This window comes from Amphibacillus sp. MSJ-3, assembly GCF_018919165.1.
Classification (GTDB): Bacteria; Bacillota; Bacilli; order Bacillales; family Amphibacillaceae; genus Amphibacillus.
Genome location: NZ_JAHLQM010000024.1, coordinates 1 through 43,540 on the forward strand (window position 1 = coordinate 1; position 43,540 = coordinate 43,540).

Consider the following 43,540-nt stretch of genomic DNA (forward strand, 5'->3'; position numbering starts at 1 on the left):
GCCGCTCGCTTCCTTCAGATTCCGCGTCACCACGGACACCCTTGCGTTAGGCTAACCACTACTTCTGCCTTCATGGCTCGGGACTCTCACCCTAGAGATTACATCCATGCCAGGCACACCACCAAAAAGGGAATCCAGTATTTTACTGGATTCCCTTTTGATTTTAGCTGAGTTATATCCCAGTCTCTTCCCTATTGATTCATGACCATTTCTTTTAGTTTATCATCAAATTGCCCTTGTTTTAACATATTGATCTCAAATTTATATGGTGGTTTTTTGCTTTTCTTATCTTCACCAACATAGGGGGTTTCTAATATTTTTGGTAATGCCACAAGCTGTGGATGATGAACAATGTAATGTAGTGTGTCAAAACCAATATGACCAAAGCCAATATTCTCATGGCGATCCTTATGGGCACCACATATATTTTTACTGTCATTAATATGAATGACTTTTAACCGATCGAGCCCAATCAAATGATCGAATTGATTTAAAACCCCATCAAAATCGTTAATAATATCATAACCCGCATCATGAATATGACAGGTATCCAAACAAATTGATAATTTATCATTTAGATCAACACCATCAATAATCATAGCTAACTCTTCAAAAGTACGCCCAATCTCTGTCCCTTTTCCGGCCATTGTTTCTAAAGCGATTTGGACATCATATTCTTTTAATAACACTTCATTTAAGCCTTCAATAATCTTTGCAATTCCCTTCTCAGATCCAGCACCAACATGCGCACCAGGATGTAGGACAATTTGCTGTGCTCCTAAAGCATGTGTGCGCTCAATTTCGCTTTGTAAAAAAGAAACAGCTAGTTCGAAAGTCTCTGGTTTAGTTGTATTCCCCAAATTAATAATGTAAGGGGCATGTACAACTAATTCTTCGATACCATTTTCCCTCATATGCTGACGTCCAGCTTCTATATTTAAGTCTTCGATTGCTTTTCTTCTTGTATTTTGTGGAGCACCAGTATAAATCATCATTGCAGATGAACCATAACTTTTTGCTTCTTCACTTGAACCTAATAACATTTTCCTTCCACTCATTGAAACATGTGATCCTATTTTCAATATCTCCACCCCAAAAAAATTTCTATTTTACTTATTCGAGCGACCCAAGTTCTACATTTAAGATATCGACAAAAGAAACAAATGATAACATGGGCGGTTTCTCACTGGCTTAACCTTTATTTCTTCCGCTGTTTTTTTAATTGTCTCTTAAATCTTTCTTGTTGCTTCTTCATTTTCACCTTATAACCTGGTTTAACCTTTTTTGGTTTTCTAACTTTTCGCCATGCTTCTTGATCAAGGTCATTCCCTTGTTTTTTTCTTAATTTCCGTTCATTCCAAGGGTTAATCTCTTTCCATTCATCCTTGATGATATCATAAGTTACGAAATCCATCCCCTGTTCAGTTAATTTCTCCAAGAGTGGAAGATCCTGTTCAGTATATAAATGAATTGCTGTTCCTTCCATACCCGCACGAGCTGTTCTTCCAATTCGATGAACGAAAAACTCAATTTCTTTTGGAAGTTGAGCATTGATCACATGACTGACTCCTTCGATATCAATCCCACGTGCCGCCAAGTCTGTTGCAACAATATATTGATATTTCAATGCTTGGATATCTTTTAAGACACGCTTTCGTTCCCTCGCCCCCAAACCACCATGGATTATTCCAACATTTAAGCCTTCCTTAACCAATTCAGAATATAATTCATTACAAGCTTCTTTCCCATTGGCAAAAATAATAGCTAAATATGGATTAATCGTCTTTGAAATTTGAGTAATCATCTTTGCAGGTTGCCTGTGTCTCAACGGAATTAAGCGATTTTCAATCTTATTTTCCGTTTGTTGATCAGTAATTTGAATATGAGTTGGTTTCTGTAGGTATTTTTTCAAAAAAGGTTGTAACCGTTCTGGGATTGTTGCTGAAAACACCATAATTTGTATTTCAGGGTTTGATTTCACTAACATTTGATCAATTTCATGAATCAAGCCTAAATCCAACATCAAATCGGCTTCATCAATCACGAATGAACGAACTGTATATAGGTTGATCGATCCATCTTTAACCAAATCTAATAGGCGTCCAGGTGTAGCGACAATTATTTGGGGTTGTTCAGTTAATTTACCAATTGTTCTTTTTCTATCTGTACCACCAATAAACAATTTTGCTCTCACTTGTTGCTGTTCGTTTAAAAACGAACTGATTCTTTTAACTTCATCAAAAATTTGTGTTGCTAACTCACGTGTTGGAGCGACCACAACAAACTGAACTTCTTTTTTGTCGAAAGCTAATTGATTGAATAGAGGTAATAAGAAAGCATGGGTTTTTCCTGACCCTGTTTGTGATTGACCGATCACATTTTCGTTTCTTAGTACCGCTGGAATTACTTTATGCTGAATCGGCGTCGGGTTATTAAATCCTAATTGATCTACAACATCTTGGATCCATGGTTTTAAATTATATTCTTTAAATTGATGTTTTTCCATATTAAACTCCTCATTGAAAGCAACTTATTTCATTATTATAGTTTAATTCATTTAAAATTGCACATTTCAATTTTTTATAAAAATTGAAATGGCTCAGTACTTATTTTTGACTCAATCACTTCAATCCGTTTCCCTTCATCCTTAAAACGTTGATGGAGGTATTCGTGAATCGCTGTAATCATAATTGCCTCAATATGATGTCCTGGATCAATAATTGATAAACCTATAGCCTCTGCATCTTGTGCAAAATGGAAAGATACATCGCCTGTAATATAAACATCCGCTCCCAGGTTCTTAGCTTGTTGATAGTATTTTTCTCCACTACCACCAATAACAGCAACTTTTTTTACCTTTTGATTCAGTGAGCCAACTACACGCAAACCCGTAAGTTGAAAGGCTTCCTTAACATGAAGCGTCAATTCTTTCAAAGTCATTTCTTCTGGTAAAATGCCAATGCGACCCAAACCATATATTTTCCCCTCATTGGCCAGCTCAATTAAATCGAAAGCAGGTTCTTCATAAGGATGAGACTTTACTAATTCTTGAATAGCTTTTGAGCGTAGCTTGTCTGGGAGCATATATTCTAATTTCACTTCTTTAACTTCTTCCCTGACTCCTTGTCTACCCAAGAATGGATGAGCTGATTGATTAGGTGTAAATGTTCCCAAACCTTTAATTCGGAAGGAGCACTCCTTATAATTCCCCATTTGACCAACCCCTATCTTCGTTAACGATTGATCAACTATTTCTTGATGACTTTCGGGAACATAGACATGTAGTTTATACATCTTTTCTTCAGACTCAGGAATAAGCACTCTTGTTTTCTCCAAATTAAGTTTGTCTGCTATTAAATCGTTCACTCCTCCTTGAACAATATCTAAATTTGTATGAGCAGAATAAACAGAGATATCATGCTTAATCAGTAAATTGATTATTTTACCTTTTGGTTGATTGAGATTGATTTGCTTTAATGGTCTAAATAGCAGTGGGTGGTGGGAAATAATTAAATTAACATTAGCTTCTATAGCCTCCTTGACAACTGCTTCGGTCACATCTAGTGTTATCAATATTTTATGAACTGGTGTTTTAAAATTTCCAATCTGTAAGCCTACATTATCCCAATCACTTGCTAATTTTTTCGGTACCCACTCCTCAAACAACTCAATTACTTTGCCAACAGTTATTGATTTAGTCATCTTCTAACACCTCCTGTATCCATTTACCTTTAATTTCAAATTGTTTAATCTTATTTAAATCAGGTTTCTTAGCTTGTTTCATCTGCCTGATAATATTGTGATTATTGGTCAATTCTCTCTGCCACTTTTGTTTAAATACCCTATTTTTATCTTTTAGAAGATAAGGACCAAATAAAAGCTCTTTAGCAGAGTATTCCCGCACTCTATTAGTTGTTAGCATATCAGCAACTAATATCTCATAGATATGACCATCTTCTTCTAATATCCTTTCAGCAATTAATTGATATTCTGTATCAAGTAACCATTCTCTGATACATTCACTATCAACATTAGGTTGTAAGATTAATCGTTCAACATCTTTTAATAAATGCTTTCTCTTTTCTAGAATTGAACGAATTAATCCGCCACCCATTCCCGCAATAACAACTTGCTTAACAGGTTTATTTTGAATAACTTCTAGGCCGTCACCCTTAATGACTTCTATTCGATCTGATAGAAGTTGTTGTTTAACATGTTTAAGAGCAGATTGATAGGGGCCTTCATTTAGCTCCCCTGCTATTGCCTTTGCCTCTTGATCATTCTGACAAACAGCAATTGGTAGATAAGCATGATCGCTACCAATATCAGCAAAATAAGAACCGTTTGGTAAGAATGCCATAATATTTCTCAGTCTATCTGATAAAACAATCTCATTTGTCATGCCTATTACACCTTTCTTTTAAATAATTGATACAACAATACAAACAGTTAGAATAAGTAAGCTCATCACAACTAATAGCTTATTAGTACGTTTGATTCCGAAACCGATCCAAAGGAGTAATTGTCCAAAAATAATGATTAACCTTACAACTGTTTGATCGATCAATTGATGAATAATCACTAGAGAAAGAATAAAAATATTTAATAAAAGAACCATTAGAATATAATCAAAATCTATTTTATAAAGTTTTATCCCAAGAAGAAATAATCCGATACAAATAATTACAGACAATATAATTAAAAATGTAAACTGGATTAAAGTTGGCTTAATATATAATGAAAACAGGGCAACACCTGGTGCTAATGTTAAACTTAGAAACATGAATAGTAAATTGAATGAATTGACTTTATTAATTACACTAGCTTCATCTTCAATGCCTATCATGTCTGCCTCGCCCTCAGTATATAAAGCAAGTAAATAATCGCAATATTTTTCAGGAAGTAGACGGTTCTCTTGCCAATATTTTATTTCATTTATAATTGTCGTTTTCCTTTGTTGATCCATGGTCAGACACTCCGAATTTAAATTCTCATTTCTAGTATAAAGTAGAGGCTCATTCAGTAAAGCTTTTTTCTATACCCTTTTAAATAAAACTAGAACTATAGCTAATTGGCACAAAACAAAAAAGTTAGTACAACATTTTTAACAGCATCTTACTCACTTGCGTTAACTTTATAACTAGTAACCGGGTAAGATGACTTTTTATTCAGTTGAGAACTTACAGTTAGCGTATCTTCGATAAATTTTCACCAGTCACTATCTGCTTTTCATCATTAAGATATTTCGAGTTTTCCAAGCGATAAGGATCAGGGCAAATTAAAGTGGAATAAAAAACATTGCTTAATGAAAAAAAATAGCCAATCAAGAATCAATTGAAGCTCAACTGAATCATGATTGACCGAGCCAATCTAGCTGATACATCCCATCTCTCTTTTCATTCATTTTACTCTAGAAAATCCTTCAATCGTTTACTTCGACTTGGATGGCGTAATTTACGCAAAGCTTTAGCTTCAATTTGACGAATACGTTCACGAGTTACTCCGAATACTTTCCCTACCTCTTCCAATGTGCGAGTTCGTCCATCATCAAGCCCGAAACGTAAGCGCAAAACATTTTCTTCACGATCTGTTAAAGTATCAAGTACATCCTCTAGTTGCTCTTTCAATAATTCATAAGCAGCATGATCAGATGGTGAGGTTGCCTCTTGATCTTCAATAAAGTCACCTAAATGTGAGTCATCCTCTTCACCAATTGGTGTTTCCAAAGAAACAGGTTCTTGAGCAATTTTTAATATTTCTCTTACCTTTTCAGGGGTTAGATCCATTTCCTTCCCTATTTCCTCTGGGGTTGGCTCTCTACCCAAGTCTTGTAATAACTGTCTTTGAATTCGAATCAATTTATTGATTGTCTCAACCATATGAACTGGAATCCGAATTGTTCTCGCTTGATCTGCAATCGCACGTGTAATCGCTTGACGAATCCACCATGTTGCATAGGTACTAAATTTAAAACCTTTTCTATAATCAAACTTTTCGACAGCTTTAATTAAGCCCATATTTCCTTCTTGAATAAGATCGAGAAAAAGCATACCTCTTCCAACATAACGTTTAGCAATACTAACAACTAAACGCAAATTAGCCTCAGCTAATTTCATTTTTGCCTCTTCATCACCTTCTTCAATCCGCTTAGCTAAATTTACTTCTTCTTCAGCTGTTAATAAGTCGACTCGTCCAATCTCTTTTAAATACATTCGGACAGGGTCATTAATCTTAATCCCTAGTGGAACACTAATATCTTTTAAGTCAAATTCTTTTTCTTTTTTGATTTCACCTTCACTAGGGTCTTCATCAATATCACTCACTATATCAATACCTTGTTCACCTAGATATTCGTAGAACTCATCAATCTGCTCTGACTCCAATTCAAAATGTGCAAGACGTTCAACAACATCTTCATAAGCAATAACACCACGTTTTTTACCTAATTCAACAATTTGCTCTTTTGCTTCGTCTAATGTTATCCCAACTTCATTCCCATTTGAATGTTCTGGTTGTTTTTCTACCATTAGAGTCCCCCTCCTTCCAACTTATCCAATCCATAATCAGTTTTTGGTCCTTAGTTCTTTCTGAATTCGCATAATTTCCATCCCAATTTGAGCTGCTTTTAAAAAGTCTTTCTTTAACTCAGCTTGTTTTTGTTCAGCAATTAAATTCCTTATAATGACTTTATCATTATGTTCAGCTTTAATAATATGAACATAGTCTGAAAGTTCTTCTTCAGAAAAATCTGTTGTCACAGGTTCCATTGCAATCTCAATCACTTCACTTATTATTTCATCATCTTTTAAACGTTCAACAAAATGACTGACATTCGGTTCAAAACCATCTTCATAAAATGCGTATAGATAAGTAACTATAATTTGATGTTCCTCAATATTAAAATCGGCACCTAATGTATGCTTTATTTGTTCAGCAATTGAACGATCAAATAACATGTAGGCTATTAACTTTCTCTCAGCATTATGATAAGCTGGTAAAAGCTTTTTCGTTTTTCCTTTTAATATGCGGTCATTAGTATGGCTTGTCGTGTCCACTTTATGCCTAGTTGTCTCTTGTTTCTTCCTAATTTGATTAACTTCTTCCTGAATGGCTTCTGAAGACAAGTCAAACATTTTAGTTAGCTCTCTTATATAACGATCCCGATCTAAAGCTGATTTTAGTTGGGCGATCTCAGTAACAATCTTCCTAACATAAGCCATTTGATCCGCTTCTACATTTAAATTATAAGCTCTTTTGTGATACATCATGATAAAACCCATATAAGTAGAGCTTACCTCGATTACTTCTTGCTTAAACCTTTCGCCACCATATTTTCTAATAAAAGAATCTGGATCGTGACCATCTGGTAACGTTGCAATACGAACTTGACACCCCACTTTAGCCATTAACTTCGCTGCTTTAAAGGAAGCATTAATCCCCGCTTCATCTCCGTCATAACAAATAACAACAGTATTCACATAGCGTTTAATTAGGGCTGCTTGTTGTTCTGTTATCGAGGTACCAAGTGATGCAATCCCATTCTTAATATTTCCTTGATATGCAGTGATCACATCCATATAACCTTCAAATAGTATCGCCTGGCCTGTTTTTTTCAATTCACTTCTCGCTAAATCAAAATTAAATAGCATTTTCCCTTTTTGAAACAAGGCAGATTCAGGACTGTTTAGATATTTAGGCTCCAGCTCAGTTATTGAACGTCCACCAAATCCAACTGTTTTAGAAAGATGATTCCGAATTGGGAAAATAAGTCTTCCCCTCATACGGTCATAAACTTGTCCCTGATCATTTCGTGCTAATACACCGGACGATACAAGTTCTTGTAAATTAAAAGCCTTCTTTTCTAGAAATTGAGGCGTGACTTCCTGTGCTTCTGGTGAAAAACCAATTTGAAAACATTCAATTGTTTCATCTGTTAGACCGCGATTTTTCAAATAAGCTCTAGCATCTTCAGCTTCTTTTGCATGACTAAAAATATGATGATAAAACTTTGTCAATAATTCATGTGCTTGTAAACTGACCTGATCATTCGACTGATCTTTATGGCCCTCTTGTTGTATATATTGATCTGGCATTGAAAAGCCACTTCTTTGAGCTAAATAAGTGACTGCTTGTTGAAAAGAGAAACCTTCTTGTTCCATCAAAAAAGTAAATACATTACCACCCTTTCCACAACCAAAACAGTGAAAAATTTGTTTTTCTTGAGTAACAGAAAATGAAGGTGTTTTTTCACCATGGAATGGGCATAGACCAAAATAATTTCGCCCTTGCTTTTTTAATGAAACATATTCACCTATAACATCAACAATATCATTAGCCTTACGAATCTCATCTATTATTTGCTCAGGAATTTGAGCATTCATAATAATCACCAACGTTTAATTTCTAGATAAAATCAAAAATTCCTGCAAGTTTCGACAAAAAAATTTGAAAAAAGATAAAAAAACTTTATTTTTAATCGTTTTGAGCTCAATTCATCAAATTAGCAAAATATTAAATATCTATGCTTAAGATACTTAGGCGATAATTTTACTTAGATAAATCTTCTACATTGGAAATCTATATTCCTGCAAGAAACTGAAAACATCAACTATCTAACAAGCTATTAATTAAGAATTATCGAAAAGTTAATATTTTTACACAAATAATAATTATAGCCTATTATCAAGAAAAAAGCTATATATTCTGTTCAGGATAAAATCCTTACGAGTTATATCGTAAGGATTTTAGTTCTTTTTATTCAATTTAAATGACCTTATTTAAATTAAGGATGACCTCTTTTTTTCACTAAAGGGAACTTTCCCTAGTTGGCGTTTTCCCCATACCTCACTATGGGGATATGGATGAATCGTATCTTTTATACTGACCACTGATTTCCGACTTATATTCAGATACATTCCCTTAATATTGTAAGGGGCTAAAAGTTAGTAATCAGCAATAACCATGCAGCTCTATTCAAACTCTTTGTCCCGCCTTTAATACTTAGCTTATCTATCGATTTTTAATAGATGTCGGTTACACCCTATTAAAGATGGATAATCGGTTTAGCGTGTCATTTGGATTTGTAAAATAATATTTGCTGTTTCTTCAACGGCTTTATTTGTAACATCAATAACTGGACATCCAAGACGATCGACAATCGCATCAAAATATTCAAGTTCCTGATCGATTCTATCCATTGCTGCATAATTAGCACTGGCCTTTAATCCAAGTGCTTTTAAGCGTTCCTTTCGAATTCCATTTAGTTTTCCAGAACTTATTTTTAACCCATAACATTTATTTGGATCCGTATTAAATAGCTCCCTTGGTGGTTCTACTTCAGGAACAATCGGAACATTAGCTACTTTTAGACTTTTATGTGCCAAGTATTGAGATAAGGGAGTTTTTGACGTTCGTGATACTCCAATTAACACAATATCAGCTTGTTCAATACCACGCGGATCACGTCCATCGTCATACTTAACAGCAAATTCAATCGCTTCTACTCGTTTAAAATAAGATTCATCCAGCTGATGATTTAAGCCAGGTTTCATTTTTGGTTTTTTCTCAAATAAGCGTTCCATTGCATCAAGCATTGGCCCAATGATATCAATGACTTCTAATTTATACTCATATGATTTCTCCATCACATACTGACGTAAATCCGGATCAACAAGTGTATAACCTATGATCGCACGGTCCTGAGTAGCTTGTGTTAATATTTTCTTTATCTGTGCCTTATTTTGAATATAAGGTGTTCGATATATTTTATAACTTTGACCATTCCCAAATTGTAATAAAGCTGCTTTAATCACTTGTTCTGCTGTTTCACCAAGTGAGTCTGAGAGTAAATAAATAATTGGCTTGTTCATCTCATCACCTCAACTCTAAAAGTGCTGCTTCCATTCTACTATTTTAAAATCAGCAAACAGATAAATTAATTCAGCGATATGATTTAATAAGGTGATTCGGTTATTTTTTATATTTTCATCATCAACCATGACCATCGTCTGATCAAAGAATCGTTCGATTGTTGGTGACATGGATTCTAATTGATCAAGTGCTTCCTGATATTCTCCCTGTGTCATTTTTAATCGATAGTCAGATTCAATCGATTGGTAAGCTTCGAATAAACGATATTCTGAATCATTTTCAAATAAAGATGGATCAATTGTTTGATTAATATTAGCATTTGCTATATTAATGACACGTCCAAGGGCTTCATGCACTTCTTTAAAATCGCTACTTTGTCGCTTACTTTCCAAGAGTTTTGCCTTTTTCATTAAATGAGAAACAACACCAATCTTCTCATGTGTAACAGATTTGATGATATCCGGTGCAATCTCTTCTTCTCTAGCAAGATAGACAATTCTACCCTCAATAAACTCAACAACATTTGCTTCTACATTCTTATCTAATTCAAAATTTGATTCCTGAAATTGATTTAAACTCATATCAAGAATCTGCTCAAATGTAATTGCCCAATCGCGTTCTGTTAAAATTTGAATAACACCCATCGCCTGGCGTCTAAGTGCATATGGATCTTGAGAACCTGATGGAATTAAACCAACACCGATACAGCCAACAATTGTATCCATCTTTTCAGCAACACTTACGATAGCTCCAATAGTTGAAGCAGGAAGTTTATCATTGGCGTGACGTGGCATATAATGTTCATTTAGCGCTTGAGCGACAATTTCATCCTCACCAAATAGCAGGGCGTATTTCTCACCCATAACTCCTTGGAGGTTAGGAAATTCATCAACCATCTGGGTCACTAAATCAAATTTACTAATTGATGCTGCACGGTTAACCTGCTCTATTTCCTTTTCTGTAAGTTTTAGCAGCTTCGCTATTGCCACTGAACTATTTGTCACTCGCTCTACTTTATCAGCAAGTGTACCTAACTGTTGTTGGAAAATCATTTTTGATAATTTAGCATTGTTTTCTTCAATTGTCTTTTTCTGATCCTCCTGATAGAAAAATAGCGCATCTTCTAAACGGGCATTTAATACTTTCTCATTTCCCTTGACAACATTTTCAATATATTCTGCGTTACCATTGCGAACACCAATAAAGTAAGGTAATAATACTTTTTCTTTATTTCGAACTGGAAAATATCGTTGATGAACTTTCATCGATGTGATCAAAGCCTCTTCTGGAATGATTAAAAAGTCATCACTATATTCACCATAAAAGACCGTTGGATATTCGACCAGCTGTGTAACCTCTTCTAACAGCTCCTCATCAATATCTACATGCCAATTATGTTTACCTGCTAAATCTTTAATCTGAGCTAAAATTTGCTCTTTTCTTTTATTGCTGTCTACTATTACATATTGTTCTAATAAAAGTGACTCATATTTTAAAGGATCAGAGAGTGTAATTTCCTGTCCTAAAAACCGATGTCCAAAGGTATGATTACTACTTGTCACTCCCTCAATTTCAAAAGAAATGACTTCGTTATTATTTAAAGCTAATAACCATTTAATTGGGCGAACATAGCGTAAGTGTCGACGGGCCCAGCGCATATTTTTAGGGAATGTCATCGATAGAATAACATCTTTAAATTCAGGTAATAACTGATTAGACGATTTACTTTCGATAAATTTTTTAACATGAATATAATCCATGCCATTAATTTGTTTAAAATAAATATCTTCTACAGTTAAACCTTGTCCTTTTGTAAAACCTATCGCCGCTTTTGTCCAATTACCATCTTGATCAACAGCAATTTTCTTTGCTGGTCCTTTAACCTCTTGCTCCAAATCCGCTTGTTTACTTGCTAGGTCGATAATTTGAACCGCAAAGCGTCTTGGTGTAATAAACGTTTTTATTTCATTAAATGTTAGTCGATGATCCTTTAACCATTGTTCTGTTCTGTTTCTAAACTGTTGTTCTGTTTCTGCAAGAAAACGAGCTGGCATTTCTTCAAGTCCAACTTCAAATAAGACATTAGTTGTTGCCATTAACGTCACCTTCTCTCTTAAGCATTGGGAAACCAAGTTTCTCCCGTTCTTTTACATATAGCTTTGCAATTTCACGAGCTAAATAACGTACTTTACCAATATATCCTGTTCTTTCGGTTACAGAAATAACACCTTTAGCATCAAGTAAATTAAAAGTATGTGAGCATTTTAATACATAATCATAGGCTGGAAAAACTAATTCTTTCTCCATAAGTTGCTTTGCCTCCTGCTCATATTTATTAAATAAATCAAATAACATCTCTGTGTTTGATACTTCAAAGGTATACTTTGAGTGCTCATATTCAGGCTGATAGAAGATATCTCTCACTGTCACACCATCTGTCCAGGTTAAATCAAAGACATTTTCTTTATCCTGAATATAGGAAGCAAGGCGCTCAATACCATAAGTAATTTCCACAGCAACAGGATTGGCCTCAAGACCACCAATTTGCTGAAAATAAGTAAATTGAGTGATTTCCATTCCATCTAACCAAACTTCCCAACCTAAACCTGCGGCACCTAACGTTGGGTTTTCCCAATTATCTTCTACAAAGCGTATATCATGCTGAAGTGGATCAATATTTAGTTTTTTTAGTGATTCTAAATACAATGTTTGAATATTATCAGGCGATGGCTTCATAACAACTTGGAATTGATGATGTTGATATAAACGGTTTGGATTTTCACCATAACGACCATCATTAGGGCGACGGGAAGGTTCAACATAGGCAACATTCCAATCTTCTGGCCCTAAACTCCGTAGTAATGTCATTGGTGACATGGTACCTGCGCCTTTTTCCGTATCATAGGCCTGCATTAAAATACAGCCATGTTCCGACCAAAATGTTTGCAAAGTTAATATCATTTCTTGAATATGCATGATCTTTCCTCCATTTTTCGTATGATCTATGTATTTTTGTTCAGTGAGAAAATCCCGTCCCTATGTCCTAATTGTAAGACATAGGGACGGGATTTCCGCGGTTCCACCCTATTTACTAAAGACTCATCTTTAGTCACTTTGTTCACTATATGTTCCAGAGCGCCTTTCAACTCACTGTTATATCTGGCTCCCACTATCCCAGACTCGCTAATATAACCCGTTTCGTTTACTCTTCTCTTTCCTCACATATAGTCGTAATTATATGAAATACACCTTGATTTGTCAAGGATATTGACAGGTTTACTGATCTTATCATATCAATTTCAACCAACGAATTTCTAATGGCTACCTCTTCTTTTAAATTAGCCAGCTCCTCTGGCTGTTTACATATACCTTGTATGATTGATCTATCAAGGATAACAATAAAAGTTACAAACTTATCTGTTGTAAGATCGGCATGCATCATAATATTTAAATTGCTTTAACTAAGTAAATCAATTTGCTTTAAAAACTTCCGAGACTTTAAAATGAGTCCACCATACTCATCGTAATACTGTTCCAATATGGATTTTAGTAAATTCTTATTATCATCTTTGACAGAAATATTCGCGACTCTTTCCACACCAACCTTAGAAAAAAGGCGCATCAATTTTAATTGGGCCTCATTAATAGGAACATGATTAGGATCAATATGTAAACAATTTTTACAAAGGACCCCGCCCTCTTTTATAGAAAAACTATTTATACTGTCCGTTCGTTTACATCGAAGGCAATAATCAAGTATTGGAGCAAAACCTGCAATTTTATATAATTTCATTTCATACATCATCGTTAATACAAGTGGATCTTTATTTTCTGTTAATCCTTTTAATGTTTCAGTAAATTGCTGATAAATAAAATAATTTGGTGTTTTTTCATCCAATAGCTTATCAGTTAGTTCAGCGATATAGCTAGCATAAGCAGTTAATACAATATCTTCTCTAATTCGACGATGGGATTGAATCACTTCACCCTGCTCTAAAACACCCAGTCCCCTTCCGGTTCGAATTAAATATTGGCCATGAATAAACATCTGAGAGATTGCTGCCATTCGGCTTCTCGGTTTCTTTGCTCCCCGTGCAATGACACCTATTTTCCCTACTTTATCCGTAAATAAGGTCACAATAACATGTGTTTCCCCATAGTTCTGCGTGCGAATAATAACGCCCTCTACCTTTTCTAGCACCTCTCATCATCCCTCTTATTCCATGCTATCCAATTGATTTAGTTGTGATTCCTCTGATAAGTTATCTTCAGCGGTAGTTTTATCATCATAGTCCTTCATCAGTAGATAAGTTTCAATATTTCCAGTTTTACTAAAAACGATCCAAGGTAAATCATTCATGATAACTCCACCTTTCTCCTTTTAGTTAGAACCTCTACATTTATAGAATGACCAACACAAAAAAATCAATGTTGATTATTTATTTCCATGAATAATATAAATATTAGTTTTAATATTCATCTTGATTATAACCAAATTCATGAAGATATTGTTCTCGATTTCGCCAATCCTTCTGAACTTTCACCCACAAGTCTAAATAAACTTTTGTACCTAACAATCGTTCAATATCACGTCTTGCTTGTGTACCAATTTTCTTCAACATTGAACCTTGTTTACCGATGATAATTCCCTTTTGTGATTTTCGCTCAACAATAATCGTTGCATGAATTTCTACTTTTTCATTGGGTTTTTGTTCTATTTTATCTATGACAACTGCTATTGAATGTGGCACTTCTTCTTTTGTTTGTTGAAGTACCTTTTCCCGAATGAATTCACTAATTATAAAACGTTCTGGGTGGTCAGTTATTTGATCGTCGGGATAATATTGAGGCCCATCTGGTAATTGTTCTTTCAAAACAGCTAACAAATGGTCAACATTATTTCCTTCCAAGGCAGAGATAGGAATAATCTCTTGGAAGTTATATTTATCCTTATATTCCACAATTAAATCGAAAAGTTGATCAGGATTAATCTGATCAATTTTATTTATTACTAAATAAACCGGTTTATCAACGCTTTCTAATCGATCAATTATAAATTGATCTCCTCTTCCGTATCCTTCAGCAGCATTAATCATAAATAATATCGCATCAACTTCATTTAAAGTATTTTCTGCAATTTTAACCATGAAATCTCCAAGCTTATGTTTCGGCTTATGAATCCCTGGCGTATCAATAAAAATAATTTGCGAATTAGCATCAGTCATAACACCTTGAATTGTATTTCGTGTAGTTTGGGCTTTATCACTCATAATTGCAATTTTTTGACCAATTATCCGATTAAGAAAAGTTGATTTACCAACGTTTGGCCTCCCAATAATGGTAATAAAACCTGATTTAAATGAATCTTGTTGCATTGAATATCCCCCAAATCTAATTAAAAATCAATATTAACACTTTAGGTAAAAAGATAATTAGCCCTACGGTAGCTGCTATTATACTTGCTACTAAGACAGCACTAGCTGTTAAATCCTTTATTGCACCAGCCATCGGATGCCAATCAGGTGCTAAGTAATCTAACATAGCCTCCACCGCTGTATTTAACAATTCTGCTGTCACCACAAAGCCAATCATTATTAGAAGCATGACCCATTCCATTATTGAAACTGAAAAGATAAAACCAAAAATGATCACTAATGAAGCAATAATAAAATGTATTCTAATATTAATTTCATTAATATATGCATATTTTAAGCCATTTACTGCATAGCGTAAGCCAACTCGCTTTTTTTTACTCTCTTGATAATCCGAACGCATTTAATATTTCCTCTTGTTTATTAAACATGATTTGTTCATCTTTTTTATTTAAGTGATCGTAACCTAATAAATGTAGAAAGCCATGTAGGGCTAAAAAACTATATTCCCGTTTTAAGCTATGCTTATATTCTGTGGCTTGTTCTTTTACTTTTTCAACAGAGATAACAATATCACCAAGTGTTAATGGAGGAATTTGCTCACCTAATATGGCCACTTCTCCCTCACCTTGTTCCTGAAGCGCAAAGGAAATCACATCTGTCGGCCGATCGATTTGTCGATAATTACGATTAAGCTCCTGAATCGTTTGATTATCAACAAATGTGATAGATATTTCAGCATTATCTTCAATTCCCTCTTGTTTCGCAGCGAAATTAATTAAATCACTCACCGTGTTAATATATTCTTCATTAACTGAATTTGTCTCATCAAAAAAATCAATTAGCATGCTTATCTTGCCTCCTCAGACTCTTTAGGATAATGAATCCTTGAATGATAAATCCCATTTAAGGTCTCGCTTATTGTCTGTTTAATTTTTGTTAACTCTTTAAAAGTAAGAGAGCAATCATTAAATTGACCATCTTGTAATCTACCTTGGATAATTTGTTCAATTAGCTGATCTATTTTGGTTTTTGTTGGTTGATCCATTGATCGAACCGCTGCTTCAACAGAATCACAAATAGATACAATTGCTGACTCCTTCGTTTGTGGTAAGGGACCTGGATAGCGAAAGCTTGATTCGTTAATCTCTTTGTTAATTTCCTTCTCTTTATAATAGAAATATTTTAATAAAGAAGTACCATGGTGCTCTTTTGCAATATCAATAATCTCTTTTGGAAGGTTATGGTCTTTTAACATTTTTGCCCCATCATAAGGGTGGGCAATAATGATCTCTGCACTTTCGCTTGGTTGTAAAAAATCATGTGGATTTTTCATACCCATTTGATTTTCAATAAAATAGTGCGGTCGTAGTGTTTTACCTAAATCATGATAGTAAGCAGAAACACGTGCTAACAATCCATTCCCACCAATAGCTTCACAGGCTGCCTCGCTTAAGTTTGCTACCATAACACTATGATGATAGGTTCCAGGAGCATCTGTTAGTATTTTCCGCAATAATGGATGATTGGGATTGGCCAAAGCTAACAATTTCGTATCGGATAATAATTGTAATATCGATTCAAAAAAAGGCAGTGTACCAATCGCAACAATTCCAGATAGAAGTGCAGAAATAAAGCCATAGGCACCAAACAATATAATCTCGGAGAGTTGATAACTATCATATGATAAAAATACAAAGCCCAAGATAACTAATATGTTAACAATCCCAGTAACTGAAGCCGTTTTTAATATAGCTACACGATCCTTAATCGTGATTAGGGCTGCAATACTACTTATTTGAGCTGATAGAAAGTATATCCCTGCTTCTAAATTTAAGGAGCCAGGAATTTGTTCATTAAAAATAATCGTTCCTATAACTGAAAAAACAATCGCAAAAACCATTGCTAAACGTTCCCTGAACAGGATTTTAATCAAAATACTGCTAGCCGCTATTGGCATCAGTAAATAGAGTCGATTTATGTCTGTAGAGAACAAACTAATAAATTTCATAATACTAATTGTTAAGATAAAAATAATCGTTAATGCAGATAGATGTTTGAATTCTAAATATTCTTCATCTAAATAAGTAAATAAACTATAGCTCAACAATGATAATAACAATATGATCAGTATGATTAAGCCTAGAATCGGAAAAATATTACGATCACTATTCAATAAGCCAACAAGCGTTAGTTTGTCATAGATCTCATTCGTAATCGTTTGTCCTTCCCGAACAATAACCTCACCAGCACGAATCATTGCTGGTTCAACATTATTAATTGCTTGACTTTCTGCTTCCATTGTCTCTTCAATTGAAAAGAAAGAATTCTCAACAAGGGCAAATTCTCCAACTGACAACAAAGCCTCTTTTAATTCATCACTTAAACTTGAATATTGAAGCCTTTGACTTAGCTGAATCTGAGCATCTTCAATTTGGTCATGTTGAATACCTTCATTAAATATTTCATATAATGTCGTAGTTAGTAACTCATGGGCAACTTGCCGATCAGAGTTATTAGCAGAAATTAGTATTTGTAAATCTTCATCGCTAATATGCTCCGTAATCTCTTGACTAATCAATTGTTTTAATTCAATTAACTTATCTGCTTTGTTTTTTTCATTTGTTGATTTCTCATTCTTATTTAGCTTTTCATCTTCATCTTGATCAAGACTGGTTGAGGAAGGCTGATTAACTGATTCAATCACATCAAACAATTCATCAATATAATCAATTCTCTCGCTGGTGACATCAGTTGATATCAGATATCGATCCTCTACAGCTTGAAGTACCTCTCTTTGGCGTCTCTCTGTTTCTTTAGTATCTTCAATACTGATCGGTGATTGTATCGTTTCGTTTGCTACACTGTACCGTTCAAATTCATAAGTTTCAGTATATACATTAGATAATGTCGTAAGAAATACAGCTAAACCAATAAGCATCAAAGTAATTATAACCTGAATGGGCTTATTTACTTTTTTATATTGCTCAAATTTTATTTTCATATGAATTATACTCCTTAGTAAACTCATTCTTTATACATTATCATACAATGATTTTTATCTAATGTATATATTTAGAAGTCAATCTCATTAAAGAGCCCTTAATTAGAGGTTATTTATGATTTAACAAAAACAGCCGTCATAGTATACTATGACAGCACTATTTCGGTATCATTCGAATCTTTAAAGCCCTCTTTTATCATAAGCTTCAATTACTTTTTGCACGACAGGATGCCGAACAACATCATGTTGTTCAAGGTGAACAAAACTAATCCCTCTTATTCCGTTTAAAATATTCTGAACAGATACAAGACCCGAAATCGTTCCATTAGGTAAATCAATTTGGGTGATATCACCAGTGATCACCATCTTTGAACCAAAACCAAGACGGGTTAAAAACATCTTCATTTGTTCAGGTGTAGTGTTTTGTGCTTCATCTAAAATAACAAATGCATCATCTAGCGTTCGCCCACGCATATAGGCAAGTGGTGCGATTTCAATCGTTTCTCGATCAATTAATCGTTCTGTATGTTCATTGCCAAGTACATCATGTAAAGCGTCATATAATGGTCTTAAATATGGATCGACTTTTTCTTTTAAATCACCCGGTAAAAAACCCAACCGTTCTCCTGCTTCAACTGCTGGTCTAGTCAAAATAATTCTTTTTATTTCACCTGACTTCAGTGCGTTCACAGCCATTACAACAGCTAAATATGTTTTCCCAGTACCGGCAGGGCCAATTCCAAAAACTAAATCATTCTTTCTAATTTGATTGACATATTCACGTTGGCCTAAAGTCTTTACGCGAATCGATCGACCATGTGCATTACGCATGATCTCTTGATCAAATAAAGAATAAAATTGTTCGATTTTCCCTTGTTTCGCTAATTCAATGGCATAAATAACATCTCTTTCTGAAATATGAATGCCTCGTCTTATTACAGTTAAGAGAGCATTTAATACGTCACTTATTATTGCGATCTTATCTTGATCACCCTGTACTCTTATCTCTTCACCACGTGTGATGATAGACACATCGAGTTGTGTTTCTAATTGTTTTAAATGACGATCGTTATTTCCAAATAAACTCATTGCTTCTGCAGAATCCGTAATTTTTAAATCAATTATTTGCAATCCATCTGGCATACCTTAGTCTCCTTGGTTCATATCTATTGTATTCACGATATTTTCTTTAACCGTAAAGTATACGTGTAAGTTTACTTTACCATTCTCAGTAGATTGTTGCAAAATTTTTTCGTCAATAATAGCAGTTTCCCGTCCTAGATTTCGAAGCAAATTTTGGCGGGCTTGCTCTAATCCAATCCTGGTTGCCTCTTCCTCAGATCTTTTGATCTCTACGGGTATAATTTCTTTATGACTATCTCTTTTTAATGATATTGGTACCGTCCATTTCCCAAACGATAGCTCATAATAATCAGATTCAATATGTTCGAATTCAAAATCTGTTAAATGAAAGCCCCAAATCGGAATTTGAAATGAACCTATTTGAAGATGATATTTATTATTTACTTGTCCTGTTTCAGTTTGGTAAATGCCTTTTAACGGAATTGATACACGAGATTCATACCATGTTGTCGCATATATTTCCGCTTCTGCCTCACCCGTTTCAGCTAAGGTTTCATCTTTATCGTCTTTTTCAATCTGATTAAGTTCTCCAGTGACTAGAAGTTGCCCTTTTTTTACAAAATCATTAACAGCGACAAGTGATCGGCCTTTAGCAACAAACATCTCACTAATTACTCCATCTTTTTTTGCATAAATATGTGTTCTACGATTTTTATTTGGCTCTGGTGGTTGCTTCTTAGTTATCACCTCTAGTTTGTAGGAAACTCCATCAGGTACAATACCAACCCAAAGAAGATCGGGATAATCATTTAATAGTTTCCTTTGGATTTCAGATGGGTTGTCCATTAAAAATTTAACTTTTCCTTTTTTAACTCCATAATCAGAAAGGGTTATACTTATACTTTCCTTCATCTCACTTGAAACACCATCTATTTCAATAAACCAGACACATTGAGTTAAATAAAGAAAAAATATAAATGCAAGAAAAAAACTGATAAGTAATGGTTTTAATCCTTTTAGTCTTTTGCAAAAAAAAGGTAATCCTCTTCTCTTATCAAAGGATAATTTGTAGTGTGTTTTTCTTCTTAATTGACGAATTCTATTAATATCCTTTACATAAATATCACCAATGCATTCTAAATTTGATTGTTTTTTAATTGACCACACAGGAATCTGGTGGCGTGCACAAAAGTCAAAAAAACGTTCTGGATAATGTCCATGGACTCTTAAAGTAACGATTCCTTTTAACCAAATGGGTTGAATTTGTTTCATTTCTTCACTCCATCTTTTGTTGAACTTTCGATGATCGCTAATGTATCAATTTTACCTTCTATCAGGATTTCTGTTGATAACAACATTTTAATTACGAGATTAGATCCTTTAATCATTATCTGTCCATTTGTAATATTAAGACCTATCTCTTGATCAGTAAATCGAGATATGCCTCGATGATTTTCTATATATACATGAATATCACCGATCATGGTTATCCGCGGCAAATTTAGATGTTTAGTCATAGTCATGTTGGGTTTTGATTTCTTAAGATGATCAAATAATGCATGCAATTTACGCACGGAATCGCCTCCCTTACTTCTCAAGATATGATATTTATCCCGTAAACAGAACTAAACAAGAAAAAAACTAATCATTATTCATTTCAAAAATAAAAAAAGTATTGATTAAGAAAGTTATTTTTTTAGATTGACGATTATATGACACTTAGCTTAGTCATATGAAGGAAAAGATCGGCTAAAAAGTGGGGGATCAATAGTCAATAAAAGCCCGGTTTGTTTAGCCAACATTCAATAGAAGATGTGGAAACCCCTTATTAAGTAAAGGTTCGATAGGATAGGAAAAACTTTATAGAGGAGTGGTCTTGGATGACTCACACAGTGAATAGAAGGATGGTTGCCTGTCACATCAAACGTTCCCTTCAGATAAACTAAATAACCCTTGTTTTCTGTTATTCTAATCTTATTATGATTAATCCGAATCGATTATTGATGCGAAGTCTAACAGATCATTCATTTTAAAAAGCGATCAAACATTTCTGCTTGATCGCTTTAGTCATTATCTATTTAACATTCGGTATGGTTTTTTTGATCTCGGTTGACCTAAAACCTCCGACATAACAATCGTTCTAGCTAAGTTATTACGGGTTAAATGTTTTTTTACGTCCAAATGATCTTTTTTAGTTACATGATTAGCAGTCTGAGATACCTTTAGTCTGTCAAGATCATCCTCAGATTGTTTCAGTTTTCTGTGTGAAAAATCATCTGATTGCTGAGAAAACCTATTTAGCTCCTTTTGTAAGTTAGCTAATTGTTTTTTCTCTGACTCCTTTATTTTGTCACCTGCTCGTTCAAACTTAGTATTTGATGATTGTTTTGATTGAGAGTTAATTGTTTTTCGAGTAGTTGTTACCTTCTTTGTCTGTTCATTTCCCTTGTCCCTATGCGACTTGATAACAGAACTCGCGATAACAAGAATAAATGTAATGAGAGGAGCTAATATATCTTCCATAATTCCCCTCCTTTCGGCATTAATGCTTATTTATCATCTGGACTTTCATCAGATATTCTCCCGATTGAGTCCCTCATTTCAGTGTCAGCATTAATATTCTTATAGTTCATATAATCCATCACACCAAGGTTTCCTGAACGTAAGGCTTCCGCAAGAGCAAGTGGTACTTGAGCTTCTGCCTCAACAACTTTAGCGCGCATTTCTTCAACACGTGCAACCATTTCTTGTTCTTGAGCAACAGCCATCGCACGGCGTTCCTCTGCTTTCGCTTGAGCGATATTCTTATCCGCTTCAGCTTGATCTGTTTGAAGAATTGCACCGATATTTTTACCTATATCAACATCCGCAATATCAATCGAAAGAATTTCAAATGCGGTTCCAGAGTCCAAGCCTCGATTTAATACATTATGAGAAATTGAATCTGGGTTTTCTAAAACTTCTTTATGCGAGGTTGAACTACCAATTGTACTGACAACCCCTTCACCAACACGTGCGATAATTGTTTCTTCTCCTGCACCACCAACGAGGCGGTCAATATTTGCACGAACGGTGATTCTAGCTATCGCTTTTACCTCAATCCCATCAATAGCAATTCCTGAAATAAATGGTGTTTCAATTACTTTTGGGTTAACACTCATTTGTACGGCTTCTAGAACATCCCGACCCGCTAAATCTATCGCAGCGCCGCGCTCAAAACTAAGGGCGATATTGGCACGTTGAGCGGCAATGAGGGCATTGACGACTCGATCAACATTACCACCTGCTAAATAGTGGCTCTCAAGTTGATTAATATTAACATCAACCCCAGCCTTATGTGCCTTAATTAATGGATTAATCACACGGTTAGGTATAACTCTTCTTAACCGCATCCCAATAAGTGTGAAAATACTTACCTTTACTCCAGCAGCTAACGCACTAATCCAAAGTGCAACAGGAATAAAAGTTAGCAAGACAACAATAGCGATAATAATAATACCAATAATAATAACTGGCAAAATGTCCCACGTTTGACCCATAATTATCATTCCTCCTCTTGATTATGTTCTCTTACAACAATACGTGATCCTGCCACATGAATAATCTGAACGGGTGTATTTTCTTTAATAAAACTACCTTCAGTTACAACATCTATTCTTTCATTATCAATAAAGGCAATACCAGAAGGTCTAAGGGGTGTAATCGCCGTTCCTATTTTCCCAACTAAATCAACTCGATTAACTGTAGATACATAACCTCGATCTGTTGTTGTGGCATCATTTAAGACAATATATTTGAAAGGGCCTTTTTCTAAGCCGATTCGTCGATACAAAAAGATACCTGTTCCAATCGTCACAATAAGTGCAATTAATAGACTAATACTCATCTGTTTGATATTATTCGATGCCATTAATAAAGAAGCTAAAACACAGATTGATCCAATAGCTCCTAGAATACCACCTGGTACAAAGAACTCAATAACGATAAAACCAATTCCTAATATAAGTAAAACAAGAACTTCATATCCCGCAAAGCCAGCTACCATATGGCCATAAAAGAAGAGCACAAGAGAAGTTACCCCTATTAAACCTGGAATCCCAAAGCCTGGAGAAAACAACTCAATAATTAAGCCCAAACCTGCCAAGGATAAAAGAATTGATACAACAGCAGAATTTGTTAAAAACCGTGTAATCTCCTCAGCTGGAGTCGGGGTGACTTCAATCATTTCCGCTTCAGATAAACCTAGTTCTGCTAGAAGCTCTGTTCGGTTACTGACAGTTCCATTAGAGTAACCTACTTCGATAGCAGCAGTTGGACCTAAAGTTAAATATTCACCTGCTGGGGCATTGTATTCTGGTAAGTCAATTTCTTTATCTGCCATTGCCTCTGCATATATTCGATCTCTTCCTTTGGATTCAGCTGCACTACCCATCGCTTCTCTCCAATAGGATTGAGCCTTTTCATCCGCGGCATTGCCGTCACTGGTAATAATACCACTTGCTCCAATTGTAGCTTGTGGATTCATATAAATATTATCGGCGAATAGTGCGATATAAGATCCAGCAGATAAAGCCTGGCTTCTTATGTATGCCGTTTTAGGGATTGTCACCTCTTGAATAATTTCACCAATATTATTCGCTGCATCAACCCGACCACCTGGCGTGTTAATTTCAAAAATAATATGATCAACATTCCCGTCAACAGCTTCTGTTATTGTTCTTCGTAAAAATGCTTCTAATCCACGTTCTACTTCCTTTTCAATTGGAATAATATACACAGTTTTTTCTTCATCATTTTCCTGACCCTTTGCCTTAATCTCAATAAAATTAAAGAGACTCAATAAAACAATTAATAAAATAAAAAAAGTTTGGTTAGAAAGTCTTTTCATCACACCACCTCTATTTTTTATATTTTAAGAAAGTATCAAATTATCTAACACTTTCCAGTACATTATATCATGAGCTTAATAAAAAATCCCCTTTCATTAAAAATGATCAGGGGATTTTCTATTTATTACGAACTATGTCTTATGATAAATGTTTTTGAACAAATGCATTCACTTCTGATCCATCAGCCTTACCTTTAACTTTTGGCATCAGCACACTCATCACTTTTCCTAAATCTTTCTTTGTTGTTGCGTTCACTTGTTGGATCGTTTCAACAACAATTTGCTCAAGCTCATCGCTTGATAGTTGTTCTGGCATGTATGCTTGTATTACACTTAAATCTTTATCATGTTTTTCTACAAGATCATCGCGTCCAGCTTCTTTAAATTCGTGGAGGGAATCTTTAATTTGTTTTAGTTCTCGAGCTAAAACAGTTAATTCTTCGTCTTCAGATAATTCGTCTTTACCAAGTTTAATGGCCTCATTTTGTAATGAAGCTTTCAGCATGCGAATAACACTTAATCTTTGCTTTTCTCTGTTGCGCATAGCTGATTTCATATCTTGATTCAGAGATTCTAGTAATGACATTTCGTTTCTACACCCTCTTTATAAGAAATAAATATTTCTTATATTTAAATTACTTACGCTTTCTAGCCGCTTCAGATTTCTTTTTACGACGAACACTAGGTTTTTCATAAAATTCACGCTTGCGATATTCTGACAATGTTCCTGATTTTGATACATTGCGTTTAAAGCGACGAAGAGCATCTTCAAGAGACTCGTTTTTACGAACGCGAGTTGTATTTGACATGCTAATTTCCCTCCCTCCGAAGCATCAACAATTTAATCAGACAAATGATAGCTTCCTTTGTCTCTATGATATTATAATATAATGCTATTTATAGGTCAACTTATTTAGTTTTACAACCAGCCATATCTGTTAATGCTTGTAAATGACAAAAATCCAAACACCGGGTGATTATTTAAGAGTTTAATAGCTAAATCCATTCCTTAACTATGAAAAGCAGTCAAGTAATACGATAAGCGTTCTATATATAAATGGAGTAAGACTTTTCGAATAATTTCTATAAATATATTGTCTATCCTATAATTATGAAGTGGTCAAAGCCCATATTCATGTCAATTTGTTTCTTCAAAGAAATATGATAAGACAGATAACAAATATAATGGTGCTGTTTCAGTTCTTAATATTCTTGGACCTAGTCGAACCGGTTCAAATCCACTCTTGTATAATTGATCAATCTCTTCCTTAGCTATACCACCTTCTGGTCCGATAACAATACCAATCGACTGACCAGCTTGTACTTCTTTCAGATAGTGTTCTATGCTTCTTGTTTTGACTTCTCGTGCCGTTTCTTCATATGCAACAAACTTATGATCAAATGATTGACTAACTGAAACAATTTGCTTTAAGGACTGTGGAAATTCTATTGTTGGTTGAATCGTTCGATGTGATTGTTCAGCAGCCTCTTTAGCAATTTTCTGTAGTCGTTGGATTTTTTTTGAACTTTTTTTATGATCCCACTTAACTATAGATCGTTTTGATTCTAAAGGGATAATCGTTGAAACACCTAATTCAGTTGCCTTTTGAACAATCCATTCTAATTTATCACCTTTTGGTAAACCTTGTATTAAGGTTACATTCACAGGTAGCTCCACTTGATCCTTTAGCTTGTTTAGGATTAATAATTGAACATTCCCATCGCCAATCTTCTCAATTGAGCATTGATATGCATGACCATTTGGGTGGTTACAAATGACTTCATCACCTGGCTGCATTCTCATGACATTAACAATATGATGGTAATCATCGTCATCAATGTTTACTTGCTGTTCAGACCAATTTTTTTCTTCAACAAAATAGCGTTGCATATATACGTCACCCCAATCACATTTAGCAGACTCTAACTAGCCGTTCAACATAGAAACACGACGTTTAGTTGCTATGGTTACTCCTCTTATTATAATAGTTACCTTAGCACATCCCATGCGTCATTATGCTGGTCAAGGCCAAACATTTAGATGAAAGTTTATCATAAGGAATCGATCAACCAACAGGATGGAATGGATTCATTTTTTTATAACTTTCTTTAGTCTGGTTTTTTTGCAATGATTGACACCCAATCCTCTAGTTGGTTTATTTCTAATATCTCAAAACCTGCCTTAAGTAAGGCTTGCTTAACTTCAGATTCCTTTGCTTGAATAATACCTGATGTGATAAAAATCCCTCCTGGTTTCAATAAAGCAAAGCTCTCTTGTTCAAACCGTAAAATGATCTCAGCCAAAAGATTAGCTACAATTAAATCTGGATTAATCGTGACATGATTTAATAAATTATTCTGCTTTACTGTAATCAGTGAATCAACCTTATTAAGTTTAGCGTTAATCGTGGCTGCTTTAACAGCGATATCATCTAAATCATAAGCAAAGACCTGTCCTGCTCCTAGTAATCCAGCTACGATACTTAAAACACCAGAACCCGTACCTACATCGATCACAGTTTGGCCACTTTTTAAATAGCTTTCGATTGCTTGTATACTCAACACTGTTGTTGGATGTGTACCTGTTCCAAAGGCCATTCCGGGATCTAGTTCAACGACAATTTCTCCAGTTGATTCAGCTTGGTAGTCTTCCCATGTTGGAGCGATTGTGATTTGATTAGAAACTTTAACAGGTTTATAATATTTTTTCCATGCCGTTGCCCATTCTTCCTCATTTACCTCACTTAAGGTTATTCGATTGTGTCCGATATCAATATCATAAACAAGCAGTTGATTAATTGCTTGTTTAATTTGTTCGACAGCTTCACCTAAAAAACTATTGATAGGCAAATAGGCTTTTAAGTAAACACCTTCTTCAGGATAATCAGCTGGGTCTAATTCATACACCTCACCAAAATCACTAGACCTCTCTTTATCAAAATCTGCTGCATCTTCGATAACAACACCACTGGCTCCAGCTTCATGTAAAATATTCGAAATCGATTCAATCGCTTCATTTGTAGTATGAATACATAGTTCAGACCATTTCAAGTGGACCAACTCTTTTCTTAAAGTAAATTTACTAGCTCTCAATCATTTTTAAAGGCACGTTTCATTCGACTAAAGAAAGATGCTTCATTTTCATCAGCTGCTTCGTTACCTGATAAATTATTAAATTCTCTTAGCAATTCCTTTTGTTGTTCTGTTAAGTTAGTTGGAGTAATAACCCGCATACGTACGTTTTGATCACCGTGACCATATCCACGTACGTTTGGCGCTCCTTTTCCTCTAAGTCTAAAAGTTTTACCTGTTTGTGTACCAGCTGGTATCTTAAGCTTAACCTTACCATGGACAGTTGGTATTTCAATCTCATCACCTAAAGCTGCTTGGGCGTATGTCAATGGCATTTCACAGAAGATATCATCACCATCACGTTGAAAGAACTCGTGTGATTTAACTTGAACAACAACATATAAATCCCCAGCTGGTCCACCGTTGATCCCAGGTTCACCTTTTCCAGCTACACGAATTTGTTGGCCATCATCAATTCCTGCAGGGATTTTTATATGAATTTTCTTTTGTTTTTTTACAGTTCCTTTTCCATGACATGTTGGACATTTTTCTTTAATTTCTTTCCCGGTTCCATTACAATGGTGACAAACGCGTTTATTAACAACTCGACCGAATGGTGTATTCTGTTCCATATTTAACTGGCCTGTTCCATTACAGTGTCGACATGTTTCAGGTTTTGTCCCCGGCTTGGCTCCGCTACCTTTACATGTATCACACTTTTCCTCACTAGGAATATGAATATCAGTTTCCTTACCGAAGATTGCCTCTTCAAATTCCAATACCATTGTATATTGTAAATCATTTCCTTGTCTTGGTGCGTTCGGATCTCGTCTTCCGCCACCACCAAAGAACATATCAAAGATATCACTAAATCCACCAAAGTCTTCACCACTAAAACCTTGGCCTTGGGGACCTGTATGTCCAAATTGATCATATTGCGCACGTTTTTGGTTATTGCTTAATACTTCATAAGCTTCTTTCACTTCTTTAAATTTATCCGCTGCATCTGGCTCCTTGTTAACGTCTGGATGATATTGACGTGCTAGTTTTCGATATGCTTTTTTTATCTCTTCTGGAGAGGCATCTTTATTAATACCTAGTACGTCATAATAATCACGCTTACTCATAAAAGCCATCACTCCCATCTCATTTTCTGCATAAAATTAATCATAACATTAATACCAATATCTATACAACTTTCTCCTTGTATTAAACAGGACAAAAGCCAAAGCCAAGTATAACCTGACTTTGACTTTTATCACTGTCAACTATTGTCTTTATTTCTCTTCTTCGTCATCTACTTCTTCATAATCAGCATCGACGACATCACTTTCCGCTTGAGCCCCTTCTCCAGCTTGTTGGGCTTGTTGAGCTTGTTGAGCTTGCTCATAAAGTTTCACAGATAGTGCTTGTACTTCTTGCTCTAAAGCTTCTTTTTTCGCTTTAATAGCTTCTATATCATCGCCTTCTAACGCTTTTTTCAGTTCATCTTTAGCAGCTTCTGCTTTTTGTTTTTCATCATCAGAAACTTTGTCTGCTAGATCCTTAATCACTTTATCTGTTTGGAAGACAAGTTGGTCTGCTTCATTACGAAGATCAATTTCTTCACGACGTTTCTTATCTGCTTCAGCATGTTCCTCAGCGTCTTTCACCATTTGCTCCACTTCTTCATCAGATAAACCGGATGAAGACTTAATCGTAATTGATTGTTCTTTATTCGTACCAAGATCTTTGGCGCGTACATTAACAATACCGTTCGCATCAATATCGAAGCTTACTTCGATTTGTGGAACACCACGTGGTGCAGGTGGAATATCTGTTAGTTGAAAACGACCTAATGTTTTGTTATCAGCGGCCATTTCTCGTTCACCTTGTAATACATGGATATCTACTGCTGTTTGATTGTCTGCAGCTGTAGAGAAAATTTGTGAATGACTAGTTGGGATTGTTGTATTTCTTTCAATTAATTTCGTAGTTACACTTCCCATTGTTTCAATTCCTAACGATAGTGGAGTTACGTCTAATAGAACAACGTCCTTCACATCACCTTGTAAAACCCCACCTTGAATTGCAGCACCTAAAGCAACTACCTCATCAGGATTGACTCCTTTTGAAGGTTCTTGACCAATTTCCTTTTTCAATGCTTCTTGAACAGCAGGAATACGAGTTGATCCACCAACAAGTAGTACTTTATCAATATCTGAAGCACTTAAACCAGCATCAGACATTGCTTGACGTGTAGGTCCCATTGTTCTTTCAACTAGATTAACTGATAATTCATCAAACTTCGCTCTAGTTAAATTCATTTCTAAGTGCAATGGACCAGCTTCCCCAGCTGTAATAAACGGTAAAGAAATTTGCGTTTGTCCAACACCTGATAGGTCTTTTTTCGCTTTTTCAGCTGCATCTTTTAATCGTTGCAGAGCCATTTTATCTTGCCCTAAATCAATTCCATTTTCCTTTTTGAATTCACTAACCATATGGTCAATGATCACTTGGTCAAAGTCGTCACCACCAAGACGATTATCACCCGCTGTTGCAACAACTTCAAATGTACCATCACCAATATCTAAAATAGATACGTCAAATGTTCCACCGCCAAGGTCATAAACAAGAACGGTTTGATCTTGATCAACTTTATCAATACCATAAGCTAGTGCTGCGGCAGTTGGTTCGTTGATAATTCGTTCGACTTCTAATCCAGCAATTTTTCCAGCATCTTTCGTTGCTTGACGCTCTGCATCATTAAAATAAGCTGGAACAGTAACTACTGCCTTCTCAACCGGTTCGCCTAAATAGTCCTCAGCATAACTTTTAATGTATTGTAATATAATCGCTGAAATTTCTTGAGGGGTATATTCTTTACCTTCCATTTCAACTTTATAATCTGTTCCCATATGACGTTTAACAGATTGAACCGTATTTGGATTTGTAATCGCTTGACGTTTAGCTACTTCACCAACTTGACGTTCTCCATTTTTGAACGATACAACGGAAGCTGTTGTACGATTTCCTTCAGGGTTTGGGATAACAATTGCTTCGCCACCCTCCATTACTGACACACATGAGTTTGTTGTTCCTAAATCAATACCAATAATTTTACTCATTTAGATTTCCTCCTTGATTTCTGTACCTAGTTATTGATTGACTTTTACCATCGCCGGACGAATTACACGATCCTTAAGACGGTATCCTTTTTGCATTTCTTCAACAACCACGTTTGTTTCATATTGATCATCTTCAACTTGCATAACAGCTTGATGAATGTTTGGATCAAATTCTTCTCCAACTGTTGGAATAACCTCTACACCTTCAGCCTCTAAAACTGTTTGTAGTTGGCGATAAATCATGTCCATTCCTTCTATAAATGATTTTACAGATTCATCATCTGAAGCTGTTTGAAGTGCACGTTCAAAATTATCAATAACAGGTAATAGTTCTGTTATCAATGCCTGTGACTTATATTTTAAATCAGCAGATTTCTCCCGTTGCGTTCGTTTACGATAATTATCATACTCAGCTTGCAAACGAATAAATTTATTAAATAGTTCTTCTTTTTCTGTGACTAACTGCTGATATTCTTTTTCAGTTGAGTCTTCCTCGACCGTTTCTTCTACTAACTCTTGGTCAACTTCCTCAGTTTCATTTATTTGTTCTTCATCTTCAGTTGATTCATTTTCAACTATTACTTCTTCTTGCTGTTCTTTATCTTTTACTTCCATGTTACTCACCCCCTGAGTTTTTATGTAGATTTGCCTATCAATCATCTTATTAGTTGAACCAATCGGGCCGTTACTGACAGTTAATCTCCCACTTACAATCCTTACTTTCCTTCGAATACTTGACGTGGGAGTCTTACTGACAGTTACACTGCGATAAAACTGGAAGAATTAATCTTACCAGACGTTACCACATGATGCAAGGCGCTTAATCTGCCTCCTAGTTTTATCCAAGATTATGATAGAGATTAGGAGATTTCAAATCATCAAAATAGCAGTTTTAAGTTTAGTGCAAAGTAACTGATTGTATGACCTTACTAGGTGTAGGATCACTTTATTCAAACGATCTTGCTTAAGATCGTTTGAATGTGTTGACCACTTAATAAAGCAATCAACGAAAGAAATGCCAATAACCTCAAGTCACTGTATCCTATATACAATCACGATGCATATGGTTGTAAAATAAATGACTATCAGTATCTGCTAACACCGTTTATTGACTACCAGTCGTGAAAAATGTGTGACATTTGCTTCGATAGGAGTTGCATCAACGATACAACCCGAGAATAATCCATTCTCTTTGGACCAAGTAAGGCGATCTTACCAAATTGTTCACCTGACAATGAATAGGTCGCAGTAATCAAACTCAAATCCTGCATTTCATCTATTTTATTTTCTTGTCCAATCGAAATTTGAATTCCCTTTTTTGAAGCTCTTAACAGCTTAATCATTAAATCTTCTTTTTCAAAGATTGAATATAATGAATGTATTTTTGATACATCATTAAATTCTGGTTGTAGAAGCATATTTGTAATCCCACTCATATATACGTTATCCTGCTGTTGATTAAATAATGCACCATTTAGATAGCTCAAAGCCACACCAATATCCTCAATGTATTGTTCAAGAATAAAGCCGATCTCAGCCTTAATTTTACTGTGTAGTTGGATAATCGGTACATTGTAAAATCTTTCATTTAAAATATTAATTAACTTTTCTAGATCAGATCCACTAATTTCAACAGGAATAGTAAATGATCGATGCTCAACATGTCCACTATTTGTCACTAAAATAGCAACAGCTGTCGACTTTGAGAGCTGAATAATTTGAAGTTGTTTCAAAGTTGCTTCATAAATTTCGGGTCCTAAAATAATCGATGTATAATTAGTCAATTCAGATAAGACACCTACAGACTTCTGAACAACTTGTTCAAATTCAACGAGCTCTTGATCAAATACACTGGAAATAATCTGCTGATCCTCTTCGGATAAATGAAATGGCGACAACATATGGTCAACATAAAAACGATAGCCTTTTTCAGATGGAATCCGTCCAGAAGAGGAATGCATTTTTTCAATGTAACCTAATTCCTCAAGATCGGCCATATCATTCCGAATCGTTGCAGGACTGTATTCTATTCCATCTTTTTTTGATATTGCACGCGACCCAATAGGTTGAGCGGTGTGGATGAACTCATCAATTATCACCTGTAATATCAAAAATTGTCTATTTGATAATTCCATCGATGATCACCTCTGTTAGCACTCTTATCGTTCGAGTGCTAATACTAATAATAAATTATCAAATCATCCTTTCATTGTCAACGAAAATACATCGGAAACTAAAAAAAAATAAAAAAACCACTAGATGAGTCCTTATAACAATCTCATCACTCATCAAAATCTCCATCCTCTAACAGGAATCGTTGGAAAACTTCATTACCAAATAACTGACCATGCTCTGTCATTTTAATTTGTTCAGTTGTTTCTTCCAGCCAGTCACGTTCGATTAATTCTTCAATTTGCTTTCCATATAACTCATTTATTGTTCTGTGATATTTCCTTTCAAATTCTAGCTTATTAACACCAGCTCTTTTTCTTAATCCTAAAAACATTTCCTCTTCTATTTGTTCCTTTTTTCCAATCTCATCGATATGTAAGATGGGCTGTCCAGATCGGGTAGCTTCCTTTACATAGGCAGGGAAAGGACGTAAGTTGATTATACGTTTACCAGGTAAATAACCACTTGCACCTGCGCCAAATCCATAATAATATTGATTATTCCAATACGTTAAATTATGCTGGCTCTCGTAACCTACCTCGGCAAAATTACTGATTTCATATTGCAATTTCCCGCTTTTACTCATCTTATCAATTAATAATTCGAACATTTTTGCCTCAACTTCTTCTGGTGGCTTATGCAGTTTCCCCTTCTGATGACGCTGGTAAAAAACTGTTTTCGGTTCAATTTGTAATGAATAAGACGAATAATGAGGCAAGTCATAAGATAGAGCTTGTTCAATCGAATGATTAAAGCTATCAAGTGTTTGGTTGGGTAAACCATACATCAAATCAATACTAATATTATTCATCCCATTTTTCAAAAGATGATTAATATTTTGATCAACATCTGCAACACGGTGTAAACGGCCTAAATCTTCTAACAACTGATCATCAAATACTTGTACACCCATGGAAATTCGATTCACACCATACGACTTTAGTAATTTAATTTTATCCTCATTTAGATCTCCGGGATTAGCTTCAAAAGAATACTCAAGCACTGAAGATACATCAATATGATCATCAATCTGTTTAAGTAGGTACTCAAGTTGTTTTAAATTAAGAGCTGTTGGCGTACCACCACCGACGAAAATCGTTCGCATAGGATGTTTTTTGTCTTTCAAATAAAAGGACATCTCTTTTGCTAATGCTTGCAAATATTCATCTGCCATTCTTTCTTCATAGAAGAACTTGGTAAAGTCGCAATAATGACAAAGCTTTTCACAGAATGGAATATGAATGTAAGTTGATAAAATCATTATATCTGTCCTCCATTCGTTTTCAATCATAGGTAAAGGAGCTGTCAATAGCATCAGCTCCTTCTAACTATTCTAAATATTGTCGTATTCCTTTTACTTTTCCATCTTCCACCATTCCCTAATGCTAGGGAAAATATTATAACCTCTTCATTTACAGACTTTATCTATCGTCAATCACCGACTTGGACAAAAGAAGCCTTTCGTAGCTTAACCGACTATGGCCTCCACTGGGTGGGGCTCCACTTAATTAAATTAATCTTCATCCATTTGTAAAACAGACATGAAGGCCTCTTGGGGAATTTCAACTGAACCAACCATCTTCATTCGTTTTTTACCTTCTTTTTGTTTCTCTAATAATTTACGCTTACGAGAAATATCTCCACCATAGCATTTGGATAATACATTTTTCCGCATCGCTTTAATCGTTGAGCGTGCAATAATCTTATTCCCTATTGCTGCCTGTACCGGTACTTCAAATTGTTGTCTTGGAATTAACTTTTTCAATTTCTCAACGATAAGTTTTCCACGATCAAATGAAAAATCCTTATGAACAATAAATGATAACGCATCGATCTTCTCCCCATTAAGGAGAATGTCCATCTTAACTAATTTGGATGGTTTATAACCTTCAATTTCATAATCCAATGAAGCATAGCCTTTCGTATTTGACTTTAAAGCATCAAAAAAGTCATAAACAATTTCTGCTAGTGGTATATTGTAAATAACATTTACCCGAATCTCATCGAGGTAATCCATCCCAATAAAATCACCACGTTTTTTCTGACATAATTCCATTACCGCCCCAACATAATCATTAGGCACCATAATTGTCGCTTTAACATAGGGCTCATATACTTCTTCAATCATTTGTGTTTCTGGCATGAAGGACGGGTTATCAATAAAAATGGTTGTCCCGTCAGTCTTTTTTACTTGATAAATCACACTTGGCGCAGTGGTAATTAAATCAATATTAAATTCCCTTTCAATCCGCTCTTGAATGATCTCCATATGGAGTAAACCAAGAAATCCACATCTAAAACCAAATCCTAATGCCTGTGATGTTTCCGCCTCATATTGTAATGATGAATCATTTAATTCCAATCGCTCTAATGCTTCTCGTAAGTCATTATACTTATTTGGATCAATAGGATATAATCCACAGAATACCATAGGATTTAATTTTCGATAACCAGGTAAGGGTTCAGTCGCAGGATTATTTGCGAGTGTAATTGTGTCACCAACGTGTGAATCACCAACATTTTTAATTGATGCGGTAAGGTATCCAACATCACCGACTTCCAGCTTATCTAAGGGTACCAATTTAGGATTAAAAACCCCGACTTCATTGACTTCAAATTCCTTTCCAGTCGCCATCATCTTAATTTTATCGCCTACTTTTACCGATCCTTCTTTAATTCTTACGTAGGCAACCACACCCCGATAAGAATCATATAACGAATCAAAGATCAAGGCTTTTAATGGCTGATTAACATCGCCATCCGGTGCTGGAATTTGATCAACAACGGCCTCTAAGATGGATTCAATGCCAATTCCTGATTTGGCACTTACAAGCAAGGCGCTTTCTCCATCAATACCAATAACATCTGTAATTTCTTGCTTAACACGTTCAGGATCAGCACTTGGTAAGTCAATCTTATTAATGACCGGAATGATTTCTAAATCATTGTCCAAGGCTAAGTAAACATTCGCTAATGTTTGAGCTTCAATTCCTTGAGCAGCATCAACAACCAGTATCGCACCTTCACAAGCTGCTAAACTCCTTGAAACTTCATAGGCAAAATCGACGTGTCCAGGTGTATCGATAAGATGAAAAATATATTCCTGACCATCGTGATGTTTGTATTTTAATTGAACAGCATTTAATTTTATCGTAATACCTCGTTCGCGTTCTAAGTCCATCGCATCAAGAAATTGCTCTTTCATTTCGCGTTGTGTTAATGCTTGAGTCTTTTCTAAAATTCTATCAGCTAGCGTTGATTTCCCATGATCAATATGAGCAATAATGGAAAAGTTACGCACATTTTCTTGTTTTCGTTCTTGGGTCACAATCATTCACTCCTATATTTGTCGGACAATGTACAAAGTTGATTATAGCAGTGATAAGTGATTCATTCAATTATTTCTTATATTATTTAGCCAAAGTGATCATGATCTTCCTGGCTTCCTTCTGATAGTTAAATCTTCGTCCAAATCTAATCTAGAGAGACTTTTCAAACGAGATTAGCTAAATCCGTTACAATCGTTATAATACTTTCATAAATCAATAAACCTGACCTTTCAATCCATTGGGCCAAATGATAGCTTGTTGATTCTTGTTCCGCTGTTTGTTCTTGAGTCATCCTTTCCTCGCTAACCAAATTCGAATAGAGATCCGCTGAACTTGTCAGAACTTGCTTCTCATCTAATAATACATGATCATTTTCAATACTATTCTTTTCTACTATAAAGGTAACTGCAAAAATAAAGATAAAAACAAAGATAATACACTTTCCTAAAAAATCCACCATTGAAATGACTCCTTTTCACTTATTATTTACTAATTGTTGGTTCAGCATCCCAATAAAAATCGGCAAACACCTCAGTAAAAGCATCGACAGTTCGATAAAGTTCATCTAAAGTATTGTCAACCCCACCAAACTCAATTAATAGAGCATTTTCTGAAACATCTTGATTATAGACACCATTTTTCCCTGATCCACCCATCTCAACAACTCCCCTGCTTATTCCTGGATAGAGTTTATCTAGTTTTTCATGTAGCGCTGTCGCAAGCTCAATATTTTTTTCATTTTGCTCAAAATCCGCACCAATCACAAAAAAGAGACGGGCATAATCTAGATCATCAATAGTGATTGTCGTATCCTCCTTACGGCGACTATCACGATGAATATCAAAAATATAGTTAATATGCTGATTTTGTGAGAGTACTTCTTCTACAACTGGTTTAGAGGCATCATACGATTGCCAATATTCCAAGCCTTGATCATCAAGAACTTGTGTGAAATCGGTTTGATCCACCATTGTCCCTATCCCTTTTTTCGCTAGTGCTTTCTTCATTTGTTCACTTATTAAAGAAACATTTACCTCTGAATGAAAAGCAGCATTTGGATCCGTAACATCATCTAAATGTGGTAAGAAGGATTCACGATTATGGGTGTTATAAATAAAAACAGTTTTATCACTTAGATCTTCTACCTCATCTTCGTTCTTATCATCAAGGGAAGGAGAATCTATAACCATCCGATCCTCCAGTATGATCTCTAGTGGTGGAGATGATTCAACTGGTAGATTAGAATAATTTGTATCTGTCTGACCAATCACAATGCGATGTTGATAGGGTGAAAAGCCAGGGAGTTCATTACCGAATAATGTTCGAACATCAGCACGATTAAGCTGTGTTATAAACTGTAATAAAAAATCCGAAAAAGATATGCTTGGTAAGGCCTCATGATACTGAATTTGTAATGGTCTTAATTCAGTTGACAACAAAGTCAAATAAAATTCACTACTAATATTTTCCGTAATGTTGAATAGAAATGTATGTGTGTTTTTTTTACCCATTGGTACAGAAACAATAGCACCGATTATTGAAAATAAAACAAAACAAAGAATCATCCAAATTAAAAGAGTTTTTACATAAATACTAAATTTAATTTTATGATAATTATTATTTAATTTAGCCATAAAAAATCCTACCTTCTCTTTTATAATACTAGACTATATGATAGAGAAGAGTAGGATAGAACAATTGTCGTTAATTATCGGGTATAGTGATTTGGAAAACGACTATCTACATTTGTATGTAAAGCATTATTTATTCCAGATGCTATGAGATGCCCTAGATCATGAATATAACTATCCACCTCTTTAGGCGTCACCATTAAATTATAGCCAAGCGGATGCAAAACTTCTTTGATTAATTGACGTTTTTCACCTTCTTCTAACGTTCCGATCATACCAAACAACTCTGTTTTCTTTTCTTGCTTTGGCATATCCTCATCAGTTAACTTTTTTTCACCAAAAGCCAATGACGCTGGGGCTAAACGTTTGGATGGTCTATGTGACTCTTTTAATTCTCTACCAAAGTGCTTAAAAACATAGTCGATCGTATCACTTGTAATTGTAACAGCATCAACAACCGTTGGTACTCCAATTGAGATAACAGGTATGCCATATGTTTCATAGCTTAATTCCTTCCGCTTATTACTCACACCGGATCCTGGATGAATTCCTGTATCAGATAATTGGATTGTTGTATTTACCCGATCAATTCCACGTGAGGCTAGAGCATCAATTGCTATAATAAAATTAGGCTTAACCTCATTTATAAGTCCTTGAATAATGTCACTTGTTTCAATTCCAGTCACACCCATCACACCAGGAGCAAAAGCAGCAACTGATCTATAACCATCCGCCACCATTTCTGGTTGATAAGCAAATAAATGCTTAGTAACTAATATTTTTTTAACTGTTTCTGGACCAAGTGCATCTGGTGTTACATAAGCATTACCTAATCCAACAACCAAACAACTATCTGATTCTTTAAGGTGATGTTCTTTTAATAAATCAGTTATTAATATAGCAAGTACTTGTGCTGTTTTTTGTTGATCATCACTGTCTGAATTTTTTATCGCATTCGTTTCTAGTGTTAGATAACGTCCTGCTTTTTTATTAATTTTATCCTGACCGGTCTCATCAACTCGAACATCTGTTACACTGTAGCCCTTAATTTTTCTCTCTATAAAAGTGACACCTTCAATCTCTTGCTCCTCTTTGTCTGCATCAACATACATTTCCCTAGCTTCTATTGCTAAATCAGTTCGCATTTGAAATTTATCATTATTTACCATATCATTAACCTCTTTTATCATTTAATTGTGCTTTTGATTACCTTTTCCAACATTAAGTTTTTCATACATTCAATTCATTATCGGCATTTTTTTATTGAAAACTTGGTCAAGCTTTGGTAAAATAACCTTTGTTCTGTAATAATTGTAGTGATGGACCTAAACAGGTGGAGGTGAAAAAATATGGCTAATATTAAATCAGCTATTAAACGTATTCGCGTTAACGAAAATAGTCGTGTGCAAAATCAAGCTGTTAAATCAGACATGCGGACAAACATTAAACGTGTTGAAAATCTAGTGAATGAAAACAAAGTTGAAGAAGCACAAGTCGCTTTAAAAACAGCAATCAAAAAAATTGATAAAGCCGTTCAAAAAGGCATTATTCACAAAAATAGTGGCAATCGCCAAAAGGCCCGTTTATCAAAAAAAGTAAACAACCTTAGTGCGTAAGCTGAAATATTTTTTTCAAAAAAAAAAAACGATCCTCTTGATATAGGATCGTTTTTTGATATAAATTGAAACTTCAATCAGTGAAAATCCACAGTTAGCTATCAATAAATCATGGATTTATATGATTATAATTTAGATTTTAATTAACTGATATAAAAGAAACTCAAACGCAAGGTCCTTTTCCATTTTACCTTGTTTAATTGCTTGGTCAGCTTGGGCACATGCCTCAATGTATTGCGATAACAATTCTGTTGTGAATCTTTTTTCTCTTTCCATTGACATTTTTACGACATATGGGTGAACCCTCAAATGTTTCGCTATTTGTTGTTGACGATAACCTTTTCTCAATAAAATTTTCACTTGGTAAATCGTCCGCAATTGCGATGCCAATAAACCGATTAATGCAATGGGTTCTTGATTAATCCGAGTAAGATCTCGATATACGCTGATTGCTCCCTTTAAGTTTTTCCCGATTACCATATCGACGAGTGTTAATCCAGTTGCATTACCCTGATGCGAAACTAAGTCCTGAGCAATTTCCATTGTGACATTCCCACTCTTACCAACATACAAAGCCAACTTTTCAATTTCCTTTTCTAATAAAGCTAAATGTGTGCCTGTTTCATTAATTAAAAGCTGTTCTGCCCCTTTATCTAAATGGATGTGATATTTACTCGCCAGGTGTTTAACCCACTTGTCAACTTCCCATGCCTTCACTTCTTCACAGTGAATTAACATAGCTTGCTTTTTAAGTTCCTTTGTTATTTTTTTCCGCTCATCTAATTTTTCATATGGCGCGATCAGAATAAGTGTCGTAAAATCAACAGTGTGCGACAAATATGTAACTAATTGGGGCACATTGTGTTCAACTTGTGTTTTTATTTGTTTTGCTGTTAAAAAGTAAGCATGATTAGCAATTACAATTTTATGTTCTGAAAAAAAAGGATATGTTTCAACCTCTAATAAAACATCATCAATGGATGTTTCTTCAAGATCGTATTGGACAACATTTTCGCGACTATCATCATCATGATTTACCAACTGAATAATTTGATTAATAACAGTCTCAATTAAATACTGCTCTTCACCATATAATAGAATAATTGGTGCTGTTTTCCCTTTCTTTAGTTGCTTTACGGCTTCCAAATAATTCATTCTTGTCATCCCCGTTCAAAACAGATTCAACTACTATCGTAATGGTTGTAGAACAGTTTGACAAGAAAAAAAGAAAGGGACAAAGGAACTCCCTTTCTTTTATCTATATAAACGATTAATGAACAGACCTAGGTAACTGAACATTAATCGATATTTGACTGCTATCTTTCTCTCTATAAACTAATTTCACCTATTTTTTAATTATTACGCCTGTTAAGTGTTGCTAACTCAGGTAATCATCAGCTTCTGATATAATTACTTCATAATTACTAATAGCTTATGGAATAAACGGCAAAAAGGTTCCTCCAAGTTGATCATCACGATATATAAATTGAATCGCCCCATGTTGATCTGTCCGATATAGTTGAAGACCCCTTGCTTCTAATCTTGAGACTACTTGTTCATTTGGATGATTAAAGAAATTATTTCGCCCGACTGAAATTAATGCCGTATTAGGCGAAGTAACTTCTAGAAAAAATGAGGAACTTGATGTACCGCTGCCATGATGAGCAACAGATAAAGTATCAATCGTTAAGTTTGGAAAGTTTTTAATGAACTCTTGTTCAACTTGTTCTGAAATGTCACCAGTTAATAACCAAGATTCACCTGAGAAAACAGTAAAAAGGACTAGAGAGTTATCATTCTTATCTTGCCAATCTTTATTTGGGCTGAGGACAAAAAACTCCTGATTTGCAATTTCAAAGGATTGTCCAAATGACATCCTTTCTGTTTGTATATTCAATTGCTTAATCAACTGGTCAAGAGCTTCTGGCCATTGGAAATACACTGAAGTAATAATCGTTTCAACTGTAAAATCATTTAGTAAATAAAGTAAGCTACCAAGATGATCATGGTCTTCATGTGAAAGAATCACTCCATCAATTTTACTTATTCCTGCTTGATATAAATAAGGTCTAATGATTTGTTGATATTCTTTATCGGATGATTCTTCAAAATCGGGTCCTAAAGTGGCCCCAACATCATATAAAATAACGCCATGGCGATATGGTAATTCGATTATTAAGCTATCGGCCTGACCAAGATCAAGGATTGTTATTTTCCCATGCGGATCAAAATAGGGCATCAACTGATGAATAAGCAAGATCCCCCCAAGACAAAGAAGGGCATAAATGGTTTGACGGAAGTTTTTTCTTTCAAACTGAGCAAATAAATAAAAAAGAGTTAGGTAAAAAAGAAAAATAATCGGTGGAGATAGTGAGCCAGTAATAATTGGTTGATAAAAGAAATGATCAACATTTTCTAAAAGCGATAAAAAAAGGGAATTCACCTGTTCAATAACAATATCCAGTAATCTCATGATTGGCTGGCAAAAAAAGCTAGTTAAATAAGTGGAAAATATAATAGGGATTAAAAAGAAACTGAAATATAAGGTGGCAAATACGCTCAATAGCAATGTATGGGGATTGAACATATAAAATGAATTCACCTGTATAGGTATTGTAATTAAAATACTCATAGCAGTTATATAAATGGACTTTAAAAACAGATGGTTCATTCGAGTCAGAATTTCTTTTGAAAATAAAATTGAAAATGTAATCAGGTAGGAAAATTGGAAACCGAGTTGGGTAATCCAATCGGGTTTAATGAGCAAGAGTAAAACGAAGGAAATACTTAAAAAATCAATTGTCGCTATTCGGGGGTGATAATACCATGCCATATAATTTAAGCTACTGACAATGGATGCACGCCAAATCGATGGTGCCCCACCAGCCATAATCGGGTAAAAAAGAAGAAATACAATCAGCAAGTGATAGGTTGTTTCTTTTGTTAATCGAAAAATATGAATCAGCATAAAGTGGATCAAAACAACAAGGATATTAATATGTAACCCTGAAATTGATAATAAATGCGTTAAATGCCATCTTCGAAATAATTCAAGTAAATCCTCATCAATAGCTGTCTGGTCACCAAATATCAGTGACTTCATCCAAGTAGATGTCTGTTGACTGAATTGTTGATCTAAATAAGTTAATTGGCTTTGCCGAATCGATCGGAGCCGTCCAGTCCAACTGATGCCCTCACAAGCTAGTTGGTCACTATCATTAATCACTATTTGCTGATAGATCCTTTGATTGAACAAATAGGTTTGATAATTAAATTGCCCCGGATTAGTCGCCTGATTTGGAGATTGTATATCACCCGTCACTTGGCAAGTTGCCCCTTCATTAACCGTTGGATTTAACCCACTAAAGTTACTTATTTGGAATTTATCGTTTGTGTCGAGATCTTTTAGTGTAAAAACCGTATATTCATCAGTTTGCTTACTTACTTCAGTGACTTTGCCAACTATGGTCACTTCAGTATCCAAATCATGCTTAAGTACAGGGCCTTCCTGAACAAAATAATGTGAGAAGAAAAAGGTTGTTAAAATCAGAATAGAAAACTCAATCATCGATAATCTTTTTTGTTTAAGCCAGATAAGCAATAGGCAAAACCAGATTAACGATACTAGAAAGCAAACAACAAAATCATTTGCTATATAGTAACCAATCAATACAGCAATAACTAATAAGTACCCTTTTCCCCTCACTATAAGTCTCCTTTAATCGTTTATTCGTTTAGGCAGTAAATTCAATGTTTGTTTCTCTAATGGAATATATTCAATCCGAACATTTGCTTCTTCAAATAATTCAAGAGCATAAGGATGGTTTTTATAATTTGCTGCATAATAAACCGTTTTAATTCCCGCTTGAATAATTGATTTACAACACTGTAGACAAGGGAAATGGGTCACATATATTTCCGCACCATCAGTAGGTACGCCGAATTTCGCACATTGTAACAGTGCATTCATTTCAGCATGTATTGTTCGAATACAGTGCCCATCGATCACATAGCAACCTTCGTCTATACAATGCGCACTTCCAGAGACGCTTCCATTATAACCTCCCGCGATGATCCGTTTATCCCTTACAATTGTTGCTCCAACCATTAATCGTTCACAAGTACTTCTGAGTGCAATAAGATGACTTTGTGCCATAAAATATTGATGCCATGAAATACGTTCCATCTTTACTCCCCCTCGTATATTAAGTTTATAGTTAAAAACTGATCCTTGAAAAGTGAACTACCCACCACTTATTGCCTTGCGATCTAATTGAAGTGGGGGCTTCTCGACTTATCGCTGCTTTTACTAGCCAACGAAAACTGACCGAGCTAACCCTCTTGTTCCAAGAGTTTTTGTTTCTATGCTAATAAGCGTAATCCCTCATTTTTGATA

39 protein-coding genes and 1 other annotated feature are annotated in these 43,540 nt (G+C 35.0%); of the genes, 1 reads left to right on the forward strand and 38 read right to left on the reverse strand.

Annotated elements, in window-relative coordinates; all coding sequences use genetic code 11:
• Positions 1–191 precede the first annotated feature (191 nt).
• The 35 genes from KQI76_RS08235 to gpr form a co-directional block, all read right to left on the reverse strand.
• Positions 192–1,085, reverse strand: coding sequence for a deoxyribonuclease IV (locus tag KQI76_RS08235; RefSeq protein ID WP_216399883.1), 894 nt, complete (start codon positions 1,083–1,085; stop codon positions 192–194).
• Positions 1,086–1,198: 113 nt separating this feature from the next.
• On the reverse strand, positions 1,199–2,506 hold the full coding sequence (locus tag KQI76_RS08240) for a DEAD/DEAH box helicase (RefSeq protein ID WP_216399847.1): 1,308 nt from the start codon (positions 2,504–2,506) through the stop codon (positions 1,199–1,201).
• A gap of 74 nt (positions 2,507–2,580) precedes the next feature.
• Positions 2,581–3,702: a Nif3-like dinuclear metal center hexameric protein gene (locus tag KQI76_RS08245; protein ID WP_216399848.1), complete on the reverse strand. Its 1,122-nt coding sequence runs from the start codon at positions 3,700–3,702 to the stop codon at positions 2,581–2,583.
• A complete protein-coding gene (locus KQI76_RS08250; RefSeq protein ID WP_216399849.1) occupies positions 3,695–4,402 on the reverse strand; it encodes a tRNA (adenine(22)-N(1))-methyltransferase in 708 nt (235 codons plus the stop codon). The genes KQI76_RS08245 and KQI76_RS08250 overlap by 8 nt, the downstream gene beginning before the upstream one ends.
• Positions 4,403–4,420: 18 nt before the next feature.
• The gene (locus KQI76_RS08255; protein WP_216399850.1) at positions 4,421–4,966 is read right to left on the reverse strand and encodes a hypothetical protein; all 546 of its coding nucleotides are present in this window, start codon (positions 4,964–4,966) and stop codon (positions 4,421–4,423) included.
• Between the two features lie 439 nt (positions 4,967–5,405).
• Positions 5,406–6,527 (reverse strand): RNA polymerase sigma factor RpoD, encoded by a 1,122-nt coding sequence (gene rpoD, locus KQI76_RS08260; protein WP_216399851.1) that lies wholly within the window; start codon positions 6,525–6,527, stop codon positions 5,406–5,408.
• 36 nt (positions 6,528–6,563) lie between these two features.
• Positions 6,564–8,381, reverse strand: coding sequence for a DNA primase (gene dnaG, locus KQI76_RS08265; RefSeq protein ID WP_216399852.1), 1,818 nt, complete (start codon positions 8,379–8,381; stop codon positions 6,564–6,566).
• A 681-nt stretch (positions 8,382–9,062) separates the two neighbouring features.
• Positions 9,063–9,869, reverse strand: coding sequence for a pyruvate, water dikinase regulatory protein (locus KQI76_RS08270; RefSeq protein WP_216399853.1), 807 nt, complete (start codon positions 9,867–9,869; stop codon positions 9,063–9,065).
• A gap of 15 nt (positions 9,870–9,884) precedes the next feature.
• Positions 9,885–11,966 (reverse strand): glycine--tRNA ligase subunit beta, encoded by a 2,082-nt coding sequence (gene glyS / locus KQI76_RS08275; protein ID WP_216399854.1) that lies wholly within the window; start codon positions 11,964–11,966, stop codon positions 9,885–9,887.
• Entirely contained in the window at positions 11,953–12,846 is an 894-nt protein-coding gene (gene glyQ / locus KQI76_RS08280; RefSeq protein ID WP_216399855.1) for a glycine--tRNA ligase subunit alpha, read from the reverse strand. Before glyQ ends, glyS begins: the two co-directional genes overlap by 14 nt.
• A gap of 79 nt (positions 12,847–12,925) precedes the next feature.
• Positions 12,926–13,098: a binding site (T-box leader), on the reverse strand.
• A 229-nt stretch (positions 13,099–13,327) separates the two neighbouring features.
• Positions 13,328–14,071, reverse strand: a complete 744-nt coding sequence (recO, locus tag KQI76_RS08285; protein ID WP_216399856.1) for a DNA repair protein RecO — start codon at positions 14,069–14,071, stop codon at positions 13,328–13,330.
• Between the two features lie 15 nt (positions 14,072–14,086).
• A complete protein-coding gene (locus KQI76_RS08290; protein WP_216399857.1) occupies positions 14,087–14,230 on the reverse strand; it encodes a YqzL family protein in 144 nt (47 codons plus the stop codon).
• A 109-nt stretch (positions 14,231–14,339) separates the two neighbouring features.
• A complete protein-coding gene (era, locus tag KQI76_RS08295) occupies positions 14,340–15,245 on the reverse strand; it encodes a GTPase Era (RefSeq protein ID WP_216399858.1) in 906 nt (301 codons plus the stop codon).
• A gap of 16 nt (positions 15,246–15,261) precedes the next feature.
• Positions 15,262–15,645: a diacylglycerol kinase family protein gene (locus KQI76_RS08300; protein ID WP_216399859.1), complete on the reverse strand. Its 384-nt coding sequence runs from the start codon at positions 15,643–15,645 to the stop codon at positions 15,262–15,264.
• Positions 15,620–16,090 (reverse strand): rRNA maturation RNase YbeY, encoded by a 471-nt coding sequence (gene ybeY / locus KQI76_RS08305; protein ID WP_216399860.1) that lies wholly within the window; start codon positions 16,088–16,090, stop codon positions 15,620–15,622. The genes KQI76_RS08300 and ybeY overlap by 26 nt, the downstream gene beginning before the upstream one ends.
• Before the next feature lie 2 nt (positions 16,091–16,092).
• On the reverse strand, positions 16,093–18,246 hold the full coding sequence (locus KQI76_RS08310) for an HD family phosphohydrolase (RefSeq protein WP_216399861.1): 2,154 nt from the start codon (positions 18,244–18,246) through the stop codon (positions 16,093–16,095).
• A gap of 180 nt (positions 18,247–18,426) precedes the next feature.
• Positions 18,427–19,389 carry a PhoH family protein gene (locus tag KQI76_RS08315; RefSeq protein WP_216399862.1) on the reverse strand — a complete coding sequence of 321 codons (963 nt, stop codon included), beginning with the start codon at positions 19,387–19,389 and terminating at the stop codon, positions 18,427–18,429.
• Positions 19,390–19,392: 3 nt separating this feature from the next.
• On the reverse strand, positions 19,393–20,601 hold the full coding sequence (gene yqfD, locus KQI76_RS08320; protein ID WP_216399863.1) for a sporulation protein YqfD: 1,209 nt from the start codon (positions 20,599–20,601) through the stop codon (positions 19,393–19,395).
• Positions 20,598–20,903: a sporulation protein YqfC gene (yqfC, locus tag KQI76_RS08325; protein ID WP_371817670.1), complete on the reverse strand. Its 306-nt coding sequence runs from the start codon at positions 20,901–20,903 to the stop codon at positions 20,598–20,600. Before yqfC ends, yqfD begins: the two co-directional genes overlap by 4 nt.
• A 496-nt stretch (positions 20,904–21,399) precedes the next feature.
• Positions 21,400–21,852, reverse strand: a complete 453-nt coding sequence (locus tag KQI76_RS08330) for a hypothetical protein (RefSeq protein ID WP_216399864.1) — start codon at positions 21,850–21,852, stop codon at positions 21,400–21,402.
• A gap of 26 nt (positions 21,853–21,878) precedes the next feature.
• Positions 21,879–22,868 carry a flotillin-like protein FloA gene (floA, locus tag KQI76_RS08335; protein ID WP_216399865.1) on the reverse strand — a complete coding sequence of 330 codons (990 nt, stop codon included), beginning with the start codon at positions 22,866–22,868 and terminating at the stop codon, positions 21,879–21,881.
• A gap of 5 nt (positions 22,869–22,873) precedes the next feature.
• Positions 22,874–24,217: an NfeD family protein gene (locus KQI76_RS08340; RefSeq protein ID WP_216399866.1), complete on the reverse strand. Its 1,344-nt coding sequence runs from the start codon at positions 24,215–24,217 to the stop codon at positions 22,874–22,876.
• A gap of 139 nt (positions 24,218–24,356) precedes the next feature.
• Positions 24,357–24,803, reverse strand: coding sequence for a GatB/YqeY domain-containing protein (locus KQI76_RS08345; RefSeq protein WP_216399867.1), 447 nt, complete (start codon positions 24,801–24,803; stop codon positions 24,357–24,359).
• A gap of 49 nt (positions 24,804–24,852) precedes the next feature.
• Positions 24,853–25,026, reverse strand: a complete 174-nt coding sequence (rpsU, locus tag KQI76_RS08350) for a 30S ribosomal protein S21 (RefSeq protein ID WP_216399868.1) — start codon at positions 25,024–25,026, stop codon at positions 24,853–24,855.
• Between the two features lie 329 nt (positions 25,027–25,355).
• Positions 25,356–26,108, reverse strand: coding sequence for a 16S rRNA (uracil(1498)-N(3))-methyltransferase (locus KQI76_RS08355; protein WP_216399869.1), 753 nt, complete (start codon positions 26,106–26,108; stop codon positions 25,356–25,358).
• 218 nt (positions 26,109–26,326) lie between these two features.
• Entirely contained in the window at positions 26,327–27,268 is a 942-nt protein-coding gene (gene prmA, locus KQI76_RS08360; protein WP_216399870.1) for a 50S ribosomal protein L11 methyltransferase, read from the reverse strand.
• Between the two features lie 38 nt (positions 27,269–27,306).
• Positions 27,307–28,416: a molecular chaperone DnaJ gene (dnaJ, locus tag KQI76_RS08365; protein ID WP_216399871.1), complete on the reverse strand. Its 1,110-nt coding sequence runs from the start codon at positions 28,414–28,416 to the stop codon at positions 27,307–27,309.
• A 150-nt stretch (positions 28,417–28,566) separates the two neighbouring features.
• Complete coding sequence (gene dnaK, locus KQI76_RS08370; protein ID WP_216399872.1) at positions 28,567–30,396, reverse strand: molecular chaperone DnaK; 1,830 nt, start codon at positions 30,394–30,396, stop codon at positions 28,567–28,569.
• Positions 30,397–30,426: 30 nt separating this feature from the next.
• Entirely contained in the window at positions 30,427–31,011 is a 585-nt protein-coding gene (gene grpE / locus KQI76_RS08375) for a nucleotide exchange factor GrpE (protein ID WP_216399873.1), read from the reverse strand.
• A 497-nt stretch (positions 31,012–31,508) separates the two neighbouring features.
• On the reverse strand, positions 31,509–32,531 hold the full coding sequence (hrcA, locus tag KQI76_RS08380; RefSeq protein ID WP_216399874.1) for a heat-inducible transcriptional repressor HrcA: 1,023 nt from the start codon (positions 32,529–32,531) through the stop codon (positions 31,509–31,511).
• Between the two features lie 146 nt (positions 32,532–32,677).
• Entirely contained in the window at positions 32,678–33,829 is a 1,152-nt protein-coding gene (gene hemW, locus KQI76_RS08385) for a radical SAM family heme chaperone HemW (RefSeq protein ID WP_216399875.1), read from the reverse strand.
• A 252-nt stretch (positions 33,830–34,081) separates the two neighbouring features.
• Entirely contained in the window at positions 34,082–35,902 is a 1,821-nt protein-coding gene (gene lepA / locus KQI76_RS08390) for a translation elongation factor 4 (protein ID WP_253288881.1), read from the reverse strand.
• A gap of 158 nt (positions 35,903–36,060) precedes the next feature.
• Positions 36,061–36,357 carry a hypothetical protein gene (locus tag KQI76_RS08395; RefSeq protein WP_216399876.1) on the reverse strand — a complete coding sequence of 99 codons (297 nt, stop codon included), beginning with the start codon at positions 36,355–36,357 and terminating at the stop codon, positions 36,061–36,063.
• A gap of 22 nt (positions 36,358–36,379) precedes the next feature.
• Complete coding sequence (gene spoIIP / locus KQI76_RS08400; protein ID WP_216399877.1) at positions 36,380–37,531, reverse strand: stage II sporulation protein P; 1,152 nt, start codon at positions 37,529–37,531, stop codon at positions 36,380–36,382.
• A gap of 74 nt (positions 37,532–37,605) precedes the next feature.
• Entirely contained in the window at positions 37,606–38,697 is a 1,092-nt protein-coding gene (gene gpr / locus KQI76_RS08405) for a GPR endopeptidase (protein WP_253288882.1), read from the reverse strand.
• Positions 38,698–38,877: 180 nt separating this feature from the next.
• Between gpr and rpsT the strand changes: the two genes are divergently transcribed.
• Positions 38,878–39,144: a 30S ribosomal protein S20 gene (gene rpsT / locus KQI76_RS08410; protein WP_216399879.1), complete on the forward strand. Its 267-nt coding sequence runs from the start codon at positions 38,878–38,880 to the stop codon at positions 39,142–39,144.
• Positions 39,145–39,276: 132 nt separating this feature from the next.
• On the opposite strand, the gene holA is transcribed toward rpsT, so the two are convergent.
• The 3 genes from holA to KQI76_RS08425 form a co-directional block, all read right to left on the reverse strand.
• On the reverse strand, positions 39,277–40,299 hold the full coding sequence (gene holA, locus KQI76_RS08415) for a DNA polymerase III subunit delta (RefSeq protein WP_216399880.1): 1,023 nt from the start codon (positions 40,297–40,299) through the stop codon (positions 39,277–39,279).
• 277 nt (positions 40,300–40,576) lie between these two features.
• Entirely contained in the window at positions 40,577–42,850 is a 2,274-nt protein-coding gene (locus tag KQI76_RS08420; protein WP_216399881.1) for a DNA internalization-related competence protein ComEC/Rec2, read from the reverse strand.
• 12 nt (positions 42,851–42,862) lie between these two features.
• Positions 42,863–43,330 (reverse strand): ComE operon protein 2, encoded by a 468-nt coding sequence (locus KQI76_RS08425; protein WP_216399882.1) that lies wholly within the window; start codon positions 43,328–43,330, stop codon positions 42,863–42,865.
• Positions 43,331–43,540 lie beyond the last annotated feature (210 nt).

Coding starts and splice junctions, on each gene's coding strand:
- KQI76_RS08300 (WP_216399859.1), bottom strand. CDS start 15,645: ATGCGTTCGGATTATCAAGAGAGTAAAAAAAAGCGAGTTGGCTTACGC.
- KQI76_RS08240 (WP_216399847.1), bottom strand. CDS start 2,506: ATGGAAAAACATCAATTTAAAGAATATAATTTAAAACCATGGATCCAA.
- glyS (WP_216399854.1), bottom strand. CDS start 11,966: ATGGCAACAACTAATGTCTTATTTGAAGTTGGACTTGAAGAAATGCCA.
- KQI76_RS08315 (WP_216399862.1), bottom strand. CDS start 19,389: ATGCCAGATGGATTGCAAATAATTGATTTAAAAATTACGGATTCTGCA.
- dnaG (WP_216399852.1), bottom strand. CDS start 8,381: ATGAATGCTCAAATTCCTGAGCAAATAATAGATGAGATTCGTAAGGCT.
- rpsU (WP_216399868.1), bottom strand. CDS start 25,026: ATGTCAAATACAACTCGCGTTCGTAAAAACGAGTCTCTTGAAGATGCT.
- glyQ (WP_216399855.1), bottom strand. CDS start 12,846: ATGCATATTCAAGAAATGATATTAACTTTGCAAACATTTTGGTCGGAA.
- dnaK (WP_216399872.1), bottom strand. CDS start 30,396: ATGAGTAAAATTATTGGTATTGATTTAGGAACAACAAACTCATGTGTG.
- rpoD (WP_216399851.1), bottom strand. CDS start 6,527: ATGGTAGAAAAACAACCAGAACATTCAAATGGGAATGAAGTTGGGATA.
- hemW (WP_216399875.1), bottom strand. CDS start 33,829: ATGATTTTATCAACTTACATTCATATTCCATTCTGTGAAAAGCTTTGT.
- ybeY (WP_216399860.1), bottom strand. CDS start 16,090: ATGCTAATTGATTTTTTTGATGAGACAAATTCAGTTAATGAAGAATAT.
- KQI76_RS08395 (WP_216399876.1), bottom strand. CDS start 36,357: ATGGTGGATTTTTTAGGAAAGTGTATTATCTTTGTTTTTATCTTTATT.
- hrcA (WP_216399874.1), bottom strand. CDS start 32,531: ATGGAATTATCAAATAGACAATTTTTGATATTACAGGTGATAATTGAT.
- KQI76_RS08330 (WP_216399864.1), bottom strand. CDS start 21,852: ATGGAAGATATATTAGCTCCTCTCATTACATTTATTCTTGTTATCGCG.
- grpE (WP_216399873.1), bottom strand. CDS start 31,011: ATGGAAGTAAAAGATAAAGAACAGCAAGAAGAAGTAATAGTTGAAAAT.
- KQI76_RS08290 (WP_216399857.1), bottom strand. CDS start 14,230: ATGAATGATTTACCTTGGATCGTTTTTAGTAAAACTGGAAATATTGAA.
- KQI76_RS08355 (WP_216399869.1), bottom strand. CDS start 26,108: ATGCAACGCTATTTTGTTGAAGAAAAAAATTGGTCTGAACAGCAAGTA.
- KQI76_RS08340 (WP_216399866.1), bottom strand. CDS start 24,217: ATGAAAAGACTTTCTAACCAAACTTTTTTTATTTTATTAATTGTTTTA.
- holA (WP_216399880.1), bottom strand. CDS start 40,299: ATGAATTATTTGGAAGCCGTAAAGCAACTAAAGAAAGGGAAAACAGCA.
- gpr (WP_253288882.1), bottom strand. CDS start 38,697: ATGGTAAATAATGATAAATTTCAAATGCGAACTGATTTAGCAATAGAA.
- era (WP_216399858.1), bottom strand. CDS start 15,245: ATGCAACAAGATTCATTTAAATCAGGTTTTATTACCATTATTGGGAGG.
- KQI76_RS08245 (WP_216399848.1), bottom strand. CDS start 3,702: ATGACTAAATCAATAACTGTTGGCAAAGTAATTGAGTTGTTTGAGGAG.
- KQI76_RS08270 (WP_216399853.1), bottom strand. CDS start 9,869: ATGAACAAGCCAATTATTTATTTACTCTCAGACTCACTTGGTGAAACA.
- dnaJ (WP_216399871.1), bottom strand. CDS start 28,416: ATGAGTAAGCGTGATTATTATGACGTACTAGGTATTAATAAAGATGCC.
- KQI76_RS08250 (WP_216399849.1), bottom strand. CDS start 4,402: ATGACAAATGAGATTGTTTTATCAGATAGACTGAGAAATATTATGGCA.
- yqfD (WP_216399863.1), bottom strand. CDS start 20,601: ATGAAACAAATTCAACCCATTTGGTTAAAAGGAATCGTTACTTTAAGA.
- KQI76_RS08425 (WP_216399882.1), bottom strand. CDS start 43,330: ATGGAACGTATTTCATGGCATCAATATTTTATGGCACAAAGTCATCTT.
- lepA (WP_253288881.1), bottom strand. CDS start 35,902: ATGATTGTGACCCAAGAACGAAAACAAGAAAATGTGCGTAACTTTTCC.
- floA (WP_216399865.1), bottom strand. CDS start 22,868: ATGGGTCAAACGTGGGACATTTTGCCAGTTATTATTATTGGTATTATT.
- spoIIP (WP_216399877.1), bottom strand. CDS start 37,531: ATGGCTAAATTAAATAATAATTATCATAAAATTAAATTTAGTATTTAT.
- rpsT (WP_216399879.1), top strand. CDS start 38,878: ATGGCTAATATTAAATCAGCTATTAAACGTATTCGCGTTAACGAAAAT.
- KQI76_RS08310 (WP_216399861.1), bottom strand. CDS start 18,246: ATGAAAATAAAATTTGAGCAATATAAAAAAGTAAATAAGCCCATTCAG.
- KQI76_RS08255 (WP_216399850.1), bottom strand. CDS start 4,966: ATGGATCAACAAAGGAAAACGACAATTATAAATGAAATAAAATATTGG.
- KQI76_RS08345 (WP_216399867.1), bottom strand. CDS start 24,803: ATGTCATTACTAGAATCTCTGAATCAAGATATGAAATCAGCTATGCGC.